The sequence below is a fragment of the Streptomyces sp. NPDC015661 genome (assembly GCF_043077765.1).
Classification (GTDB): Bacteria; Actinomycetota; Actinomycetes; order Streptomycetales; family Streptomycetaceae; genus Streptomyces.
Window position 1 is genome coordinate 1 of record NZ_JBIBST010000004.1, and the last position, 57,671, is coordinate 57,671.

General features: G+C 72.6%; 42 protein-coding genes, 1 rRNA gene and 1 other RNA gene. 24 read left to right on the forward strand and 20 right to left on the reverse strand.

Going from position 1 to position 57,671, the window contains the following annotated elements; all coding sequences use genetic code 11:
* Positions 1 to 136: 136 nt before the first annotated feature.
* A 5S ribosomal RNA gene (rrf, locus tag ACF07V_RS11955) occupies positions 137 to 253 on the forward strand.
* Positions 254 to 343: 90 nt separating this feature from the next.
* Here the strand turns inward: rrf and ACF07V_RS11960 are convergent.
* Genes ACF07V_RS11960 through ACF07V_RS11980 form a run of 5 tightly spaced genes read right to left on the reverse strand, consistent with a single transcriptional unit; the run spans position 344 to position 5,760 of the window.
* The gene (locus ACF07V_RS11960; protein WP_392153451.1) at positions 344 to 1,654 is read right to left on the reverse strand and encodes a DUF58 domain-containing protein; all 1,311 of its coding nucleotides are present in this window, start codon (positions 1,652 to 1,654) and stop codon (positions 344 to 346) included.
* A gap of 12 nt (positions 1,655 to 1,666) precedes the next feature.
* Positions 1,667 to 2,650, reverse strand: a complete 984-nt coding sequence (locus tag ACF07V_RS11965) for a MoxR family ATPase (RefSeq protein WP_190106559.1) — start codon at positions 2,648 to 2,650, stop codon at positions 1,667 to 1,669.
* A complete protein-coding gene (locus ACF07V_RS11970; protein WP_392153453.1) occupies positions 2,647 to 3,852 on the reverse strand; it encodes a DUF4350 domain-containing protein in 1,206 nt (401 codons plus the stop codon). Before ACF07V_RS11970 ends, ACF07V_RS11965 begins: the two co-directional genes overlap by 4 nt.
* The gene (locus ACF07V_RS11975) at positions 3,849 to 4,541 is read right to left on the reverse strand and encodes a DUF4129 domain-containing protein (RefSeq protein WP_392153455.1); all 693 of its coding nucleotides are present in this window, start codon (positions 4,539 to 4,541) and stop codon (positions 3,849 to 3,851) included. Before ACF07V_RS11975 ends, ACF07V_RS11970 begins: the two co-directional genes overlap by 4 nt.
* A gap of 4 nt (positions 4,542 to 4,545) precedes the next feature.
* A complete protein-coding gene (locus ACF07V_RS11980; protein WP_392153457.1) occupies positions 4,546 to 5,760 on the reverse strand; it encodes a hypothetical protein in 1,215 nt (404 codons plus the stop codon).
* Between the two features lie 329 nt (positions 5,761 to 6,089).
* Between ACF07V_RS11980 and mtrA the strand changes: the two genes are divergently transcribed.
* The 6 genes from mtrA to ACF07V_RS12010 all read left to right on the forward strand — a co-directional run bounded on the left by mtrA (position 6,090) and on the right by ACF07V_RS12010 (position 13,480).
* Positions 6,090 to 6,767, forward strand: a complete 678-nt coding sequence (gene mtrA, locus ACF07V_RS11985; RefSeq protein WP_010356958.1) for a two-component system response regulator MtrA — start codon at positions 6,090 to 6,092, stop codon at positions 6,765 to 6,767.
* Position 6,768: 1 nt separating this feature from the next.
* On the forward strand, positions 6,769 to 8,757 hold the full coding sequence (gene mtrB, locus ACF07V_RS11990) for an MtrAB system histidine kinase MtrB (protein ID WP_392153459.1): 1,989 nt from the start codon (positions 6,769 to 6,771) through the stop codon (positions 8,755 to 8,757).
* Complete coding sequence (locus tag ACF07V_RS11995) at positions 8,747 to 10,615, forward strand: LpqB family beta-propeller domain-containing protein (RefSeq protein WP_392153461.1); 1,869 nt, start codon at positions 8,747 to 8,749, stop codon at positions 10,613 to 10,615. The genes mtrB and ACF07V_RS11995 overlap by 11 nt, the downstream gene beginning before the upstream one ends.
* A gap of 123 nt (positions 10,616 to 10,738) precedes the next feature.
* On the forward strand, positions 10,739 to 11,542 hold the full coding sequence (locus ACF07V_RS12000; RefSeq protein ID WP_392153463.1) for a ComF family protein: 804 nt from the start codon (positions 10,739 to 10,741) through the stop codon (positions 11,540 to 11,542).
* 294 nt (positions 11,543 to 11,836) lie between these two features.
* Positions 11,837 to 12,517, forward strand: a complete 681-nt coding sequence (gene hpf / locus ACF07V_RS12005) for a ribosome hibernation-promoting factor, HPF/YfiA family (protein WP_369144544.1) — start codon at positions 11,837 to 11,839, stop codon at positions 12,515 to 12,517.
* A 210-nt stretch (positions 12,518 to 12,727) separates the two neighbouring features.
* A complete protein-coding gene (locus ACF07V_RS12010; RefSeq protein ID WP_392153465.1) occupies positions 12,728 to 13,480 on the forward strand; it encodes a response regulator in 753 nt (250 codons plus the stop codon).
* A 77-nt stretch (positions 13,481 to 13,557) separates the two neighbouring features.
* On the opposite strand, the gene ACF07V_RS12015 is transcribed toward ACF07V_RS12010, so the two are convergent.
* Positions 13,558 to 14,748: a winged helix-turn-helix domain-containing protein gene (locus ACF07V_RS12015; protein ID WP_392153466.1), complete on the reverse strand. Its 1,191-nt coding sequence runs from the start codon at positions 14,746 to 14,748 to the stop codon at positions 13,558 to 13,560.
* A 39-nt stretch (positions 14,749 to 14,787) separates the two neighbouring features.
* Positions 14,788 to 15,363 (reverse strand): GNAT family N-acetyltransferase, encoded by a 576-nt coding sequence (locus ACF07V_RS12020; protein ID WP_392153468.1) that lies wholly within the window; start codon positions 15,361 to 15,363, stop codon positions 14,788 to 14,790.
* A 239-nt stretch (positions 15,364 to 15,602) separates the two neighbouring features.
* Between ACF07V_RS12020 and secA the strand changes: the two genes are divergently transcribed.
* On the forward strand, positions 15,603 to 18,413 hold the full coding sequence (gene secA / locus ACF07V_RS12025) for a preprotein translocase subunit SecA (RefSeq protein ID WP_392153470.1): 2,811 nt from the start codon (positions 15,603 to 15,605) through the stop codon (positions 18,411 to 18,413).
* Positions 18,414 to 18,464: 51 nt separating this feature from the next.
* Here secA and ACF07V_RS12030 read toward each other — a convergent pair whose 3' ends face one another.
* Complete coding sequence (locus ACF07V_RS12030; protein WP_392153471.1) at positions 18,465 to 18,971, reverse strand: Rv3235 family protein; 507 nt, start codon at positions 18,969 to 18,971, stop codon at positions 18,465 to 18,467.
* A 274-nt stretch (positions 18,972 to 19,245) separates the two neighbouring features.
* Here ACF07V_RS12030 and ACF07V_RS12035 point away from each other — a divergent pair, with 274 nt between their 5' ends.
* The gene (locus ACF07V_RS12035) at positions 19,246 to 19,752 is read left to right on the forward strand and encodes a DUF6912 family protein (RefSeq protein WP_392153473.1); all 507 of its coding nucleotides are present in this window, start codon (positions 19,246 to 19,248) and stop codon (positions 19,750 to 19,752) included.
* Between the two features lie 34 nt (positions 19,753 to 19,786).
* Positions 19,787 to 20,443 carry an HAD family hydrolase gene (locus ACF07V_RS12040; protein WP_392153474.1) on the forward strand — a complete coding sequence of 219 codons (657 nt, stop codon included), beginning with the start codon at positions 19,787 to 19,789 and terminating at the stop codon, positions 20,441 to 20,443.
* 175 nt (positions 20,444 to 20,618) lie between these two features.
* On the opposite strand, the gene ACF07V_RS12045 is transcribed toward ACF07V_RS12040, so the two are convergent.
* The gene (locus tag ACF07V_RS12045; RefSeq protein ID WP_392153475.1) at positions 20,619 to 21,173 is read right to left on the reverse strand and encodes a DJ-1/PfpI family protein; all 555 of its coding nucleotides are present in this window, start codon (positions 21,171 to 21,173) and stop codon (positions 20,619 to 20,621) included.
* 430 nt (positions 21,174 to 21,603) lie between these two features.
* Here ACF07V_RS12045 and ACF07V_RS12050 point away from each other — a divergent pair, with 430 nt between their 5' ends.
* Positions 21,604 to 26,571, forward strand: coding sequence for an NAD-glutamate dehydrogenase (locus tag ACF07V_RS12050; protein WP_392153477.1), 4,968 nt, complete (start codon positions 21,604 to 21,606; stop codon positions 26,569 to 26,571).
* A 131-nt stretch (positions 26,572 to 26,702) separates the two neighbouring features.
* Here ACF07V_RS12050 and ACF07V_RS12055 read toward each other — a convergent pair whose 3' ends face one another.
* The 5 genes from ACF07V_RS12055 to ACF07V_RS12075 form a co-directional block, all read right to left on the reverse strand.
* Positions 26,703 to 27,848 (reverse strand): FHA domain-containing protein, encoded by a 1,146-nt coding sequence (locus ACF07V_RS12055; protein WP_392153478.1) that lies wholly within the window; start codon positions 27,846 to 27,848, stop codon positions 26,703 to 26,705.
* A 10-nt stretch (positions 27,849 to 27,858) separates the two neighbouring features.
* Complete coding sequence (locus ACF07V_RS12060; RefSeq protein WP_392154176.1) at positions 27,859 to 29,736, reverse strand: protein kinase; 1,878 nt, start codon at positions 29,734 to 29,736, stop codon at positions 27,859 to 27,861.
* 105 nt (positions 29,737 to 29,841) lie between these two features.
* The gene (locus ACF07V_RS12065) at positions 29,842 to 31,155 is read right to left on the reverse strand and encodes a glycosyltransferase 87 family protein (protein ID WP_392153479.1); all 1,314 of its coding nucleotides are present in this window, start codon (positions 31,153 to 31,155) and stop codon (positions 29,842 to 29,844) included.
* Positions 31,156 to 31,181: 26 nt separating this feature from the next.
* Positions 31,182 to 31,991: an ABC transporter ATP-binding protein gene (locus ACF07V_RS12070; protein WP_392153480.1), complete on the reverse strand. Its 810-nt coding sequence runs from the start codon at positions 31,989 to 31,991 to the stop codon at positions 31,182 to 31,184.
* The gene (locus ACF07V_RS12075) at positions 31,984 to 32,901 is read right to left on the reverse strand and encodes an ABC transporter permease (RefSeq protein WP_392153482.1); all 918 of its coding nucleotides are present in this window, start codon (positions 32,899 to 32,901) and stop codon (positions 31,984 to 31,986) included. Before ACF07V_RS12075 ends, ACF07V_RS12070 begins: the two co-directional genes overlap by 8 nt.
* A gap of 362 nt (positions 32,902 to 33,263) precedes the next feature.
* Between ACF07V_RS12075 and ACF07V_RS12080 the strand changes: the two genes are divergently transcribed.
* Positions 33,264 to 33,863, forward strand: a complete 600-nt coding sequence (locus tag ACF07V_RS12080; protein ID WP_392153483.1) for a TetR/AcrR family transcriptional regulator — start codon at positions 33,264 to 33,266, stop codon at positions 33,861 to 33,863.
* A 10-nt stretch (positions 33,864 to 33,873) separates the two neighbouring features.
* Here ACF07V_RS12080 and ACF07V_RS12085 read toward each other — a convergent pair whose 3' ends face one another.
* The 4 genes from ACF07V_RS12085 to ACF07V_RS12100 form a co-directional block, all read right to left on the reverse strand.
* Positions 33,874 to 34,725 (reverse strand): carbohydrate ABC transporter permease, encoded by an 852-nt coding sequence (locus ACF07V_RS12085; protein ID WP_392153484.1) that lies wholly within the window; start codon positions 34,723 to 34,725, stop codon positions 33,874 to 33,876.
* Positions 34,722 to 35,987, reverse strand: a complete 1,266-nt coding sequence (locus ACF07V_RS12090) for a carbohydrate ABC transporter permease (protein WP_392153485.1) — start codon at positions 35,985 to 35,987, stop codon at positions 34,722 to 34,724. The genes ACF07V_RS12085 and ACF07V_RS12090 overlap by 4 nt, the downstream gene beginning before the upstream one ends.
* 103 nt (positions 35,988 to 36,090) lie before the next feature.
* Positions 36,091 to 37,431: an ABC transporter substrate-binding protein gene (locus ACF07V_RS12095; RefSeq protein WP_392153487.1), complete on the reverse strand. Its 1,341-nt coding sequence runs from the start codon at positions 37,429 to 37,431 to the stop codon at positions 36,091 to 36,093.
* 131 nt (positions 37,432 to 37,562) lie between these two features.
* The gene (locus ACF07V_RS12100; protein ID WP_392154178.1) at positions 37,563 to 41,834 is read right to left on the reverse strand and encodes an FtsK/SpoIIIE domain-containing protein; all 4,272 of its coding nucleotides are present in this window, start codon (positions 41,832 to 41,834) and stop codon (positions 37,563 to 37,565) included.
* 486 nt (positions 41,835 to 42,320) lie between these two features.
* Here ACF07V_RS12100 and ACF07V_RS12105 point away from each other — a divergent pair, with 486 nt between their 5' ends.
* From ACF07V_RS12105 to ACF07V_RS12120, 4 genes are all read left to right on the forward strand, one after another.
* Positions 42,321 to 44,057, forward strand: coding sequence for a serine/threonine-protein kinase (locus ACF07V_RS12105; protein WP_392153489.1), 1,737 nt, complete (start codon positions 42,321 to 42,323; stop codon positions 44,055 to 44,057).
* A 107-nt stretch (positions 44,058 to 44,164) separates the two neighbouring features.
* The gene (locus ACF07V_RS12110; RefSeq protein ID WP_392153490.1) at positions 44,165 to 45,397 is read left to right on the forward strand and encodes a serine/threonine-protein kinase; all 1,233 of its coding nucleotides are present in this window, start codon (positions 44,165 to 44,167) and stop codon (positions 45,395 to 45,397) included.
* 29 nt (positions 45,398 to 45,426) lie between these two features.
* On the forward strand, positions 45,427 to 46,530 hold the full coding sequence (gene prfB, locus ACF07V_RS12115) for a peptide chain release factor 2 (protein WP_392153492.1): 1,104 nt from the start codon (positions 45,427 to 45,429) through the stop codon (positions 46,528 to 46,530).
* 382 nt (positions 46,531 to 46,912) lie between these two features.
* The gene (locus tag ACF07V_RS12120) at positions 46,913 to 47,911 is read left to right on the forward strand and encodes an LPXTG cell wall anchor domain-containing protein (protein ID WP_392153493.1); all 999 of its coding nucleotides are present in this window, start codon (positions 46,913 to 46,915) and stop codon (positions 47,909 to 47,911) included.
* Between the two features lie 103 nt (positions 47,912 to 48,014).
* Here ACF07V_RS12120 and ACF07V_RS12125 read toward each other — a convergent pair whose 3' ends face one another.
* Positions 48,015 to 48,197, reverse strand: coding sequence for a hypothetical protein (locus tag ACF07V_RS12125; RefSeq protein WP_351191047.1), 183 nt, complete (start codon positions 48,195 to 48,197; stop codon positions 48,015 to 48,017).
* 235 nt (positions 48,198 to 48,432) lie between these two features.
* On the opposite strand from ACF07V_RS12125, the gene ftsE reads away from it, so the two are divergent.
* From ftsE to ACF07V_RS12155, 6 genes are all read left to right on the forward strand, one after another.
* Positions 48,433 to 49,122, forward strand: a complete 690-nt coding sequence (gene ftsE, locus ACF07V_RS12130; RefSeq protein WP_030692056.1) for a cell division ATP-binding protein FtsE — start codon at positions 48,433 to 48,435, stop codon at positions 49,120 to 49,122.
* A 21-nt stretch (positions 49,123 to 49,143) separates the two neighbouring features.
* Positions 49,144 to 50,061 (forward strand): permease-like cell division protein FtsX, encoded by a 918-nt coding sequence (ftsX, locus tag ACF07V_RS12135; RefSeq protein WP_392153495.1) that lies wholly within the window; start codon positions 49,144 to 49,146, stop codon positions 50,059 to 50,061.
* Positions 50,062 to 50,139: 78 nt separating this feature from the next.
* Complete coding sequence (locus ACF07V_RS12140) at positions 50,140 to 51,318, forward strand: S41 family peptidase (protein ID WP_392153497.1); 1,179 nt, start codon at positions 50,140 to 50,142, stop codon at positions 51,316 to 51,318.
* An 18-nt stretch (positions 51,319 to 51,336) separates the two neighbouring features.
* Positions 51,337 to 51,873: an SsrA-binding protein SmpB gene (smpB, locus tag ACF07V_RS12145; protein ID WP_392153498.1), complete on the forward strand. Its 537-nt coding sequence runs from the start codon at positions 51,337 to 51,339 to the stop codon at positions 51,871 to 51,873.
* Between the two features lie 103 nt (positions 51,874 to 51,976).
* Positions 51,977 to 52,370: a transfer-messenger RNA gene (gene ssrA / locus ACF07V_RS12150) on the forward strand.
* Between the two features lie 144 nt (positions 52,371 to 52,514).
* A complete protein-coding gene (locus ACF07V_RS12155) occupies positions 52,515 to 53,597 on the forward strand; it encodes a hypothetical protein (protein ID WP_392153499.1) in 1,083 nt (360 codons plus the stop codon).
* A gap of 4 nt (positions 53,598 to 53,601) precedes the next feature.
* Here ACF07V_RS12155 and ACF07V_RS12160 read toward each other — a convergent pair whose 3' ends face one another.
* The gene (locus tag ACF07V_RS12160; protein WP_392153500.1) at positions 53,602 to 55,074 is read right to left on the reverse strand and encodes an MFS transporter; all 1,473 of its coding nucleotides are present in this window, start codon (positions 55,072 to 55,074) and stop codon (positions 53,602 to 53,604) included.
* An 83-nt stretch (positions 55,075 to 55,157) separates the two neighbouring features.
* Between ACF07V_RS12160 and ACF07V_RS12165 the strand changes: the two genes are divergently transcribed.
* Complete coding sequence (locus ACF07V_RS12165) at positions 55,158 to 56,153, forward strand: LysR family transcriptional regulator (protein ID WP_392153501.1); 996 nt, start codon at positions 55,158 to 55,160, stop codon at positions 56,151 to 56,153.
* A gap of 97 nt (positions 56,154 to 56,250) precedes the next feature.
* Positions 56,251 to 57,606 carry a nitrate/nitrite transporter gene (locus ACF07V_RS12170; protein ID WP_392153503.1) on the forward strand — a complete coding sequence of 452 codons (1,356 nt, stop codon included), beginning with the start codon at positions 56,251 to 56,253 and terminating at the stop codon, positions 57,604 to 57,606.
* The last annotated feature ends 65 nt before the right edge of the window (positions 57,607 to 57,671 follow it).

Here is a 57,671-nt window from a genome sequence, read left to right on the forward strand (position 1 = left end):
AAGCCCAGTAATGGGTGGAGCTGACCGGTACTAATAGGCCGAGGGCTTGTCCTCAGTTGCTCGCGTCCACTGTGTTAGTTCTGAAGCAACGAACACGCCCCCTGCGGGGTGCGGCGGTTCGTAAACTTCATAGAGTTTCGGTGGTCATAGCGTTAGGGAAACGCCCGGTTACATTCCGAACCCGGAAGCTAAGCCTTTCAGCGCCGATGGTACTGCAGGGGGGACCCTGTGGGAGAGTAGGACGCCGCCGAACAATCATTGTGGGAAAGCCCCGCACCTCTGGTGCGGGGCTTTTCTGCGTTTACGGCACGTCCCCTTTCGGAGGGGGCGTTTGTCGTCGGGCTCAGAGGCGGCCGGCTGCTTTCAGGGCCAGGTAGGCGTCCGCCAGGGCGGGGGCGAGGGTGTCGGGGGTGGCGTCGACGACCGTGACGCCATGACGCTGGAGCTGGTCCGCGGTGCGGGCGCGCTGGGACTGGGTCTGAGTGGCCGCCGCGGCCTCGTAGACGGCTTCGATCGTGCCACGGGCCTCGGCCATGCGCGTGACGTGGGGATCGGCGACCGACGCCACCAGGACCGTGTGGCGCTGGGCGAGCTGCGGGAGGACCGGGAGGAGGCCCTCCTCGATCGGGGCCGCGTCCAGGCTGGTCAGGAGGACGATCAGCGAGCGGCGAGGCGCGCGTGCCAGAGCCGTCGCGGCCAGGCCGCGGGCGTCCGTCTCCACCAGTTCGGGTTCCAGCGGGGCGAGGGCGTTGACCACGGCCGGGAGGACGTCGCCGGCGGAACGGCCCTGGACCTGGGCGCGGAGGCGGCGGTCGTAGGCCAGCAGGTCCACACGGTCGCCTGCGCGGGACGCGAGCGCGGTGAGGAGGAGGGCCGCGTCCATCGAGGCGTCCAGACGGGGCACGTCGCCCACGCGGCCCGCCGAGGTGCGGCCGGTGTCGAGGACGATCAGGATGTGCCGGTCGCGCTCCGGGCGCCAGGTGCGGACCGCGACGGCGGTCTGGCGGGCCGTGGCCCGCCAGTCGATCGAGCGGGTGTCGTCGCCGGGGACGTACTCGCGGAGGCTGTCGAACTCCGTGCCCTCGCCCCGGGTGAGCACGCTGGTGCGGCCGTCGAGCTCGCGGAGCCGGGCCAGGCGCGACGGCAGGTGCTTGCGGCTGGTGAAGGGCGGCAGGACACGGACGGTCCAGGGGACCTCGTGGTGGCCCTGGCGGGCCGCGAGGCCGAGGGGACCGAAGGAACGGACCGTGACCCGTTCGGCGTGGCGGTCGCCGCGGCGGGTCGGGCGCAGGCTCGTGGTGAGGCGGCGGCGCTCGCCGGCGGGGACGGTCAGTCGCCGGCGTGAGGAGGCCTGTTCGGTGCCGGGGAGCCAGCTGCTGGGTGGCCAGGCGTCGCGGAGCTGGGCGCGGAGGCGGCGGCGGGACGGGTTGGTGACGGTGAGCTGAACCTCGGCTCCGTCACCGAGTCGAACGGATGTATCACCACTTCGGGTGAATTGGAGCGTTCGTACTGGCGCCGCCATCGCATAGTCGCACAGAATTGCGAGTGAGAGAGGCGCGTTCACCGCGAGCATCCCCGCCCAGCTGGGGGCGAGGATGCCGACGGGGAGCGATCCGAGGGCCGCGATCAGCGCGGTTCGTCCGGTGAGGGCCATGGGGCGCCGTTCTCAGCGGGGTACGGGGACGTGGGCGAGGATCGAGTTGATGACGGAGTCGGGGGTGACCCCCTCCATCTCGGCCTCGGGCCGCAGGTGGATGCGATGACGCAGGGTGGGGAGAGCGAGGGCCTTCACATCGTCCGGGGTGACGTAGTCCCGGCCGGTGAGCCAGGCCCAGGCGCGGGCGGTGGAGAGCAGGGCGGTGGCGCCTCGGGGAGAGACCCCGAGCGTGAGTGAGGGGGATTCACGCGTGGCACGACAGATATCCACGACATAGCCGGCGATCTCGGCGGAGACCGAGACCTTGGCGACGGCGGCCCGGGCCGCTTCGAGCTCGGCGGGTCCTGCGACGGGGCGGACGCCGGCGGCCTTCAGGTCGCGGGGGTCGAATCCCTCGGCGTGACGGGTGAGGACATGGATCTCGTCCGCGCGCGAGGGTAGAGGGACCGTCAGCTTCAGCAGGAACCGGTCCAGTTGGGCCTCGGGGAGCGGGTAGGTGCCCTCGTACTCGACGGGGTTCTGGGTCGCGGCGACCAGGAACGGCTCCGGGAGGAGACGCGGGGTGCCGTCGACCGTGACCTGGCGTTCCTCCATCGCCTCCAGGAGGGAGGACTGGGTCTTCGGGGGCGTGCGGTTGATCTCGTCGGCGAGCAGCAGGTTGGTGAAGACCGGACCTGGCTGGAAGGAGAACTCGGCGGTGCGGGCGTCGTAGACCAGGGAGCCGGTGACGTCGCTCGGCATCAGGTCGGGGGTGAACTGGACGCGCTTGGTGTCGAGTTCGAGGGCGGCGGCCAACGAGCGGACCAGGAGGGTCTTGGCGACTCCGGGGACGCCTTCGAGGAGGACGTGTCCCCGGCAGAGCAGGGCGACGACGAGACCGGTGACGGCGGGGTCCTGGCCGACCACGGCCTTCGCGATCTCGGTGCGCAGGGCCTCCAGGGAGGCGCGGGCGCTGTCCGAGTCCGTGGCGGTCTCGGGGGTCGGGGCGCTCATGAGGTGCGTACCTCTCTTTCGAGGGCGTCGAGTTGGTCCGCCAGGCGGATGAGGGTGGCGTCGTCGGCGGGAGCCGGGCCGAAGAGGAGGTTCCTGGGGTCCGCGGTGGTCTCGGGGAGACGGGCGGAGAGTGCGGGGAGGAGACGGTCGGGGGAGTGGGCGTCCTGGACGGGGACGCCGAGCAGCGGGGCGAGCCGGGAGCGGGTCGCGGTGCGCAGGACGGTGGCGGCGCGGTCGCGGGCGTTCGCCTTGCGGTAGAGGCGGGCGCGGCCCTCGGTGGCCTCCGAGGCGCGGAGGGCCACGGGGAGGCGTTCGGTGACCAGGGGGCCGAGGCGGCGGCCGCGCCAGAGGGCTGCGAGCAGGGCCGCGAGGGCGAGTTGGAGGGCGCCCCACAGCCAGCCGGAGGGGATGAGGGAGAGGAAGTTGCCCGTGGTGTCGTCGGACGGCGTGTCGGCGGTTGCCGAGGCATCGGAGAGGGAGGGGAGGTACCAGACGAGATGGGGCTGGGAGCCGAGGAGTTGCAGGGCCAGCGAGGCGTTGCCCCGTTGGTCGAGGCGGGAGTTGTAGAGGATGTCGGGCGAGCCGAGGAGGACCGTGTCGCCGGTGCCGGTGCCGGCGGTGGGGAGGTGGAGCAGGGTCGGCCGGCCGTCGGCGCGGTAGCAGGCGGAGGCGGTGGTGCCGGGGGAGGTCTCGTAGCGTTCGCCGCCGAGGTCGACGCTGCCGGCGCGGGTGGCGGCCGGCAGGGTGCAGGCGGGGGTGCGTTCCCGTACCGGGGTGCTCGGGGCGCTGGTGACTCCCGGGGCGAGGGTGGAGAGGGAGGCACGGCCGGCGCCGATGAGGACCGTGCGGCCGGCGGCGTTCTCCATGACCGTGTGGAGCGTGGACTGCTGAGTGTCCGTCAACAGGTCGGGGGTGGTGACCAGGAGGGTCGTTCCGGTGTCCGCGGCCGCGGTGGCCTCGTCGAGGGTGGTGGCGAGGGTGACGGTGACGCCGCGGGCCTTGAGGAGCTCGGCGACGGCCAGGCTGCCGTGGGGGTCGGCGGAGCGCGGGTCGAGGGCGTCGTGGGCGTCGGAGGCACGGACGGTCGCGAGGGCGAGGCCGCCGATCAGGACCAGGGCGAGGACGAGCACGGCGCCGCGGACGCGGGTCCACACCTGACGGGCCGTGGGGGCGGTCGAGGTTCCGGCGGCCGGGCGGCTCATGCGGGTGTCCCCGTGGAGGCGGTGTCGAGGGTGGGGCGGGTCCGCTCCAGGGCGGTGTCCAGTGCCTCGACGCGACGGTACGCGGGCTCGTCGGCGGTGCGGCCGCCGTATGTGACGTCGTCGAAGGTGCGGGCCGCCAGGCGCAGGTCGTCCGCGTGGGAGGGGATGGAGCGGCCGGCTTCGGCGGCGGCCTCGTCGGCGGTGCGGCCGGGGCGGGGTTCGAGGAGGGTGCGCTCTTCGAGGGAGCGGACGATGGCGCGCATCCGTTCCTGGACGGCCTCGTTCCAGCGGCCGGCGGAGGCGTGCCGGGCGGCGGCCGTGCGGTGGTCGCGGGCGGTGCGGGGGCCGTCGGCGAAGAGCGAGTCGCCGGTGGTGCCGGGGGACCGGTGCGGGGTGCCGAGGCGCCACCAGAGGGCGGCGGCGAGGGCGGCCACGAGCAGGACGACGACGACGAGGCCGAGGACGCCGCCCGGGGTCGCCCCCGAAGCGGTGCCGAAGAGGTCGTCGAGCCACTCCCAGAAGCGGTCGAGGCCGCGCTGGAGGAGGTTCGGGTCGTTCTGGTGGTACTTCGGGTCGGAGAGCTCCCGCTCCGCCGCCTCGCGGGCGGGGACGCGGGAGATGTCCACCGGTGTGTCGCCGTCGGCCCGCAGCCGTGTCAGTGCCGCGGCCGCTCCCCCCGTGACCGTCACCGCATCAGCCCCCGACGGTGTCGGTGCCCGGCGTGGGGCCGTAGCCGGGGAGGCCGGCGGCCCGGGCCAGTTCGAGGTCCAGGGCTTCGCGGCGGATGCGCTGGTCCACGTAGAGGAGGACCGTGACACCGGCCGAGATCGGGTAGGTGAGGGCGCTGGTGATCACGCCGCCGATGCCCGTGACGATCAGGAACGGCCAGCCGAAGGTGGTGGCGTTGCCGGAGAGCAGGCCCTCGAAGCCGTCGCCGTCCACCATGAAGCCGATGGCGGTGAACGGGATCGCGATGATCATGGCGAAGAGGAAGATCAGCAGCTGCGTCAGCACCGTGATGCCGAAGATCCGCCACCACGAGCCCTGCACCAGCTTCGCCGAGCGCTTCAGCGACTGGACGACGCCCCGGCGCTCCAGCATCAGGGCGGGAGACGCGAGGCTGAAGCGGATCATCAGCCAGACGACCGCCACGATGGCGCCCAGACCTCCCAGGAAGGTCAGGGCCACCCCGGCGGCGCCGCCGATCAGGAGGCCGGGGAACAGGCCGACGCTCACGACGGCGGCGGCCGTCGCCGCGAGCAGCAGGGTCAGGCCGAGCAGCTGGAGCAGCCGCGGGCGGGCCTCCTGCCAGGCGGAGCCCAGCGAGACCGGGCGGCCGAGGACGGCACGGCTGATGACGACGGTCAGCAGGGCGGCGCTCACGAGCGACGCCATCATCGTCACGAGCAGGGCGGGGCCCAGGCCGATCAGGGAGGCCTGGGCGGAGTCCAGGGACTGCTCCAGCTGTTCGGCGGGCGTGGCGTCCGGGTTGAGCTCCGGGCCGGCCAGCACGAGGTAGCGCTGGGCCAGGACGTCGGCGATCTGGGAGATCACCGCGACCGTGACCGAGATGGAGAGGACCGTGCGCCAGTAGGTGCGGAGGGTCTTCACCGCGCCGTCGAGGATCTCGCCCATGCCCAGCGGCCGCAGCGGGATGACTCCGGGCTTCGCGGCCGGAGGCCTGCCCCAGTTGACGTGCGGGGGCGGGGTTCCCCAGTTCTGGCCGGGCGCGGGCTGCGGGGTCCGGTCGGTCGGCGGGGACCACTGGCCGGCGGGCGGCTGGTCCTTGGACCACTGGGTGGCGGAGCCGTTCGCGTCGGCCGCGGCGGGGGGCACGGGGGCCCCGGAGCCGTCCTGGCCGTCGGAGGGGGCGGATCCGGGCGAGGTCCAGCCCGGAGTGTCGTTCACGGTCGTCCACCTCGGAGGAATGGTCGCGGTGCCGGATCGGCGAACCGGCTCGGTCACGGCGGCCGACACCTGACACGGCGGCGGGCCGGGTGCCATCGTGCCACGCGGGGCCCGCCCGTGGGCCGGAGCCCGGATCTCCTTCGTACCTTTGTCCGGACCTTCATTGTGGGAGCCGCAGGCTGCACACTGTGCGGATGCCCGATCAGGACGCGCGACCCGTGCGCCGGCGGGCCGAGCGGGCCGTCGACCACGAGATCAGGCCCGGGCTGGGGGAGGCGCTGTGGGACAGGTCACGGCAGGTAACGATTGGCTAATGGGATGATGTCGATATGAAGGGACGCGTTCTTGTCGTCGACGACGACACCGCACTGGCCGAGATGCTCGGCATCGTGCTGCGGGGTGAAGGGTTCGAGCCGTCGTTCGTCGCGGACGGTGACAAGGCGCTTGCCGCTTTCAGAGAGGCCAAGCCCGACCTGGTGCTGCTCGACCTGATGCTGCCCGGAAGGGACGGCATCGAGGTGTGCCGGCTCATCCGCGCCGAGTCCGGGGTGCCGATCGTCATGCTCACGGCCAAGAGCGACACCGTCGACGTGGTCGTGGGCCTGGAGTCCGGCGCCGACGACTACATCGTGAAGCCGTTCAAGCCGAAGGAGCTCGTCGCCCGGATCCGGGCGCGGCTGCGGAGGTCCGAGGAGCCCGCCCCCGAGCAGCTCACCATCGGCGACCTGGTCATCGACGTGGCCGGGCACTCCGTGAAGCGGGACGGCCAGTCCATCGCGCTGACCCCGCTGGAGTTCGACCTGCTGGTGGCGCTCGCGCGCAAGCCGTGGCAGGTCTTCACCCGTGAGGTCCTGCTCGAGCAGGTCTGGGGCTACCGGCACGCGGCCGACACCCGGCTGGTGAACGTGCACGTCCAGCGGCTGCGCTCGAAGGTCGAGAAGGACCCCGAGCGCCCGGAGATCGTGGTCACCGTCCGCGGTGTCGGTTACAAGGCGGGACCGAGCTGACATGAGCACAGGCAGTACTGCTCCGAGGCCCGGGGACCCGGGAGTCCGTACGGGGCGGACTGCCGGACCGGGGCGGGGGGGCTCGCGTTTCGGCCGTCTGCTGCGCAGCAGGGCGGTCCTGCGCCTCTTCGCGCGCTGGGTGCGCCGGCCACTGCTGCCCGCTGTGCGGCTGTGGCGGCGGAACATCCAGCTGAGGATCGTCGCGGGCACCCTGCTGATGTCCCTCGGAGTCGTGCTGCTGCTCGGCATCGTCGTCATCGGGCAGGTCCGCAACGGTCTGCTCGACGCCAAGGAGAGGGCCGCCCAGAGCCAGGCCGCCGGAGGGTTCTCCGCCGCCCAGGACCGGGCGGCGACCACCCCCTCGGCGCCCGGGCAGCAGGACGGCGGACGGGCCGGCGCCTCCGTGAACTGGCGCTCCACGCTGGTCGAGCAGCTCGCCAGTGGCGGGCAGAGCGCCTTCAACGTGGTCGCGCTCTCCCTCGACACCGGTGACACCGCGAGCCGCGGCGCCCGGGCCTCGGGCGAGGTCGACCCGACCACGAGCATCCCGGCGGACCTGCGGCACTCGGTCGCCCAGGGCACCGGGACCATCCAGAAGTTCACGCGCATCCACTACACCAGCGGCAAGGCGTCCGAGGCCGGCCTGGTGATCGGCAAGCGGCTGAACGACGCCGACGGCGACCAGTACGAGCTGTACTACCTCTTCCCGCTGACCCAGGAGGAGGACTCCCTCACCCTGGTCAAGGGCACCCTGGCGACCGCCGGACTCTTCGTCGTCGTCCTGCTCGGCGCGATCGCCTGGCTCATGGTGCGCCAGGTCGTCACGCCCGTACGGATGGCCGCGGGGATCGCCGAACGGCTCTCGGCCGGCCGCCTCCAGGAACGCATGAAGGTCACCGGCGAGGACGACATCGCGCGTCTCGGCGAGGCCTTCAACAAGATGGCCTCCAACCTCCAGCTGAAGATCCAGCAGCTGGAGGAGCTCTCGCGGATGCAGCGGCGCTTCGTCTCCGACGTCTCGCACGAGCTGCGCACCCCGCTGACCACCGTCCGGATGGCCGCCGACGTCATCCACGAGGCCCGCGCCGACTTCGACCCGATCACCGCCCGCTCCGCCGAACTCCTCGGCGACCAGCTCGACCGCTTCGAGTCGCTGCTCTCCGACCTCCTGGAGATCAGCCGCTTCGACGCCGGCGCGGCCGCCCTCGAAGCCGAGCCGATAGACCTGCGCCAGGTCGTCCGCCGGGTCATCGGCGGCGCCGAACCCCTCGCCGAGCGCAAGGGCACCCGGATCGTCGTCCTCGGCGACCAGCAGCCCGTGGTGGCCGAGGCGGACGCCCGCCGGGTCGAGCGGGTACTGCGCAACCTCGTCGTCAACGCCGTCGAGCACGGCGAGGGCCGCGACGTGGTCGTGAAGCTCGCCGCCGCCGGCGGGGCCGTCGCCGTCGCCGTACGCGACTACGGCGTCGGGCTCAAGCCCGGCGAGGCCACCCGGGTCTTCAACCGCTTCTGGCGCGCCGACCCGGCACGCGCGCGGACGACCGGCGGCACCGGCCTCGGCCTGTCGATCGCCGTCGAGGACGCGCGGCTGCACGGCGGCTGGCTCCAGGCCTGGGGCGAGGCCGGCGGCGGATCGCAGTTCCGGCTCACCCTCCCGCGCACCGCGGACGAGCCGCTGCGCGGCTCCCCGATCCCGCTGGAGCCCGAGGACTCACGGCGCAACCGCGAGCAGGCGGCCGCCGGACGCGAGCGGGAGAGCGGCCGGCTCACCTCGGTGCCGTCGCAGCCGGCGGGCGACCGGCCGGCGCTCGCCGTACCGCCGAGGCTGCCCGCGCCGCCGCGGGCGACCGTCGACCCGACGGCGCTGCCCGGCAGCGGCGCCCGGGTCGTGGCGCGATCGGCGACGGACGGCGAAGGAACCGGGGCGGGCACGACGACGGCCGGCGGGAACGGACATCTGGAGCGGGAGGACGGGACACGTGGGCGCTGACTCCCGAGCGGAGCACGCGGGGCGGGGACGGAGTACACGCGCGGTGGTCCTCGCCGCGTGCGGCGGGCTCCTGGTGACCGGATGCGCGACGATGCCCGACAGCGGGGACCTCCAGGCGGTCAAGGGCTCCAACACGGGCGACTCGCAGGTGCGGGTCTACGCCGTCGCGCCCCGGGAGAACGCGGACCCGGACGAGATCGTCGACGGCTTCCTGGAAGCCATGACCAGTGACGACCCCGGCTTCGCCACCGCCCGCAAGTACCTCACGAAGAAGGCCGCGCAGAGCTGGAGGCCGGAGCAGAGCATCACCGTGCTCACCACCGCGCCCGACCGCGAGCCGACCGACCGCAACGCCGACCCCGACAACCAGGGCCGAGCCTTCCCGCTGTCCGGGCGCAAGATCGCGACCGTGGACGCCCGGCACGCCTACCAGCCGGTCAGCCCCGCCGATTACCTCCAGTCGATCCACGTGGTGCAGCAGCTCTCGGCGAACGGCAAGGGCAAGGAGTGGCGCATCGACAGCCTCCCGCCCGGCCTGGTCCTCGGCGAGGCCGACTTCCTTCGCAACTACCGGTCGGTCAACAAGTACTACTTCGCCTCCGGGGAGGACTGGGTCGTCGCCGACCCCGTCTACATCCGGCAGCGACAGGACCCCGTCACCCGGATGGATCCGGTGACACAGACGGTCAAGGCGCTCCTCGAAGGACCGACGAACTGGCTGAAGCCGGCCGTCGACTCGCAGTTCCCCTCCGGCACGGAGCTGAAGAGCGGCGTCACCACGCTGACCACGGACGACCAGTCCACGCTGAGGGTGCCGCTCAACCGCAAGGCGGACCGGGCCGGTGTGGAGGCGTGCCGGCGGATGGCGGCGCAGCTGCTGTTCACGCTCGGCGACCTGACCTCCGTGCGGGTCGAGCAGGTGGAGCTCCTCGGGTCCGGCGGGCAGTCGCTGTGCCGGCTGGGCAAGGGGCAGGCCGCCGAGTTCGCGGCGGTGCGCGACACCGGCCGCGAGGAGCACCCCTACTTCGTCGACGAGCACGGCAAGCTGATGATGCTCCTGGTCGGCGGCAAGGAGGCGGACGCGCCGATCGAGGTTCCGGGGCCGTTCGGGAAGGGCACCGTGCCGCTCGGCTCCGCCGCCGTCGACCGGAGCGAGACCCGGGCCGCCGGGGTCGGCGAGGCCGGCCGCCAGCTGCTCGTCTCCTCCATCACCACGGAGCAGGACCCGCTGCCGCCGGTCCTGACCAGCAAGGCCGCCCGCCCGGCCGACCGGCTGTCCGCCCCCAGCTGGGACGTCCGGGGCAACCTGTGGGTCGCCGACCGGGACCCCGCCGCGCCCCGGCTGTGGATGGTGCCCGACGACGGCACCGGTCACCCCGTCCGGGTCCGCACGCCCTGGCTGGGGGACGGCGCCCGCATCGAGTCCCTCCGGGTCTCCGCGGACGGCGTACGGATCGCCATGGTCATCACGCGGGGCGAGCGCACGACCCTGCAGATCGGCCGGATCCAGCGGCAGACGACGGGCGAGGAACCGGTCGTCTCCGTCCTCGACCTCCAGCCCGCCGCGCCCCGGATGGAGTCGGTCACGGCCGTCTCCTGGGCGGGGCCGAGCCGGCTCGTCGTGGTCGGCAAGGAGGCGGGCGGCGTGCAGCAGATCCGCTACCTCCAGACCGACGGCTCGACCTCGACGACCTCGGTGCTCCCCGGTCTGAACGGGGTGACGTCGGTGGCCGCGCCGCACACGGACAAGGCGCCGGTGGTGGCCGACTCCGGCGACGACGGCATCGTCCGGCTGGCGCCGGGGACGAACTGGCAGCCGGTGGCCAAGAAGGGCTTCTCACCCGTCTACCCGGGCTAGGAGCCACCCCGCAGCACCCCGCCCGGGCCGGGCGGGGAAGGGGGGCACCTGACGTACTTCCGGGTTCCCCGAAGGTTTTCCACAGGGGTGGCCGGGAGGCGTCCCGAGGCGCACAGTGGAGCCATGCGGGGGTGGTGGCGCGAGATCGCCGGGCTGGTGCTGCCGGTCGCCTGCGGAGGCTGCGGCAGACCGCGGACGGAGGTGTGCGCGGACTGCGCGGACGCGCTCGCCGGGGCGGCGCCGCGCAGGGTGCGGCCCTCGCCCGAGCCCGCCGGGCTGCCCGTGGTGCACGCCGCCGCGCCGTACGCCGACGCCGTACGGGAGCTGCTCATCGCCCACAAGGAGCGCGGGGCGCTCACGCTCGCCGGGCCCCTGGGCGGTGCCCTCGCCGGGGCCGTGGCGGCCGCTGCCGGGCCCGTGGCGGGACCCGCGGACCGACCGCTGCTCCTCGTACCCGTGCCCTCCTCGCGGCGTTCCGTACGGGCGCGTGGCCATGATCCGACGCGGCGGATCGCGCTGGCCGCGGCGGCCCGGCTGCGGCGGGCGGGCAGGCCGGCGCGGGTCGTGCCCGTGCTGCGGCAGCGGCGGGACGTGGCGGACCAGGCGGGCCTGGGGGCGCGCGGACGGCTCGCGAACCTGTCGGGGGCGCTGGACGTCGTGCCGGGCGGGGCGCGGCTCCTGACGGCGGGAAGGGTGATCGTCGTGGACGACCTGATGACCACGGGCGCCTCGCTCGCGGAGGCGGCGCGCGCCCTCGGAGCCGTACACCTGCCGTTCATTCATGGAATACCGCACGGCTTACCGGCCCGTTCGGCGCAGCACGGAATCGAACAGCGGGTGGCGGCTGTGATCGCATCCTCTCCCGCTTCGTTCGAAATAAACCGGAACTCGCCGGAAACTTGGATCGTTGCAGGTGGTGAGAGGTGAAAGCACTCGAACGGAGGTATGTCGCGGTAGCGGGTGCCGACACCCGTCCGAAGGGGCTATGTTCGGTTGTGAGGAATGGCGAATGCCATCGCCTCACCGAATACATGGTTGCGCCTACAGGACAGGAGTTCAGGGCGAATTAACCTCTTGTCGATGGGGTGGAGATCTTGTCGACTGGGGAGGAGGAGGTCGAAGTCGCCAAGTCCGAGCTCCGGTAACCACCGGAGTCTGGTGCAAAGGGAGATGCCCGGCGGCCAAGGAGCCGACCAGGGCGATCCGGGAACGGAGTTCTGCGTGGACATCGTCGTCAAGGGCCGCAAGACCGAGGTGCCCGAGCGGTTCCGCAAGCACGTGGCCGAGAAGCTGAACCTGGAGAAGATCCAGAAGCTCGACGGCAAGGTGATCAGCCTCGACGTCGAGGTGTCCAAGGAGACCAACCCGCGGCAGGCCGAACGGTCCGACCGTGTGGAGATCACCGTCCATTCCCGAGGCCCGGTGATCCGGGCGGAAGCAGCGGCAGGCGACCCTTACGCAGCGCTCGACCTCGCCCACGGCAAGCTCGAGGCCCGACTGCGCAAGCAGCACGACAAGCGGTACACCCGCCGTGGCAACGGCCGGCTGTCCGCGGCGGAGGTCGGGGACGTGGTGCCCGGCGCCGCGAAGCTCAACGGAGACGGCCAACTGGCCGTGGACGAGACCGACAAGGTGCCCACCACGATGATGGGCTCCATCGAGGTCCAGGGCGAAGGCCCGCTCGTGGTCCGCGAGAAGACCCACCGGGCCGCACCGATGACGCTCGACCAGGCGCTCTACGAGATGGAGCTGGTCGGGCACGACTTCTACCTCTTCGTCGACTCCGACACCAAGCAGCCCAGCGTCGTCTACCGACGACACGCCTACGACTACGGCGTCATCCACCTGGAGAGCGACCCGCTCGCCGAGGGCGGCGGCGCCGGCGGAGCGCTCGGCGGCTGACCCGCCGCGCCGCACCGCCTCCGAACTGAGGTGTCCCTCTCGGTGCCCCTGGAGCGCATTTCGCGCCCCCAGGGGCACCCCCGTGCGTCCGTGGATCGCCCCGTGGCCGTCCGGGCATGAAATCATGGCGTGCACGCCAACCGGTGCCGAGCGAGCACGGGTTGGAGGACCGGAAACGAATTCAGGCCACGGCCTTCAGGGGGAGGAACGATGGCGGACAGCTTCGGACCGGTGCTCAGCGGGCGCGAGCACGGCGGTGCGGTCCCGGAGGGATCGGATTCGACCGGCGGAGCATTCCGCAAGGAGCCGATCCGGGTCCTCGTCGTGGACGACCATGCCCTCTTCCGCCGGGGACTCGAGATCGTCCTCGCCCAGGAGGAGGACATCCAGGTGGTCGGCGAGGCCGGCGACGGGGCCGAGGCCGTCGACAAGGCCGCCGATCTGCTGCCCGACATCGTTCTGATGGACGTACGGATGCCCCGGCGCGGCGGCATCGAGGCGTGCACCTCCATCAAGGAGGTGGCCCCCAGCGCGAAGATCATCATGCTGACGATCAGCGACGAGGAGGCCGACCTCTACGACGCGATCAAGGCGGGGGCGACCGGCTACCTCCTCAAGGAGATCTCCACCGACGAGGTCGCCACCGCGATCCGCGCGGTCGCCGACGGACAGTCGCAGATCAGCCCGTCCATGGCGTCCAAGCTCCTCACCGAGTTCAAGTCGATGATCCAGCGCACCGACGAGCGCCGGCTCGTGCCCGCGCCCCGGCTGACCGACCGGGAGCTGGAGGTCCTCAAGCTCGTCGCGACCGGAATGAACAACCGGGACATCGCCAAGGAGCTGTTCATTTCCGAGAACACGGTGAAGAACCACGTCCGGAACATCCTGGAGAAGCTGCAGCTGCACTCCCGGATGGAGGCCGTGGTCTACGCGATGCGGGAGAAGATCCTCGAGATCCGCTGAGCCGTCCCGCCGACGCCTTCCGCCGACGCCTTCCGCCGACGCCTTCCGTCGACGCCTTCCGCTGACCCCGTCCGGGGTCAGTCCAGGGCCGCCACCAGGGCCTTCGCCAGGTCGGGGTGGTCCACCCGCTCCACCGTCACCGCGTCGCAGCCCACCCACTCGGCCGCCTCGCGCAGGGCCTTCGCCACCGCCGGCACGGCCTTGGGGCCGTCGAGCGAGACCTGCTTCGCCACCAGCGTCCGGCCCTCCCGCGCCGGGTCCACCCGGCCGACGAGCCTGCCCCCGGAGAGGACCGGCATCGCGAAGTAGCCGTGGATCCGCTTCTGCTTCGGCACGTACGCCTCCAGGCGGTGCGTGAAGCCGAAGATCCGCTCCGTGCGGGGCCGCTCCCAGATCAGCGAGTCGAAGGGCGAGAGCAGCGTCGTGCGGTGCCGGCCGCGCGGCTCCGTCGCCAGCGCCGCCGGATCCGCCCAGGCGGGCTTCCCCCAGCCCGCCACCGTCACCGGCACCAGGCCCGAGGCCTCCACCGCCGCGTCGAACTGCTCGGCCTTGATCCGGTGGTAGTCGGCGATGTCCGCGCGCGTGCCGACGCCGAGCGCCTCGCCCGCCTGCCGCACCAGGCGCCGCACGCACTCGGCGTCGTCCAGGTCGTCGTGGAGCAGCGCCTCCGGGATCGCCCGCTCGGCCAGGTCGTACACCCGCTTCCAGCCGCGCCGCTCCGTGACCACGACCTCGCCGTACATCAGCGCCCGCTCGACGGCGATCTTGCTGTCGGACCAGTCCCACCACTCGCCCTTGTTCTTCGCGCCGCCCAGCTCGGTCGCCGTCAGCGGGCCCTGGTCCCGCAGCTGGTCGATCACCTTCTCGTACGCCCCGGCCGACAACTCGTGTCCCCAGTGCGGCCGGTCGCGGTAGGCGCGCCGGCGGAAGGCGAAGTGCGGCCACTCCTCGACGGGCAGGATGCAGGCGGCGTGCGACCAGTACTCGAAGGCGTTGGGTCGTGCCGGAGGCGCGCTGTCGGACCCCGTCGACCAGTACGCCTTCTCCACCGCCGGGCGGCCCACCGGGCCCAGGCGCGCGTACGGGATGAGCTCGTGCGAGCGGGCGAGGACCGAGATGGTGTCGAGCTGGACCTGCCCGAGCGAGCGGAGGACCCCGCGCACCCCGGCCCTGCGGTCGGGCGCGCCCAGGAAGCCCTGGGCGCGCAGGGCGATCCTGCGTGCGTCGTCGGCGGACAGTTCGGCGGCGGGGCGCGGCGCAGTCGTCATGGACCGCACCCTAGGCCCCGCCACTGACAGCGGGAGCGCTCAGACGTCACGGGCCGGGAGGTACGGCAGGGGGCTCGGCAGGCCGAAGTCGGAGGGGAGCAGGGCGCCGACCCAGGCGTCCCGGAGCGTGCCCTTGTTGGCGAGGCCCGCGCGCTGGACGCCCTCCAGGACGAAGCCGACGCGCTCGGCCACCGCGCGCGAGCCGGCGTTGCCGACCTCGGCGCGCCAGATCAGGCGGGTGCAGCCGAGTCCGGTGAAGGCCCAGTGGGCCAGTGCCCGGACGATCTCGGTCATGTGCCCGGCGCCGCGGTGTTCCTTCGCCAGCCAGTAGCCGACCTCCCAGACGCCCGCGCCGCGACTGGTCAGGCTGGTCGCGGCGAGCAGCGGGCCGCCCTCCACGGGCTCCGCGGCGAAGGCGTACTCGGTGTCCTCGCGCCAGCCGTCCGGGACGAGGCGGTGGACGAAGAGTTCCGCGTCCTCGCGCTTGTACGGGGAGGGGACGACGGTCCAGCGCTGGATGTCGGGGTCCTGGCAGATGGCGTACACGAGGTCGACGTCCTCGGGGACGAAGCTCCGCAGACGCAGCCGGTCGGTGGTGAGGGTGATGGGATCCATGCCGGGATTGTGGTGACCGCACGGACCGGAAGCGAACACTTTTCGGATGGGGCGGCACCTTCCGCCCACCTCGTGCGTTCTCTTTACGGGCGGGCGTACGGCTCGGGCACTGCGGGCCTCCCTGTGCGAGGGCGGTCTCGCTTACGATGGCCGTTGCGGTGGGGACCACCTGCCGTGCCCGCGCTCGCGTCCATCACAAGACCCAGTGCCAGGCCCGACCGGCAAGGAGACCAGCCTCAGTGTCCGTCTTCAACAAGCTCATGCGTGCAGGCGAAGGCAAGATCCTGCGCAAACTGCACCGCATCGCGGACCAGGTCAACTCCATCGAAGAGGACTTCGTCAACCTCTCCGACGCCGACCTGCGGGCGCTCACCGAGGAGTACAAGCAGCGGTACGCCGACGGCGAGAGCCTCGACGACCTGATGCCCGAGGCCTTCGCGACCGTTCGCGAGGCCGCCAAGCGCGTCCTCGGCCAGCGCCACTACGACGTCCAGCTGATGGGCGGCGCCGCGCTCCACCTCGGCCACGTCGCCGAGATGAAGACCGGTGAGGGCAAGACCCTCGTCGGCACCCTCCCGGCGTACCTCAACGCGCTCTCCGGCAAGGGCGTGCACCTGATCACGGTCAACGACTACCTGGCCGAGCGCGACTCCGAGATGATGGGCCGCGTCCACAAGTTCCTCGGCCTGTCCGTCGGCTGCATCCTGGCCAACATGACGCCGGCCCAGCGCCGTGAGCAGTACGCCTGCGACATCACGTACGGCACGAACAACGAGTTCGGCTTCGACTACCTGCGCGACAACATGGCGTGGTCCAAGGACGAGCTCGTCCAGCGCGGCCACAACTACGCCTGTGTCGACGAGGTCGACTCCATCCTCGTCGACGAGGCCCGTACGCCGCTGATCATCTCGGGCCCCGCCGACCAGGCCACCAAGTGGTACGGCGACTTCGCCAAGCTGGTCACCCGGCTGAGCAAGGGCGAGCCCGGCAACCCGCTCAAGGGCATCGAGGAGACCGGCGACTACGAGGTCGACGAGAAGAAGCGCACGGTCGCCATCCACGAGGCCGGCGTCGCCAAGGTCGAGGACTGGCTGGGCATCGACAACCTCTACGAGTCGGTGAACACCCCGCTCGTCGGCTACCTGAACAACGCCATCAAGGCGAAGGAACTGTTCAAGAAGGACAAGGACTACGTCGTCATGGACGGCGAAGTCATGATCGTCGACGAGCACACCGGCCGTATCCTCGCCGGCCGCCGCTACAACGAGGGCATGCACCAGGCGATCGAGGCGAAGGAGGGGGTGCAGATCAAGGACGAGAACCAGACCCTCGCCACGATCACCCTCCAGAACTTCTTCCGCCTCTACGACAAGCTCTCCGGCATGACCGGTACGGCCATGACCGAGGCGGCCGAGTTCCACCAGATCTACAAGCTCGGCGTCGTCCCGATCCCGACGAACAGGCCGATGCAGCGCAAGGACCAGTCCGACCTGATCTACCGGACCGAGGTCGCCAAGTTCGCCGCCGTCGTCGACGACATCGCGGACAAGCACGAGAAGGGCCAGCCGGTCCTCGTCGGCACGACCTCCGTCGAGAAGTCCGAGTACCTCTCGCAGCAGCTGGCCAAGCGCGGCATCCCGCACGAGGTCCTCAACGCCAAGCACCACGAGCGCGAGGCCACGATCGTCGCCCAGGCCGGCCGCCGCGGCGCCGTCACCGTCGCCACGAACATGGCCGGCCGTGGTACGGACATCAAGCTCGGCGGCAACCCGGACGACCTCGCCGAGGCCGAGCTGCGCCAGGCGGGCCTGGACCCGGTCGAGCACGTCGAGGAGTGGGCCGCGGCCCTGCCCGGCGCCCTGGAGCGGGCCGAGAAGGCCGTGAAGGCGGAGTTCGAGGAGGTCAAGGACCTCGGCGGTCTGTACGTCCTCGGCACCGAGCGCCACGAGTCGCGTCGTATCGACAACCAGCTGCGCGGTCGTTCCGGCCGTCAGGGCGACCCGGGCGAGTCCCGCTTCTACCTGTCGCTCGGCGACGACCTGATGCGTCTGTTCAAGGCGCAGATGGTCGAGCGCGTGATGGCCATGGCCAACGTGCCGGACGACGTGCCGATCGAGAACAAGATGGTCACCCGTGCCATCGCCTCCGCGCAGTCCCAGGTCGAGACCCAGAACTTCGAGACCCGTAAGAACGTCCTGAAGTACGACGAGGTCCTCAACCGGCAGCGCGAGGTCATCTACGGCGAGCGCCGCCGCGTCCTGGAGGGCGAGGACCTGCACGAGCAGGTCCAGCACTTCATGGACGACACGATCGACGACTACATCCGCCAGGAGACCGCCGAGGGCTTCGCGGAGGAGTGGGACCTCGACCGTCTGTGGAACGCCTTCAAGCAGCTCTACCCGGTGAAGGTGACCGTGGACGAGCTGGAGGACGCGGCCGGGGACCGGGCGGGCATCACCGCCGAGTTCATCGCCGAGTCCATCAAGGACGACATCCACGAGCAGTACGAGACGCGCGAGAAGCAGCTCGGCTCGGACATCATGCGTGAGCTGGAGCGGCGCGTGGTCCTCTCGGTCCTCGACCGCAAGTGGCGCGAGCACCTCTACGAGATGGACTACCTCCAGGAGGGCATCGGCCTGCGCGCCATGGCGCAGAAGGACCCGCTGGTCGAGTACCAGCGCGAGGGCTTCGACATGTTCACCGCCATGATGGAGGGCATCAAGGAGGAGTCCGTCGGCTACCTGTTCAACCTGGAGGTCCAGGTCGAGCAGCAGGTCGAGGAGGTCCCGGTGCAGGCGAGCGCGCCGTCGCTCGCCAAGGAGGACGCCGTGCCGGCGGGTGCCGGGCGTCCGGAGATCCGCGCCAAGGGGCTCGACACCCCGCAGCGGCCGGACCGGCTGCACTTCTCCGCGCCGACCGTGGACGGGGACGGCGGTGTCGTCGAGGGCGACTTCGCCTCCGACGACGCGGACTCCGGCGACGGTCTGACCCGTGCGGAGCGCCGCAAGGCGCAGAAGAACGCGGGCGGCGGGCGTCGCCGCAAGAAGTGACGTTCTGAACGTGCAGGAGGGGTCGGTCGCCGGTGGCGGCCGGCCCCTTCGTCATGGGTGGCGGGCGGCCACGCCGAGGCCGTCCAGTTCCACGGCGGCGCAGCGCCAGCGCTGGTCCTCGCCGCGCTCCAGGCGGAACGCCATGGCCCGCACGCGGGCGCCGGTCGCGATGGTCGCGAAGGCCTCGATCGCCGTGTGCGGCGGCTGCACCTGGATCGAGCAGCGGCGGAGGACCGGGCGGGGGCCGAGCGAGCGCAGGGGCGTCTCCGGGGCCAGCCGGACGAGCTGCTCGTACGCGTCTCCGACGGTGTGGCCGAGCATCCAGTGCACGGGCCGCTCCCCGCTCAGGACGGCGAGCAGGCGCTCGGCGAAGACGGTGTGCGGGGGGAGCGTGCGGGGCGGGCCGCCCTGGGCGGGGGTGCGGGGGCGGGTGCCGGCGGAGCCGCGCGGACGGGGTCCGGCGGAACCACGCGGGCGCGTGCCGGCCGGGCCGCCGGGGGCGTTGCGGGGGCGGGGCCGGGGGAGCGGCGAGGGCGTGGTGGTGAGCGTGGCGTTCATGGCGGGCCCCTGTCGTTGCGTAACCGAGTGATACCAGTCGGTAACTTCCGTTGGGGATCTTGTACGGGGGGACTCCGGGGCCCCGCAAGGGCCCTGCCGCGCCGGAGCGCCCTCGACATCGGATCACCTATCCGGGTGACGCGGTCGAAAATCGGCTCTCCGGCGGCTCGGCGCGCGGCCTTCCGCGGTGGACGGACGGCAAGTCCGGCCCGCCGCCCCGAAGGGGGACTCCGCACGTATCCTGAGGGCTCTCCGTCTACGAAAGCGGCCTGCCATGCGCGTCTACGTCCCTCTGACCCTCCCCGGTCTCGCACAGGCGCACAAGGCGGGCGAACTGGGGCCCGGTCCACTGACCGCCTACGCCGTCACCCCCGCACTGCGCGAGTGGTACGTCTCCGACGACATCGAGGAACTCGAGTACGCGGCGCTCAACCGGGCCGCCTCCGCCTCCCTGCGGCTCCTCGCCGGTGACCCCGAGGCGCCCCGGCGCCGGATCGTCGTCGCCGTCGACGTGGCCGACAAGGACGCGACCGTCGACCCCGACCGCGGGCTCGACGCCGGCTCCCTCGGCGAGGTCCGCGTCGCCGGAGCCGTACCGCTGACGAAGGCCGCGGCCGTGCACGCCGACGCGGACGACGCCGAGGCGGACGTCACCGCGGCGGCGGACGCGCTCGGCGCGGCGGACCAGGGCGACGACGACGCGCAGTTCGTCGTGGACGGGGCCGAGGACCACGAGCTGCTCTGGTTCGGGGTGCAGGAGATCCCGGGGCTGCTCGGCTGACTTCGCTGTCGGTCGGGCCGGGTACCGTCTTCGCATGGGGAAGCACGGAAAGCACCTGGTCTGGGACTGGAACGGCACACTGCTCGACGACATCGGCGCAGTGATCGGCGCGACGAACGCGGCCTTCGCCGAGCTCGGACTCGAGACGATCACGCTTGAGCGGTACCGCGAGCTGTACACGGTGCCGGTGCCGAAGTTCTACGAGCGCCTGATGGGGCGGCTGCCGACGGACGAGGAGTGGACCGTCATGGACGGGGCCTTCCACCGGCACTACTGGGAGCGGGCCGAGTCCTGCGGGCTCACCGCCGGGGCGGCGGAGCTGCTCGCGGCCCGGCAGGCGTCCGGGTTCACGCAGTCGCTGCTGTCGCTCGCGCCGCACGCCGATCTGATACCGCTCGTGCGGCGGTACGGGATCGCCGAGCGGTTCGTCCGCGTGGACGGGCGTCCCGACGCCTCGACCGACGGGAAGTCCGGGCACATGGTGCGGCACCTCGACGCGCTCGCCGTCCCGGCCGAGCGGGTCGTCGTCATCGGCGACGCCGCGGACGACGCGGTGGCGGCGGCGCATGTGGGGGCGCGGGCGGTGCTCTACACCGGCGGGTCGCACAGTCGGGCTTCGCTCGCGCGGGTCGGGGTGCCGGTGGTGGACTCCCTGGAGGAGGCCGTCGCCGTCGCGGAGGAGCTGGTCTAGGAGCGGGCGCCTCTCCCGCGGAGCGGGTGGCCGTGGGGCGGGTGGCCGTGGGGCGGCGTCCCTCCGGTGGTGGGTGGCGGGCGAGGCGGGCCGGGTGCGGCCCGGTGGGGGGTTGTGCCCACCCGTTCCGCCCTTGCGGAACGTATGCCCACAACCCCTGCAACCACCCGGGGTGTCAGCCCTTCGCGCGGAGGACCTTCAGGAATTCGCGCATCCAGGTGGGGTGGTCCGGCCAGGCGCGGGAGGAGACCAGGAGGCCGTCCACGACCGCCGCGCTGTCCTGGAAGGTCGCTCCCGCCGACTGCATGTCGAGCTCCAGGGCCGGGTAGGCCGTGACGTGGCGCCCCTCCAGGCCGCCGATCGCCGCCGTGAGCAGCGGGCCGTGGCAGATCTGGGCCACCGGCTTGTCGGCGTCGAAGAAGGCCTTGAGGATCTTCCGGAGCTCCGGATCGTTGCGCAGGTACTCCGGTGCCCGGCCGCCCGGGATCACCACCGCCACGTACGCCCCCGGGTCGACCTCGGAGAAGGCCAGGTCGGCGGGCCAGGTGTAGCCCGGCTTCTCCGTGTACGTGTCGTAACCCGGCTCGAAGTCGTGGACGACGAAGCGGAGCGTCTTGCGGGCCGGAGCGGCGATGTCGACCTCGTAGCCCTCCTCCAGAAGCCGCTGGTAGGGGTACATCACCTCCAGCGACTCCGCCGCGTCCCCGGTCACGATCAGGATCTTCGCCATGGCTCTCCCAGATCACAGATGGTCGGTCTGTCGTGCTGTGCCCATGGTTGCGCACGGGGTGCCTCCGGCGTGGTGGTTTGCCGAGGAGACACGTGTCGCTGTCCATATCGTCAAACTTCCCCCGCTCTTTTGTACGCATACGGCTCATGACGGTTCGGGGGTCGGGGGCGATAGGCTTTTGCCGTGATCAGCGCGATACGCCAGGGGGGCAGTGAAGCCCCCGGCTGCCGCCCGGACCGCGACAGCGGCCGGGCCGACCGTGCGTTCGCCGATCCTCTCCGTCCGGGCGTGCCGCGTTCCGTGGCCGATAACGACCTGGGCATCTCTCATCCGGGCATAACGTCGACTTCGACCGGAATCACCGCGTCGTGGCGTTGTGTCCTTTCTTCCACCGACGTCACGCAACGGCGCGCGACAGGAGTCAGAGGACATGCAGACCAAGCTGGACGAAGCAAAGGCCGAGCTGCTCGAGAGGGCCGCCCGGGTAGCTGAGCACAGCCCGGTCGGGGGGCGACTTCCGACGGGCCCGGAGGGCTCTGGGGAGCGTCCGGACCGGGACACCGTGCTCGATTACCTCCAGCGCTACTACCTGCACACCGCGCCCGAGGACCTCGCCGACCGCGACCCGGTCGACGTGTTCGGCGCCGCGCTCTCTCACTACCGGCTCGCGGAGAACCGCCCGCAGGGCACCGCGAGCGTGCGCGTCCACACCCCGACGGTGGAGGAGAACGGCTGGACCAGCAGCCACTCCGTCGTCGAGGTCGTCACCGACGACATGCCGTTCCTCGTCGACTCCGTCACCAACGAGCTGTCCCGCCAGGGCCGCGGCATCCACGTCGTGATCCACCCGCAGGTCCTCGTCCGCCGTGACGTCGCCGGGAAGCTCATCGAGGTCCTGTCGGCCCAGATCCAGGGCGAGCTGCCGCACGACGCGCTCACCGAGTCCTGGATCCACGTCGAGATCGACCGCGAGACCGACAAGGCCGACCTCAAGCAGATCACCAACGACCTGCTGCGCGTCCTCTCCGACGTCCGCGAGACCGTCGAGGACTGGGACAAGATGCGCGATGCCGCCCTGCGCATCGCCGAGGGCCTGTCGGCCGAGCCCACCGCCTCCGACCTGCGCCCGACCGAGGTGGAGGAGGCCCGCGAGCTGCTGCGCTGGCTCGCCGACGACCACTTCACCTTCCTCGGCTACCGCGAGTACGAGCTGGTCAACGGCGACGCCCTGTCCGCCGTCCCCGGCACCGGCCTCGGCATCCTGCGCTCCGACCCGCAGCACGGCGCCGACGACCAGGGCCACCACGCCCACCCCGTCTCGCCCTCCTTCAGCCGGCTGCCCGCCGACGCCCGCGCCAAGGCGCGCGAGCACAAGCTGCTGATCCTGACGAAGGCCAACAGCCGGGCGACCGTGCACCGCCCCTCGTACCTCGACTACGTCGGCGTGAAGAAGTTCGACGCCGACGGCAACGTCATCGGCGAGCGCCGCTTCCTCGGTCTCTTCTCGTCCGCCGCCTACACCGAGTCCGTCCGCCGGGTCCCCGTCGTCAAGCGCAAGGTCCAGGAGGTCCTCGCGGGCGCCGGCTTCTCGCCGAACAGCCACGACGGCCGCGACCTGCTCCAGATCCTGGAGACCTACCCGCGCGACGAGCTCTTCCAGACCCCGGTCGACCAGCTGCAGTCCATCGTCACCAGCGTCCTGTACCTCCAGGAGCGGCGCCGGCTGCGGCTCTACCTGCGCCAGGACGAGTACGGCCGCTACTACTCGGCCCTCGTCTACCTGCCGCGCGACCGCTACACCACCCGCGTCCGGCTGCGGCTCATCGACATCCTGAAGGAGGAGCTCGACGGCACCAGCGTCGACTTCACCGCCTGGAACACCGAGTCGATCCTCTCCCGTCTGCACTTCGTCGTCCGCGTCAAGCCCGGCACCGAGCTGGCGAAGCTCACCGACGCCGACGTCGACCGCATCGAGAACCGGCTCGTCGAGGCCGCCCGCTCCTGGGCCGACGGCTTCGGCGAGGCCCTCAACGCCGAGTGCGGCGAGGAGCGCGCCGCCGAGCTGCTGCGCCGCTACGGCAACGCCTTCCCCGAGGGCTACAAGGCCGACCACTCGCCGCGCGCGGCCGTCGCCGACCTCGTCCACCTGGAGGCCCTCGCCGGCAGCGGCAAGGACTTCGCGCTCTCCCTGTACGAGCCGGTCGTCGCCGGCCCCGGCGAGCGCCGCTTCAAGATCTACAAGACGGGCGACCAGATCTCCCTCTCCGCCGTCCTGCCGGTCCTCAACCGGCTCGGCGTCGAGGTCACCGACGAGCGCCCGTACGAGCTGCGCTGCGCCGACCGCACCCACGCCTGGATCTACGACTTCGGCCTGCGGATGCCGGTCGCGACCGGCAACGGCGGGGACTACTTCGGCGACGACGCCCGCGAGCGCTTCCAGGAGGCCTTCGCCGCCACCTGGACCGGCGAGGCCGAGAACGACAACTTCAACTCGCTCGTCCTCTCCGCCGGGCTCAACTGGCGAGAGGCGATGGTGCTGCGCGCCTACGCCAAGTACCTCCGCCAGGCCGGTGCCACCTTCAGCCAGGACTACATGGAGGACACCCTCCGCAACAACGTCCACACCACCCGGCTGCTCGTCAACCTCTTCGAGGCCCGCATGGCCCCGGAGCGCCAGCGTGCCGGCACCGAGCTGATCGACGCGCTCCTCGAGGAGCTGGACGCCGCCCTCGACCAGGTCGCGAGCCTGGACGAGGACCGGATCCTGCGGTCCTTCCTCACCGTCATCACGGCGACGCTGCGGACGAACTTCTTCCAGACGGCGGCCGACGGCAAGCCGCACTCCTACGTGTCGATGAAGTTCGACCCGCAGGCCATCCCCGACCTGCCGGCCCCGCGCCCCGCCTTCGAGATCTGGGTGTACTCCCCGCGCGTCGAGGGCGTCCACCTGCGCTTCGGCAAGGTCGCCCGAGGCGGCCTGCGCTGGTCCGACCGCCGTGAGGACTTCCGTACGGAGATCCTCGGCCTGGTCAAGGCGCAGATGGTGAAGAACACCGTCATCGTGCCGGTCGGCGCCAAGGGCGGCTTCGTCGCCAAGCAGCTCCCGGACCCGACCGTGGACCGCGACGCCTGGCTGGCCGAGGGCATCGCCTCGTACAAGACCTTCATCTCGGCGCTCCTCGACATCACCGACAACCTGGTCGCGGGCGAGGTCGTGCCGCCGGTCGACGTGGTCCGCCACGACGAGGACGACACGTACCTCGTGGTCGCCGCCGACAAGGGCACCGCCACCTTCTCCGACATCGCCAACGGCGTCGCGGAGTCGTACGGCTTCTGGCTCGGCGACGCCTTCGCCTCCGGCGGCTCCGCCGGCTACGACCACAAGGGCATGGGCATCACCGCCCGCGGCGCCTGGGAGTCCGTCAAGCGGCACTTCCGCGAGCTGGGCCACGACACCCAGACCGAGGACTTCACCGTCGTCGGCGTCGGCGACATGTCCGGCGACGTCTTCGGCAACGGCATGCTGCTCTCCGAGCACATCCGCCTGGTCGCCGCCTTCGACCACCGCCACATCTTCATCGACCCGAACCCGGACGCGGCCGTCTCGTACGCCGAGCGCCGCCGGCTCTTCGACCTGCCGCGCTCCTCGTGGGCGGACTACGACACCTCGCTGCTCTCGGCGGGCGGCGGCATCCACCCCCGCAGCGCCAAGTCCATCCCGGTCAACGGGCAGATGCGGGCCGCCCTCGGCATCGAGGCCGGCGTCACCAAGATGACCCCGGCCGAGCTGATGAAGGCGATCCTCCAGTCGCCCGTCGACCTGCTGTGGAACGGCGGCATCGGCACGTACGTGAAGTCCTCGGCCGAGTCCAACGCCGACGTCGGCGACAAGGCCAACGACGCCATCCGCGTCGACGGCCAGGACGTCCGCGCCCAGGTCATCGGCGAGGGCGGCAACCTCGGCGCGACCCAGCTGGGCCGCATCGAGTTCGCCCGCGCCGGCGGCCCCGAGGGCCAGGGCGGCAAGGTCAACACCGACGCCATCGACAACAGCGCCGGCGTCGACACCTCCGACCACGAGGTCAACATCAAGATCCTGCTCAACGGGCTCGTCGCCGAGGGCGACATGACCGTCAAGCAGCGCAACAAGATCCTCGCCGAGATGACGGACGAGGTCGGCGCGCTCGTCCTGCGCAACAACTACGCGCAGAACACCGCCCTGGCCAACGCCGTCGCCCAGTCGCCGTCCCTGCTCCACGCCCACCAGCGGTTCCTGCGCCGCCTGGGCCGCGACGGGGCCCTCGACCGCTCCCTGGAGTTCCTGCCCAACGACCGGCAGATCCGCGAGCTCCTCAACAACGGCCGGGGCCTGAGCCAGCCCGAGCTCGCCGTCCTCCTCGCGTACACCAAGATCACGGTGGCCGACGAGCTGATCGGTACGGAGCTGCCGGACGACCCGTACCTGCGCGGGCTGCTCCACGCGTACTTCCCGACGCTGCTGCGCGAGAAGTTCACCGAGGCCGTCGACAGCCACGCCCTGCGCCGCGAGATCATCACCACGGTCCTGGTCAACGACACCGTCAACACCGGTGGCTCGACCTTCCTGCACCGCCTCCGCGAGGAGACCGGAGCGTCGATCGAGGAGATCGTCCGCGCGCAGACCGCCGCCCGGGTCGTCTTCCGCCTCGGCCAGGTCTGGGACGCCGTCGAGGCCCTCGACAACGTGGTGCCGGCCGACATCCAGACCCGGATGCGGCTGCACTCCCGCCGGCTCGTCGAACGCGGCACCCGCTGGATGCTCAACAACCGGCCGCAGCCGCTCCAGCTCACCGAGACCATCGAGTTCTTCGCGGACCGCGTCGAGGAGGTCTGGGCGCAGCTGCCGCAGCTGCTGCGCGGCGCGGACCTGGAGTGGTACCAGTCGATCCTGGACGAGCTGACCGAGGTCGGCGTGCCGGAGGAGCTCGCGCTGCGGGTCGCCGGCTTCTCCTCCGCCTTCCCGACGCTCGACATCGTCGCGATCGCGGACCGCATGGGCAAGGAGCCGCTCGCGGTCGCCGAGGTCTACTACGACCTGGCCGACCGGCTGCGGATCACCGACCTGATGGACCGGATCATCGAGCTGCCGCGCAGCGACCGGTGGCAGTCGATGGCCCGTGCCTCGATCCGCGAGGACCTCTTCGCGGCGCACGCGGCGCTGACCGCCGACGTCCTGACGGTCGGCAACGGCACCACGAGCCCCGAGGAGCGGTTCAAGGCCTGGGAGGAGAAGAACGCGGCGATCCTGGGCCGCGCGCGGACGACCCTGGAGGAGATCCAGGGCTCGGACACCTTCGACCTGGCGAACCTGTCGGTCGCCATGCGGACGATGCGGACGCTGCTGCGCTCGCACAGCTGACGTTCTGAGCTCACGCAGCTGACGGTCCGAGCTCACGCAGCTGACGGTCTGAGAGGGAAGGGCCCCGCCGGTGTTCCGGCGGGGCCCTTCCCCGTGTTCGCGCGGATGTCGTTTCCCGTCTTGCCCCGGATTCAGACGTACGTCGTCGTCGCCGCGTCCGGCTCCTCCGGCGGCCTCCGGCTCAGCCAGCGCCGCGCCAGCTCCGTCGGGAAGCGGCGCCCGCTGCGCGCGAGGACCACGCCCCGGACCAGCTCCAGCTCGTCGCCGCCGTGGAAGCCGTGGTCACGGCCCGGCACCAGGGGCGTCCACGGGTCGGGGCCGGTGCGGCGCGCGGTGGTCCGCCGCCGGGTGCCGTAGCTGCTCAGGTCGCGCACGTGGATCGTGCCGCCGGAGATCCGCAGCTCGACATGGGCGCGGCTGAGACCGGCCGTCCGCTCCGCCGGGACGAGACCGTGCAGCGAGATCCCGCCGGGGCCCGGGGCGCGCCCGACCCGGACGGTCGTGCCGTCCTCCAGGGTGAAGCGCTCGACCGGCTCCCCGTCGAGGAGCAGCTTGAGCTGGGCCGTCGCCGTCCGGGGGCCGGCGTCGAGCAGCGGCCTGCCGTGCTGCTCGCAGCGGGGGACGCCGCCGCGCATCCGGGGGAGCAGGGCGAGGCTCCCGCGCCCGGTGTCGTAGAGGGTGCAGTGGGGGTCGGGGCAGCGCCAGTTGCGGCGCACGACCTCCGAGAGCGGTTTGCGGCGGCGGTCGAGGAGGCCCTTCTCCTTGAGCGCCGACTCCTCCAGCTTCCGGGAGATGGCCAGGGCGGAGGCCACTCCCATGTCGCGGGGTTCCAGGACGACCGTGCCGTCGGGGCCGGGGGCCGGGCGGAGGAAGTCGTCGGTGTTGCCCTGGATCCAGCGGTAGGCGAGCCGGGCGTCGCGGAAGAAGTCCCCGGAGATGACCGGGATGCCGGTCATCTCGCACAGTTCGAGGACCCGCTGGTCGGCGTCCCCGAGCTCCTCGACGAGACCGCGCCCCACCCAGCGGCCGAGCCGCTCGGCCTCCTCCGGGTCCGCCCATTCGTGGCGGCCGCCGAGCCGCAGGCTGCGGTCGGAGACGAGGTAGAGCGGGACGTCCGGGTCGCGGGCGAGGGCGGCGGCCGCGTCGACGACCAGCCGCAGCCGGTGCAGGGAGCGGCCCGCCCGGCCGCCGAGCGTCCGGTCGCGGACCACGTTGGAGAGGTCCACCAGGAAGGCGGCCCGCTCGAAGTCCGCGGTGAGGTGCCGTTCCAGCGGCATGGTCCCTCCCCTAGAGCTTCCAGACGGTGAGCTGGGCGAAGTAGTTGGGCAGGTCGTTCTCGGCGTTCTTGGTGATCTTGGTGATCTCCAGCATGGCGAGCCGGTCGTCGCTGGTCTTTCCGCACAGGAGGGTGCCGACGGGGATCTCCTCGCGGAGCTTGTCGGCCTCGATCTCCTGGGGGAGGACATCGCCCTGGGAGCCCTCCAGGCACTGGCGGGCGGTCTTTCCGGCGCTCTTGCCCAGGCCGCTGGGGAACTCCCAGTCGCCGCCGGAGACCTCGCTCATGATGATTTCGGAGTCCCAGCGGTTGAAGTCGCCGGTGCCCTTGATCTCGGGGACGTCGAGGTCGACCCCGGCGATCTCCGGTTCGGCGGGTGCCCGCAGGGCGAAGGGCCGGTCCTCGAAGACGAGGGTGTACCCGGCGTCGTCGGCGGCCGGCGTCGGGGTGGTGGTCTTCGGGGCGGTGCTCCCCTGGTCCTTCGTGGGGCCGGGGGTCCGGTCGGCGGTCGGTGTGCTGCCGCCGCCGCGGGCGTCGTCGCCGCCGTCCCCGTCGCCGCCGAACATCTGGGCGACGCGCCAGGTGCCGACGACCAGGAGGACGGCGACGGTCGCGGCGACCGCGATCTGTGTCTGCCGGCGCGGGGAGTGCCGGGGGGCGGCGGGCGGGTTGTAGCGCGGCTGGGACCCGAAACCCGGCGGCGGGGTCGGTCCTGCGGCCGGCGGTGCGAAGGTGTGGGTCGCGTCGGCGGTCGGCGCCGCGAAGGGCTGCGTGGGGCCGGTGCCGGTCGGCGGTGCGAAGGCCTGCGTCGGGCCGGTGCCGGGCGGCGGGGTGCTGTCCCGCAGGGTGGGCTCGTGGATGGGCGGCGGCAGGGTGGGCCCGGTGCCGCCCGGGGCGGTTCCGGGGGCCGTGGCCAGGGGCGGCACGGTCGGTTCGTCCGCCGGGACGGTGCCGTCGTCCGGGCGCGGCGGACGGGCGGCCGCCCGTACGCGGCGGTCGACGGCCGCGGCCACGGGGGCCGGCAGCCAGTCGCCGAGCGCGGTCAGCGGGCGTCCCGCGGCGCGCTCGCACCAGTCGGTCAGCTCGGCGGGGGTGATGCGGTCCGCCGGGTCGGCGGTGAGGCAGCGCTCCAGGAGCGGGCGCAGCTCCGTCGGGTAGCCGTCGAGGTCCGGGGGCCGCAGGGCGGTGTTGGCGATCCGGGTGCCCACGGTGAACGCCCCGCCGTCGCCGTAGGGGTGGCGTCCGGTGGCGGCGACCGCCGCGATGAGGCCGAGGGAGAAGACGTCGCCGGCCGGGGTGACCGGTTCGCCGAGGGCGTGCTCCGGCGACATGTACTGCGGGGTGCCGATGATCCGCCCGCTGCGGGTGATCTGGGTGGCGTCGGCGGCCCGGGCGATGCCGAAGTCGATGACGAACGGGCCGGTGGGGGCGAGCATGATGTTGCTCGGCTTCAGGTCGCGGTGGACGACCCCGGCCGCGTGGATCGCGGTCAGGGCCCGGGCCGCGCAGCCGACGAGCGGGAAGACGGTGGTCAGGGGCAGCGCCCCGAAGGCGCCGAGCGCGTCGTGCAGCGCGATGCCCGGGACGAAGGCGGAGGCCAGCCAGGGGGAGGTGCCCGAGGTGTCGTGGTCGACCACGGGCACCAGGTGGTAGCCCTGCACCCGGCGGGCGGCCTGCACCTCCTGCTCGAAACGCTGCCGGAACTCGGGGTCCTGGCCGTACTCGCGCAGGATCAGCTTCAGGGCGACGGGCTGGCCGCCCCGCGTGTGCGAGAGGTAGACGGTGCCCATGCCGCCCGCGCCGAGCCGGGCGACCAGCCGGTATCCGGCGATCTCCCGGGGGTCGTCGGGGCCCAGGGGCGTGAGTATGTCGTCGACGCCGGTACCGATGAGAGCCTCCCCCGCTCTGTCAGCCGCTGCCAGGTGCTGACAGCGCTTTCCGGACGAGCCTACGACACGGTGGAGCTCCCCAACTTCCCTCCCGCGAGGGTGGGTTCATTCGGCCGGCGGCCCGCCGGCGGTCGAGGTCCACAGACGGCGGGCGGCGAGCAGGGCCGCCGCGAGGAGCAGGGCGTTGCGGAGCACCATGACGGCCACGCCGGTGGGGGTGCCGGCGACGACCTCGTCGTAGAGGACGGGGTACGCGAGGGAGCTCAGCGCGGCCGCCGGGAGGAGCAGCAGGGCGACCGGGCGCATCACGGTGTGGCGGGAGGTCAGGCAGGCGGCGGCGAGGCCGAGCAGCCAGATCATGTACTGGGGGCTGATCACCCGGCTGGTGACGGTGAAGAGCAGGACGGCGGCGAAGGCCGCGTCGAGCGGGGTGGCGGGGGTCCAGCGGTGGGCCGTGAGGCGCCACAGGAGCAGCCAGCCGAAGGCGATGACGGTGAGCATCAGGGCGAGGTGCCCGAGGGTGGAGACGTACGGGCCGACGTACTCGAAGGCCCCGTAGCGGAACTCGACCCTGCCGGGCCAGACGCCGGTGGCGCGGGCGACCGCGAGGGCCGTGCCGCCCAGGGACTCGATCTGGATGCCGCGGCTGCCCTGCTGGCGCAGGAAGCCCAGCGAGTCGGAGAAGAACAGCGCCAGGGTGGCGAGGAGGGCGAGCGCGGTGACGGCGGCGGCGGTCCAGGCCTCCCGGGTGGTACGGCCCCGGGGCGTGCCGATCAGGGCGAGCGCCGGCCACACCTTGACCATGGCGCCGATCCCGGCGAGCGCCCCGCCGAGCTGGTGGGCGGCGGTGGAGCGGGCGGTCAGGGCGAGGAGCGCGAGCACGGCGAGGGCGGTGGTCTGGACGTCGTACCGGGCGAGCGGCAGATGGAGGAGGAGGGGGAGGCCGCAGACCCAGATCCAGGCGCCGTGGGTGAGGCGGGCGCTGTCGGCCCGGGTGAGGGCGAGGGCGACGAGGGCGTCGGCGAGGACGGTGAGGGTGACGAAGGCCTGGAAGTAGCTGAGCCAGGGGAGGATGCCCGGCGACATGATCACGAGTCCCGCGCCGGGCGGGTACTGCCAGGTGACGTCGCCGGGCGGGAAGGTGCCGTCGGCGAACATCCCGTACCAGTGCTGGTAGAGGGCGACCTCGCGGCCGACCCCGCCGATGCCGAGGTCGTCTCGGGCGAGGAGCAGGAGCATCCCGGCCCGGGTGAGGAGCCAGACGGCGGCGAGGGCGAGGTGGGGGCCGCGGCCGACGGTGACGAAGGTGGCGGAGGTGAAGGTGTCCGAGTCGAAGGGGGACCCGGTGAGGGCGGGGGGCTCGCTCGCGGAGCGGGGTGGCGACTGGAGGGGGTCCGGCTGCGGCTGATCGTTCGTCATCCCACCGCACTTTAGACCGCTATGTCTTATTTGTTGGTCTTCTTGGTCTCCGGCTTGGCCGTGAACTCCTCGTATGCCGCCACCACCTCCTTCGCCGGACCGTCCATCCGCAGCGTCCCCGCCTCCAGCCACAGCGCCCGCTCGCAGGTCTCCGTGATCGTGGAGTTCGAGTGGCTGACCAGGAAGACCGTGCCCGCCTCCGCCCGCAGTTCGTCGATCCGCTGCTGGCTGCGGCGGCGGAAGCGCGCGTCGCCGGTCGACAGGGCCTCGTCGATGAGGAGCACGTCGTGGCTCCTGGCGGCGGCGATGGCGAAGCGCAGCCGGGCGCCCATCCCGGAGGAGTACGTCCGCATCGGGCGGGAGATCGCGTCGTCCTTCTCGTTGATGCCGGAGAAGTCGACGATCCCGTCGTAGCGCTCGCGGACCTCCGCACGGGTCATGCCCATCGCGAGGCCGCCCAGGATCACGTTCCGCTCGCCGGTCAGATCGTTCATCAGGGCCGCGTTCACACCGAGGAGGGAGGGCTGTCCCTGGGTGTGGATCGCCCCCCGGTCGACCGGCTGGAGGCCCGCGATCGCCTTCAGGAGGGTGGATTTGCCAGATCCGTTCGAACCGATCAGGCCAATTGCCTCGCCCCGGTACGCGACGAAGCTGACGCCCTTCACGGCATGGACCCGGCGGCCGGCCGGAGCCGTACCGCGGCGCATGATCCGGCCGAGCGCGGCGGTGGCGCCGCCCCGGCCGCCGGAGTGCCCGCCGTGGACGGTGTACGTGATGTGGACGCCGTCGGCGATGACGGTGGGGGTTCCCTGTGCTCGCTGGTGCGTGTCAGCCACGGCCGTACGTCTCCTCCGCCTTCCAGAACCAGATGAAACCGCCCGCGAAGGCCAGCACGGCCCAGCCGGCGGCGAGCGCCCACACGTGCGGCGGCAGCTGCGCCCGGGTGTAGCTCTCGATCAGCGCGAAGCGCATGAGGTCGATGTAGACCGCCGCCGGGTTGCACTGGAGCGCGAGGACCACGGCCTCCGGGAAGCGCCCGCTGCTCGCCAGGTTCTGGATCGACCACATCGCTCCCGAGGCGTACATCCAGGTCCGGAGCACGAACGGCATCAGCTGGCTGATGTCCGGGGTGCGGGCCGCGACCCGGGCCAGGGCGAGCGCGACGCCCGTGCTGAACAGCGCCTGGCAGAACAGCGCCGGGACGGCGAGCAGCCAGCTCCAGGTGGGGAACTCCCCGAAGCAGGCCAGCATCACGACCAGCGCGGCGAGCGAGAACATCAGCTGCTGGAGCTGCTGGAGCGCGAGCGAGATCGGCAGGCTCGCGCGCGGGAAGTGCAGGGCGCGGACCAGGCCCAGGTTGCCGCTGATCGCCCGGGTGCCGGCCTGGGCCGTGTTGGCCGTGAAGGTCCACACGAAGATGCCGGTCATCAGGAAGGGGACGTAGTCGGGCACGCCGCTCTTCGCGTTCAGCAGGATGCCGAAGATCAGGTAGTACACGGCCGCGTTGAGGAGCGGGGTCGCCACCTGCCAGACCTGGCCGAGGCGCGCCTGGCTGAACTGGGCGGTGAGGCGGGCGGTCGCGAAGGCGGCGATGAAGTCGCGGCGGGACCAGAGCTGCCGCACATAGGCGGGGAGCGAGGGGCGGGCCCCGCTGACGCTCAGGCCGTGTCGGCGGGCGAGGGCGCCGAGGTCCTCCCGCTCCGCGGGGGCGGCCGGCTGCGCGGGTGGGGCGAGGGTGGTGGTCACGGGCGGGCGCTTTCGACGAGGGTGCGGGGGGCGCGGACGCTTTCGGTGGGGGGTGGGAGGGCCTGCGGTGCGGGTTTGCGGGTCTGCGGGTCTGCGGTGCGGGGGCCTGCGGTGCGGGTCTGCGGGTCTGTGGGCCTGCGGTGCGGGTCTGCGGGTCTGCGGTGCGGGCCTGCGGTGCGGGTCTGCGGGTCTGCGGTGCGGGCGTGCGGCTGTCCGGGCGTGGCGGGCAGGGGTGCGTCCGCCTGCCAACGACGGAACGGGTCCGTATCGTCGCTACGGGGAGGTTAGGACGCCCGCACGTCGGAACGCAACCGTCTCGTCGTAACGCGGTCGGGATGTCGCGGTTCGTTAGGATGCCGTCCATGACCGATCCGACCCCCCGCCGCGCCCCCGCCGGAGCCGCCGTACTCCGCGAGGACGTGACCGAGGCCATCCGCGCCGCCGTCTTCGAGGAGCTCGCGGCCGTCGGCTACGCCCGGATGTCCATCGAGGGCATCGCGCGCCGCGCCGGGGTCGGCAAGACGGCCGTCTACCGGCGCTGGAAGTCCAAGCTCGCCCTCGTCCTCGACCTCGTCGGCGCCTTCGCCGCCCAGGGCCTGCCGGCACCCGCCAGCGGCTCCCTGTACGGGGACGTGCGCGCCCTCCTCGAAGTGGCCTCGCACGCCCTGCGCCACCCGGTCGCCTCCCAGGTCATCCCCGACCTGCTCGTCGAGGCCGCACGGCACCCCGAGATCGCCGAGACCGTCAAGACCGTGCTGCTCGACGGACAGCAGGGCGTCATGACCCAGATCGTCCGCGAGGCCGTCGCACGCGGCGAACTCCCCGAGGGCACCGACCCGGGCAAGGCCCTCGACCTGGTCGTCGGCCCGCTGTACTGGCGCCTCGTCGTGGTCCGTACGCCCCTGCCCAAGGGGTACGCGGACGAGCTCGCGCGCTCGGCAGTCGCCGCGCTCAGGGCCTGACCGCGGCGGGCTACTTCACCGCGCCCGCCATCACCCCGGTCGTGAACTGCCGCTGGAACGCGAAGAACACCACCAGCGGCACCACCATCGACACGAACGCCCCCGGCGCCAGCACGTCCACGTTGTTGCCGAACTGGCGCACCTGCTGCTGGAGCGCCACCGTGATCGGCGGGGACTGGGAGTCCGCGAAGATCAGCGCGACCAGCATGTCGTTCCACACCCACAGGAACTGGAAGATCCCGAGCGAGGCGATCGCCGGACCGCCGAGCGGCAGCACCACCCGCGTGAAGAGACGGATCTCGCCCGCCCCGTCGAGCCGCGCCGCCTCCAGGAGCTCGCGCGGGATCTCCGCGAAGAAGTTCCGCAGCAGGAAGATCGCGAACGGCAGGCCGAAGGCCGTGTGGAAGAGGACCACCCCGGTCGTCGTCTCGAAGAGCCCCACCGCGCCGAACAGCTTCGACACCGGGACCAGGGCCACCTGCACCGGGACCACGAGGAGGGCGACCACGCCCAGGAACCACCAGTCCCGGCCCGGGAACTCCAGCCACGCGAAGGCGTAACCCGCGAGCGAGCCGATGAGGAGGACGAGGAGGGTGGCCGGGACGGTGATCAGGACGGTGGAGAGCAGCGAGCCGGTGATCGTGTCGTTCGCGAGGAGACGGCCGTAGTTCTCGGTGGTCAGTTGAGCAGGGGCCGTGAACACCTGCCACCAGCCGCTCGCCGCGATGTCGGACGGCGAGCGGAGCGAGGACAGCAGCAGCCCGATGGTCGGCAGCAGCCAGAACAGGCCGGTGAGGAGGAGGAAGACCCGGACGGCTCCCCCCGTCACGCGGGCCGAGGCCCTTGCCGCGAAGCTCTTCACCGGCGGGACTCCCTTCGGATGCGGCGGATGTTGACCACCATCACCGGCAGCACGAGAAGGAGCAGGACGACCGCGATGGCCGAGCCGACCCCGAGGTCCGCGTCCGTGCCGAAGGACGAGCGGTACAGCTGGAGCGCGAGCACGTTCGCGTCGTCCTGCGCGGAGCCGGGCGCGACGACGAAGACCAGGTCGAAGACCTTGAGCACGTTGATCATCAGCGTGACGAGGACGACCACGAGGACCGGCGCGAGGAGCGGCACCGTGATCCGGCGGAACACCTGCCACTCGTTCGCCCCGTCCACCCGCGCCGCCTCCAGGAGTTCGCGCGGTACGGCCGCGAGTCCGGCGCCGATCAGGACCATCGCGAACCCGGCCCACATCCACACGTACGCCCCGATGACGGCCGGGGTGACGAGCGAGGGGCCCAGCCACTCCACGCCGTTGTACTGCTCCCGGAAGTTGCTCGCGGGCAGCCGGAGCACCGCTCCGTCCGCGCGGTCGGCGGGCAGGGAGAAGCTGCCGTCGGCGGCCGCCGTGGCCGTGGCGACCACCTTCCCGTCCCGGACGGCCTCGATCCGCAGCCCCTTCAGGCCCAGTTCCTTCGGGTCGACCACGTTCGGCTTCCCGCCGCCGCCCCGGGTGAAGTCCAGCCAGGCCGTTCCGGAGACGTCCGTGCCGGAGGCGGCCGGGGTGCGCGCCGGGCGCGCGTCCTGGGGCATCCGCGCCGGAGCCACCCCGACCAGCGGCAGCCGTACGGGCACGCCCGCGTGGACCGGCTCCTTCGTGACGTACGCCCCGCCGCCGGCGCCCTTCAGCGGGTGCACGGGCAGCGGGCGGGCCTTCGGGAAGCCGGAGGACTCGGCGAAGGTGTCGTGGACCCCGACCCAGACGGCGTTGGCGACCCCGCGGTCCGGGTCCTGCTCGTAGACGAGCCGGAAGATGATCCCGGCCGCGAGCATCGAGATCGCCATCGGCATGAAGACGACCAGCTTGAACGCCGTCCCCCAGCGGACCCGTTCGGTGAGGACGGCGAAGACCAGACCGAGCACGGTGGCGACCGCCGGGGCCACCAGGAGCCAGATCAGGTTGTTGCGGACGGCGGTGCGCAGCGAGTCGTCGGTGACGAGCGCGAGGTAGTTGTCGAGGCCGACGAAGGACGAGTCCGAGCGGTCGAAGAGCGAACGCCGGACCGAGTACCCGATCGGGTAGACGACGAGCGCGCCGAGGAGGAGCAGGGTCGGCAGCAGGAAGCCCGCGGCCACGGCCCTGGTCCTGGTCCTGTCCCTGCTCCTGCTCCTGTCCTTGGTCCTGTCCTCGGTCCTGTTCCCGGTCCTGTCCCTGGTCTCTGTGGCCGTCACAGCGGCCTCAGCCCTTGTAGGCCTTCGCCGCGTCCGCCTCCAGGCGCGCCTGCGTCCCGGCGATGTCCTTCGGGTTCTTCAGGAAGTCCTGGAGCGCCTTCCACTCGCCCTTGCCGGGCGTCCCGCCGAAGGACTGCGGCATCTGGTCCGACATGTCGAAACGGAAGTCGTCGCCGGCGCCGATGAGCGCCTTGGCGATCTCGCGCTGGACGTCGTTCGGGTACGCCGCCGGGTCCAGGTTCTTGTTGGGGGAGAGGAACCCGCCCTCGGCCGCCCAGATCTTCGCCGCGTCCGGGGAGGCCAGGAAGGCGAGCAGCGCCTGCGCGCCCTTGGTGTCCTTCAGGGCCACCGCCGCGTCGCCGGCCGTCACCACGGGCGCGGTGCCGGCGTCGCCGACCTTCGGGAACGGGAAGACCTTCGCGTCCTTCCCGATCTCCGCCTTCGTCTGGGCGATGTTGACGGCCGCGAAGTCGCCCTCGAAGACCATCGCCCCCTTGGGCTGGTCGCCGCCCGTGAAGGTCTGCGTGACCGATGCCGGGTACTCCGTCTGCAGCGCGCCGTCCGGGCCGCCCGCGATCAGCGTCCGGTTGCCGAAGAGCTCGGCGAGGGTCTTCAGCGCGGCGGTCACCGACGGGTCCGTCCACTTGATCTCGTGCTTCGCCAGCTGGTCGTACTTGGCCGGGCCCGCCTGGGAGAGGTAGACGTTCTCGAACCAGTCGGTGAGGGTCCAGCCGTCCGCGCCGCCGACGGAGACCGGCGTCACGCCGGAGAACGAGATCGTCTCGGCGGTCGCGAGGAACTCCTTCCAGGTCTTCGGCTCGGAGGCGCCCGCGCCTTCGAAGACGGCGGTGTTGTACCAGACCAGGGACTTGTTGGCGGCCTTGAAGTAGACCCCGTACTGGGTGCCGTCCACCGCGCCGAGCTCCTGCCAGCCGCGCGAGTAGTTCGCCGCGAGCGCCGCCTTGGCGTCCGGGCCGACCGGCTTCAGCCACTTCTGGGCGGCGGCCTGCTGGATCGCGCCCACCTGCGGGAGCATCGCCACGTCGGGCGGCGAACCACCGGCGATCTTCGTGCCGAGGAAGTTCACGATCGGGTCCTGCGCGGGCACGAAGGTGACGGTCGCGCCGGTGCGCTTCTCGAACTCCTTCAGGACCTTGGTGAAGTTCTCCTGCTCGGGACCCGTCCAGACGGCGGCGACCTCGATCTTCTCGCCCTTGAGGGAGAGTTCGCGGTCGGGCGCGGGCTGTGGGTCCTTCGCGCTCTCGCCGCCGCAGCCCGCGAGGGTGAGGGCGAGTACGGTCGCCGTTGCCGTGACCAAGGCCTTGCGTGGACGAAGAGTTGTACGCATCGCTGCCCCGTCTCTCCCGTGCGCTTCGCTGTCCGTCCGACAGGTCTACGCCGGGCCGCGAGGCCCCGCAATACCGCCTTTCGTGTCCTCCGTGGTCAACGCGCCGATCGTGACGCCCTCGTGACGTGCCGTCAGCTGTGCGTGGCCGGGGTCAGCGGGGACACGGGCGTCGCCTCGACCGAACGCGCGGCCCGGTCGAGCGCACTCGCCAGGAGGGCCAGGTCCGTCGGTCCGTTGCCCAGCTCACGGACCGGGCGGCGGGTGGGCGGGTCGCCCATCCGCTCCCACTCCAGCGGGACGACCGTCGGGCGCAGCGTCGCCGTCCGGGGGATCCGGCCCGTGACGCGGCCCGCCTGGAAGGGGGTCACCCGGCCGTCCGGATGCCCGAGGCGACCCCGCCCGGCCGCCGGCACGTCCGGGCCCGCCGCCACCGGGGGCGCGTCGAGCACGATCCGCAGCCGGGCCCCGTGGGCCAACTCCGTGTCGGCGGTACGGTCCGGGCGCGCCGAGGTCGCGACGAGGTGCACCCCGAGCCGCTCGCCGTTCCGCGCGACGGCCTCCAGGGCCCGCACGACGGACCCGGCGGCCGGCCGCCCGGGGGCGCCGAGCGCGGGCGCGACCAGGGCGTCGAAGTCGTCGACGAGCACGACGAGCCGAGGCAGCGCTCGCGCGGAACCCTGCTCTCCGGAGGCGGGCCGCGGAATCCGCCCGGCGGCCTCCTCGGAGGCGGGACGGGGCACACGGCCGCTGGTGCGACCGGTGACGTCGTCGGCGCCGGAGTACGGGACGCGGCCGCTGCCGCGGGCGGTGACGTCCTCGGCCCCCGGGTGCGGCACGCGCGCGCTGGTGCGGCCGGTCAGGTCGTCCGCGCCCGGGTACGGGACGCGGCTGCTGGTCCGGCCGGTCACGTCTTCGGCGCCGGGGTGCGGCAGGCGGCCGCTGGTGCGGCCGGTCAGGTCGTCCGCGCCCGGGTACGGGACGCGGCTGCTGGTCCGGCCGGTCACGTCCTCGGCGCCGGGGTGCGGCACGCGCGCGCTGGTGCGGCCGGTCAGGTCGTCCGCGCTCGGGTACGGGACGCGGCCGCTGGTCCGGCCCGTCACGTCGTCCGCGCCAGCCGCGCGCGGGACGCGGCCGCCGGGGCGGTCCGGGAGGTCTCCGTCGCCGGTGCGGAGGGTGCGGCTGCTCGGGCGGTCGTCGAGGCCGCCGTCCCGCCGCGGCAGCCGCCCGCTGGGCGTATCGGCCAGGAAGGCGTCCCCGCCGGACCGTCCGCGCGTACCGGCCCGCTCGTCGGTCGACCCGTCGCCGGGCCGGGGGACGCGCGCGCCCGCCCGGTCGGTCGGCTCGCCCGTACGGGGGACGCGGCCGCTCGGGCGGTCGTCGAGATCGCCGGACCGGGGCACGCGCCCGCTCGGGTGGTCCGTGAGATCACCGGCACTCGGGTGGGGGATGCGGCCGCTGGTGCGGCCGGTGAGGTCGTCGGCCCCCGGGTGCGGCACGCGCGCACTGGTGCGGCCGGTGAGGTCGTCGGCGCCGGGGTACGGGACCCGGCCGCTGGACCGGCCGGTGACGTCCTCGGCGCCGGGGTGGGCGACTCGGCCGCTGGTCCGGCCGGTCAGGTCGTCCGCGCCCGGGTACGGGACGCGGCCGCTGGTCCGGCCCGTCAGGTCGTCCGCGCCCGCCGCGCGCGGGACGCGGCCGCCGGGGCGGTCCGAGAGGTCTCCCTCGCCGGTGCGGAGGGTGCGGCTGCTCGGGCGGCCGTCGGCGTCTCCCGTGCCGGGGTACGGGACGCGGCCACTCGCACGGCCCGTCACCTCGTCCGCGCCCTGGTACGGGGCCCGGGCGGTCGGGAGCGCGCCGATCGTGCCGTCGCCCGTGCGGAGCGTGCGGCCGCTCGGGCGGTCCGTCAGGTCGCCGGTGTCCGGGACTCGGACCGTCGCGCGGGCGCCCTGCGGCACGGATTCCGCCGCGCTCGGGGCGCGCTGGCCGATCAGCCGGTCGGCGGCGCGCGCCACCCCCCGGCGGTCCGCGAAGTGGGCGTCGCCCAGGAGCTCCGCCCTGCGCTTGAGCTCGGCGCCGAGCGCCTGGGCGAACTCCCGCATCCGCACCGGGTCCGAGGCCACCAGGTGCTCGGTGACGTGCGGCAGCTCCGTACAGACCGCGAGGCCCTCACCGCGCTCCCCGCCGGCGCCGTCCACGAGGAGCAGGCCGAGCCGGTCCGGGCGGCCGCCGGCCGCGAGCGAGGCGGCGATCGAGCGGAGGAGCTCCGTGCGCCCGCTGCCCGCCGGGCCCTCGATCAGCAGGTGCGGACCCTCCTGGGTGAGGTCCACGGACAGCGGTCCGCGCGGGCCCGCGCCCAGGACGGCCGTGCCGTCGGCGGCGGAGGCCCAGCGGGCCATCAGCGAGGCGGGGGTGGCCCGGGCGAGCCCGAGCTCGTCGAGCAGGCGGGAGGAAGGGGGCAGCGCGGCCGTCCGGGCGCCCGGGGCCGCGGCCGTCTCGGGGCGCAGCGGGGCGAGGGCCCGGCCGAACCGCTCGGCCCAGGCGACGGAGACCGCGTCGACGACGCCGACGGTGCCGTGGCCCGCGAGCCGCCCGCCGGAGGTCCGGAGCAGCCGCAGCGCCGTCGCCACGTCACCGCTGAGGAGCGCGGCGGCCCCGCACTCGCGGAAGGCGAGGGACGCGGCGCACGCGGCCTCGTACGTGGCGGCCACCGGCGAGTCCGGGGTGGCGGCGGGCGCCTCGGCGAGGCACAGGAGGTGGATGCCGGCCGCCGCGCCGACGCCCGCGAGGCGGGCGACCGTTTCGCGCAGGGCCGCCGACCCGGGGTCGCCGTCGACGATCACGACCGTCGTCGGCCCGTCGTGGCGGGCCGCGGCCTCGGCGACGGAGGCGCGGTCGGCGCTGGGCCAGGAGGGGCCGAGCGGGCCGTCGTCGAGCCGCCGGGTCAGCTCGGCCGTACGGGCCTGGGCCTGCTCGCGGTCGTACGCCAGAAGGAGCCGGCAGTCCTGGCCGTGGGCCGGCCGGACGTGCGGGAGCCAGCCGAGCCAGCCCCAGGCACGGCGCCGCGCCTCCAGGGAGCGGTTCCGGTCGGCGCTGATGAGCACGATCTCCAGGTCGGAGGGGGAGTGCAGGGCGGCGAGCTGGGCCACGACCGAGCGCGCGAGCCCGGTGAGCCGGTCGCCGGGGCCCGCCAGGCCGAGGGAACCGGCCTCGCGCAGGCCGACCGTGACGGGCACGCCGGAGAGTTCCGCGCGGTCCGTGGTGCCGAGCCGGACCACCAGGGACTCGGGGTGGTCCTGGGCCCGCTCCCAGAGCCGGGGGCCCGGGCCGAGGGCGGTGAGCAGGACGGTGGCCGGATCGGGCCAGGTGTCGGCGAGCGGTACGGGGCCGGGGGCGCCGGCCCGTGTGCCGGGGCCGGGCCGGGTGCCTGCGTGCGTGTCCGGGGAGGCGTGGGTGGCGTGGACGTCGGTGGTGGGGAGCTCCTCGCGGCCGCCCGCGAGGCGCCGGGCCCAGGCGCCGAGCCCGCGCTTGCCGCCGGCGCGCGCGGGGGCGGTGGGGGCGGCGGGCGCGTCTGCCCGGTCACGGGTCCTGCCGTGGGGCTCGCCGCCGTCCTGGCCGGCGTACCCGTCGTGCGGGTCCCTCGCGTGCGCGTGGTCCCCGTCGTAGACCTCGCCGTACGCGATGCCGCGCGCCCCGCCGTGGGTGGCGTCGTCCGCCGGTCCCACCGGGTCGGGCCGGTCCGGGAGGTCCGTCGTGTGCGCGACGCGCAGGTGGCCCTCCCCGTCCGGGGCCGTTGGCACCTCCGTACCCCCGGAGGTGCCGCCGGGGCCCGTCAGGCGGAGGGCGGACTCGCCGAGGCGCAGCAGGGCGCCCGGGCGGAGCGGGACGGGGCGGTCGCCGACGGGCACGCCGTCGAGCGTCGTCCCGTTCGTCGAGCCGCGGTCGGCGACCGTGATCCGGCCGTCCGCGCCGACGGTGACCGTGCAGTGGGAGCGGGAGACGTCCGGGTCGTCGAGCGGCACGTCGGCGTCGACGGAACGGCCGATTCTGATCGCTCCGCCGTGCAGCAGGTGCACCCCGCCCGCGTCCGGGCCCGCCACGACGTGCAGCCGGGCTGCGGCCGTCTCGTCGGCCCGGTCGTCCGGACCCGGGACCTGGAGCGAGAGGACCGCTCCGTCGACCAGCGGGGGTTCGCCGAGCACGCAGCGCCGGTTGTCGAGCCGCTCCGCGCCCGCGTAGAGCACGGTGGTGCCCGAGGCGGAGGTGTCGGGGCCGGTCACGGCGGCGGCGAGGTTCGAGGCCACGGTGGCGAGGGCCGTCCCGGCGGGGGCCGTGACGAGCACGTCGCAGGTGCGCCCGGCGCCGTGGCCGGCGTACGGCGCGAGGACGGTCAGCCGGATCTGCATCGCCGTCAGCGGTCCCTTCTGCGCGAGATGGCCCGGCAGGAGGGAACCGCCCTGTGTCTCCCCCCACCCGGCACGGACGCGTCGCCCGGTACAGGTCGGCACGGCGCGGGGGCTCCCGACCCCGTCGATGCGACGTGCTGTAGGCATCCTCGCACCTGCCACCGACAACACGCCCGCGGGTCGGCCACAAGTGATCTTGAATGGTCGGGCCTGGACGAGAAATAGCCTGGTTGGGCATGCCTTCGGAGCATGCGTGGCAACCGTCGCCTCCCGTGGAGCGTCTTCTTCCGGACAAGTTCGGTTCGCCGGGGACCTCCGGCGAGGCCCGGACACGGCATCGGAATCGGCCTGTGGACGACCGGCCTGCGACCCGTTCGGCGGCACTAAAGTGGGCCGGACACCCGGACGGGGTCACAACAGAGGACAGGGACCCCGGGGACAGCTCAGGAACCACCCCAGGACCACGATCAGCAGGGAGCGCGTGACGTGCGGCCTATCGGCAGCAAGTACCTGCTCGAGGAGCCGCTCGGCCGCGGCGCCACGGGCACCGTCTGGCGAGCCCGCCAGCGGGAGACGGCGGGCGCCGAGGCGGCCGTGCCCGGCGAGCCCGGCGAGACCGTGGCGATCAAGGTCCTCAAGGAGGAGCTGGCCAACGACGCGGACATCGTGATGCGCTTCCTGCGCGAGCGGTCCGTGCTGCTCCGGCTGACCCATCCGAACATCGTGCGCACCCGTGACCTGGTCGTCGAGGGCGATGTCCTCGCCCTCGTCATGGACCTCGTCGAGGGCCCCGACCTGCACCGGTACATCAGGGAGAGCGGCCCGCTCACCCCGGTCGCCGCCGCGCTCCTCACCGCCCAGATCGCCGACGCGCTCGCCGCCAGCCACGCCGACGGGGTCGTCCACCGCGACCTCAAGCCGGCGAACGTGCTGCTCGCCGAGCAGGGCGGCCAGATGCACCCGATGCTGACCGACTTCGGCATCGCGCGCCTCGCCGACTCCCCGGGCCTGACCCGCACCCACGAGTTCGTCGGCACGCCCGCGTACGTGGCGCCCGAGTCCGCCGAGGGCCGCCCGCAGACCTCCGCCGTCGACATCTACGGCGCGGGCATCCTCCTCTACGAGCTGGTCACCGGCCGGCCCCCGTTCGCGGGCGGCACCGCCCTGGAGGTCCTCCACCGGCACCTCAGCGAGGAGCCGCGCCGCCCCTCCACCGTGCCCGGACCGCTGTGGACGGTGATAGAGCGCTGCCTCAGCAAGAACCCGGACCAGCGGCCGAGCGCCGTGAACCTCGCCCGCGGACTGCGCGCCGTCGCCGCCGGCATCGGCGTGCACGCCACGCCCGCCCAGATCGAGGCGGCCGAGGGCGTCGGCGCGCTCCTCGCCCCCGACCCGGCGCCCGCGCCGGTGCCGGGGACCCCCGAGACCCCGGGTGCCGCCGACCCGACCCAGGTGCTCCCCTCCGGCGCCGCCGGGGCCGGGATGCCCCCGCAGTACGACCCCGCCGCCGCGACCAGCGTCATGCCGGCCGGCGGACCGGCGGGCGCCGCCGACCCGACGGCCGTCATGCCCCCCGTACCGCAGAATCCGCCGGCCGAGGACCCGCACCCCTGGCAGAGCCAGCTGCGGCAGGTCCGCGACCGCAACGAGCAGACCCAGGTGCAGTACCTGGACCCGAGCGACGACCCGCTGCGCCGCCGCCCGCAGCGCCGGCCGCAGCCGCCGCAGGACGCCCGGCCCGGCGCCTACGGCCAGCAGCCGCCGCAGGACGCCAGGCCCGGCGCCTACGGCCAGCAGCCGCCGCAGCCCTACCAGCAGCAGCGCCCGGCCCCACAGCGGCCGCAGCAGCCCCAGCCGTACCAGCAGCAGCCGCAGCAGTACGCGCCCCCGCCGCCCCCGCAGCAGTACGCGCCGCCCCAGCAGCAGTACACGCCGCCGCAGTCGCCGCCCCAGGCGCCCACGCCGCGCCCGCCGCGCCAGCGCAGCGCCAACCCGGTCCACATCCCCGGTCTCGGCTGCCTCAAGGGCTGCCTGATCATGATCGTCCTGTTCGTGGTCGCCGGCTGGCTCGTCTGGGAGCTCACCCCGCTCCAGGACTGGGTCGCCCAGGGCAAGGGCTACTGGGAGGCCATCGGCGACGGCATCTCGACGGTCACCGACTGGATCTCCTCGATCGGCGAAGCCACCGGTTCCGGGGGTACTACCGGCGGTACAGGGCAGTAACACTGCCGATTTGTCGACTTCCGAGGGGTGATTTCCCCTCGGAGGTCGAGACCGGCGGCCGTGGACGCGTAGCTTTGTCGAGAACCGCAGCCGCTGAGGGAGCAGTCTTGGCACGGAACATCGGCAGCCGCTACACCGCCCACCAGATCCTCGGGCGGGGCAGCGCCGGAACGGTGTGGCTCGGCGAGGGACCCGAAGGGCCCGTCGCCGTCAAACTGCTGCGCGAGGACCTGGCCTCCGACCAGGAGCTCGTCGGCCGCTTCGTCCAGGAGCGCACCGCCCTGCTCGGCCTCGACCACCCCCGGGTGGTCAAGGTCCGCGACCTCGTCGTCGACGGCACCGACCTCGCCCTCGTCATGGACCTCGTCCGCGGCACCGACCTGCGCACCCGCCTCGACCGCGAGCGACGCCTCGCGCCCGAGGCCGCCGTCGCGATCGTCAAGGACGTCGCCGAGGCCCTCGCCGCCGCGCACGCGGCCGGGGTCGTCCACCGGGACGTCAAGCCGGAGAACATCCTGCTCGACATGGAGGGCCCGCTCGGCCCAGGCGGCGCCCACCCCGCCCTCCTCACCGACTTCGGCGTCGCCAAGCTGATCGACACCCCCGGCCGCACCAAGGCCACCCGGATCATCGGCACCCCCGACTACCTGGCCCCCGAGATCGTCGAGGGCCTCCCGCCGCGCGCCGCCGTCGACATCTACGCCCTCGCGACCGTCCTGTACGAGCTGCTCGCCGGCTTCACCCCGTTCGGCGGCGGCCACCCCGGCGCGGTCCTGCGCCGCCACGTCACCGAGACGGTCGTCCCGCTGCCCGGCATCCCCGAGGAGCTGTGGCAGCTGATCGTCCAGTGCCTCGCCAAGGCCCCGGCCTCCCGGCTGCGCGCCTCCGAGCTCGCCGCCCGCCTGGGCGACGTCCTGCCGCTGCTCAAGGGCATCCCGCCGCTCGACGTCGACGAGCCGGACGCGGAGCCGGCCCCGGAGCCGTACGAGGAGGACACGTACGCCACCGGTACGGGCGCGGGCGAGCCCGGCCCGCGCCGCGCCGCCGTCCCGCTGGTCCCCGGCGCCTCCGCCGACTCCAACCGTGACACCCACACCTCCATGCGGGTCCCGGCCCCCGACGAGCTCTCCGGCGGCCCCCTGGGCACCGCCCGCGCCCCGCGGCCCGCCGGGGCCCGCCGCCCGGGCTCGGCCCGCCACAAGGCCGTCCGCAAGCGCCGTATCACCCTCACCGTCGCGGCGGTCGTGATCGCCGGCGCGCTCGGCGCGGGCGGCTACCTGGCGGCCTCCGGGGACGCGGAGGCCCCGCCGCAGGACTCCAAGCAGTCCTCCCTGCCGTAGGAGCGGCGGCGAGCCGTTACGCTGGACGCGTGGCAGTCGTCGATGTATCCGAAGAGCTGAAGTCCCTCTCCTCGACCATGGGGTCGATCGAGGCCGTCCTGGACCTCGAGAAGCTGAGGGCCGACATCGCCGTGCTCGAAGAGCAGGCCGCGGCCCCGTCCCTGTGGGACGACCCGGAGGCGGCGCAGAAGATCACGAGCAAGCTTTCGCACCTCCAGGCCGAGGTCCGCAAGGCCGAGACCCTGCGCGGCCGGATCGACGACCTCGCGGTGCTCTTCGAGCTCGCCGAGGAGATGGACGACCCGGACACCCTCGCCGAGGCCGAGACGGAGCTGACCTCCGTCCGCAAGGCCCTCGACGAGATGGAGGTCCGCACCCTCCTGTCCGGCGAGTACGACGAGCGCGAGGCCCTGGTCAACATCCGGGCCGAGGCCGGCGGCGTCGACGCCTCCGACTTCGCCGAGCGGCTCCAGCGCATGTACTTGCGCTGGGCGGAGCGCCACGGCTACGCGACGGAGATCTACGAGACCTCGTACGCGGAAGAGGCGGGCATCAAGTCCACCACCTTCGTCGTGAAGGCCCCGTACGCCTACGGCACGCTCTCCGTCGAGCAGGGCACCCACCGGCTCGTCCGCATCTCGCCCTTCGACAACCAGGGCCGCCGCCAGACGTCCTTCGCCGGCGTCGAGGTCCTGCCGGTCGTCGAGTCCTCGGACCACGTCGAGATCGAGGAGTCGGACCTGCGCGTCGACGTGTACCGCGCCTCGGGCCCCGGTGGCCAGGGCGTCAACACGACCGACTCGGCCGTGCGCATCACGCACCTTCCGACCGGCATCGTCGTCTCCTGCCAGAACGAGCGCTCCCAGATCCAGAACAAGGCGAGCGCCATGAACGTCCTCCAGGCCAAGCTCCTGGAGCGCCAGCGCCAGGAGGAGCGGGCCAAGATGGACGCCCTCAAGGACAGCGGCAGCTCCTGGGGCAACCAGATGCGTTCGTACGTGCTCCACCCGTACCAGATGGTCAAGGACCTCCGTACGGAGTTCGAGGTCGGCAACCCGCAGTCCGTCCTGGACGGCGAGATCGACGGCTTCCTGGAGGCGGGCATCCGCTGGCGCAAGCAGCAGGACAAGTAGTCCCCTCGGTCGTACGCCACTGGGCCCCGTACCTCTCGGTGCGGGGCCCAGTGCCGTACCCCGGCCTTCCGCGTATTCGCTGACGCAAGCGGAAGCGAGGTCGTCGGGGCGCTTTGTCGACAAGGGAACTGCCCTCGCCGGGCCCGGAGTTCCGGGTTTACGTCACAGTTGCATCGTCGCATGTCGGTCACCTGGTGATCTTTCGGGCATCGCACGCGCAACGACCTTGACGCCTCATCGGAAACTCGGAAGGGTGGCGTACTGGCATGCGCTTTTCTGGGACGCGTGTGAACGGGGGCCGGTCCAGTCGTGACACACCCCTGCTGCGCGGGGCCACGAGCGCTGCCCCATGACGAGATGAGCTACTGGGGGTAGCAGCCAGATGACCAACAAGACGCGAGTCCGCCTGGTGCGGGTCGCGGCCAGTGCCGTGATCATCGCCGGTGCGTCCCTGACGGCGGCCGGTGCCGCGCAGGCCGTCGGCGGATTCGGAACCGACTCCAACCAGGCGCAGGTGGATCTCGGGATCCAGTCGGAGAGCGACACCGAGGGCAACACGATCCTCGGCGGTGTCTCCGGCGGCGCGGCCGCCGATGGCGGTGCCGCCGACGGCGGTGCGGCCGCTGATGGCGGTGCGGCTGCCGATGGCGGTGCGGCCGCTGACGGTGGCGCCGCTGCCGATGGTGGTGCCGCTGCTGACGGTGGTGCGGCTGCCGATGGCGGTGCGGCCGCTGACGGTGGTGCGGCTGCCGATGGCGGTGCGGCCGCTGATGGTGGTGCCGCTGCTGACGGCGGTGCGGCCGCTGATGGTGGTGCCGCTGCTGACGGCGGTGCGGCTGCCGATGGCGGTGCGGCCGCCGACGGTGGCGCGGCGGCTGACGGTGGTGCCGCTGCCGACGGTGGCGCGTCCTCCGACGGTGGTTCGTCCTCCAGCGGCGCGGCCTCCAACGGTGGCTCGTCCTCCAACGGTGGCGCGGCCTCCAACGGCGGTTCGTCCTCCAACGGCGGTTCGTCCTCCAACGGCGGTTCGTCCTCCAACGGTGGTTCCTCCACCGTGACGGGCGGTGGCTCGTCCACCGACGGCGGTTCCTCCACCACCGGCGGCTCCACCACCACCAGCGGTGGCTCGTCCACCACCGGCGGCGCCGGCACCTGCACCGTCGACCTCGACGGCGCCGAGTGCGTGGACACCCCGAACAACACCGACCCCGACCAGGGCGGCTCGCAGCCCGTCCAGCAGGGGCAGGCGAAGGAGGAGCTCGCCGAGACCGGTGCGGCCGAGACCTCGTTCCTGATCATCGGTGCCGCGACGATGATCGCCGGCGGCATCGGCTTCCGGATGCTGCCGCGTCTCGTCGGCGGCGGTCGCGCCGCCGTCTGACGCACCCGCGCGGGCGCGTAGACGCATGACGAAGGGCCGGGGAGCATGCTCCCCGGCCCCTTTCGCGTGGTTCGGGCTCGTGTGGGCTCCGTATGCCCTCCGGTCAGGCCGCCTGCACCGCGGCGAGCAGTGCGATCGCCGCAAGCAGGGCGACCGCCAGCGTCAGCAGCATCGCGGGCGACAGCCCCTGAGGGGTCAGTCGCTCCCGGTTCGCGCGGCAGACGGGGCAGCGGCCCTCGGCGACCGGGGCCGCGCAGTTGGCGCACACCAGTCGGTCGTAGGTCATGCGCTCTCCTCCTCCCGCACTGGGGTACACACCAGGACAACGCCCGGAGGGGTCCGGACGTTCCCCCTACCACTGTGCCAGCTCCGCGGCGTTTCGGCGCGCCCCGCCCGATTGCCCGCCTTCCGTCCGCAAGGGCGAAAAGGATAAACGTCGCAAGCCAGGACCGCGACTGCGCGGGCCATCCCCGGTCGCGTAAGGTCACGCACACCTACTCCCGGCCGACCGTGGTGCATCCGTGATCCGATTCGACAACGTCTCCAAGTCCTATCCGAAGCAGAGCCGCCCCGCCCTCCGGGACGTCTCTCTGGAGATCGAGAAGGGGGAGTTCGTCTTCCTCGTCGGTTCCTCCGGCTCCGGAAAGTCGACTTTCCTGCGACTGCTCCTGCGCGAGGAGCGCGCCAGCCAGGGGCAGGTGCACGTCCTCGGCAAGGACCTGGCCCGGCTCTCCAACTGGAAGGTGCCGCAGATGCGGCGCCAGCTGGGCACCGTCTTCCAGGACTTCCGCCTGCTGCCCAACAAGACCGTCGCCGAGAACGTGGCCTTCGCCCAGGAGGTCATCGGCAAGCCGCGCGGCGAGATCCGCAAGGCCGTGCCGCAGGTGCTCGACCTGGTCGGACTCGGCGGCAAGGAGGACCGGATGCCGGGCGAGCTCTCCGGCGGTGAGCAGCAGCGCGTCGCCATCGCCCGGGCCTTCGTCAACCGGCCGATGCTGCTGATCGCCGACGAGCCCACCGGCAACCTCGACCCGCAGACCTCCGTCGGCATCATGAAGCTGCTCGACCGGATCAACAGGACAGGGACCACCGTCGTCATGGCGACCCACGACCAGAACATCGTCGACCAGATGCGCAAGCGCGTCATCGAGCTCGAAAAGGGCCGCCTCGTCCGCGACCAGGCGCGCGGCGTCTACGGCTACCAGCACTGACGGCGGGGGATCCAGAACACCATGCGCGCTCAGTTCGTGCTCTCCGAGATCGGTGTCGGTCTCCGGCGCAATCTCACGATGACCTTCGCCGTCATCGTCTCCGTGGCCCTCTCGCTCGCCCTCTTCGGCGGCGCGCTGCTCATGCGCGAGCAGGTCAGCACGATGAAGGACTACTGGTACGACAAGGTCAACGTCTCCATCTTCCTCTGCAACAAGGCGGACGCGGCCACGGCGGCCAAGTGCGCCAAGGGCGCCGTCACGGGCCAGCAGATGGAGCAGATCGAGGCCGACCTGAAGAAGATGGACATCGTCGAGTCCGTCCAGCACGAGTCGGCCGACGAGGCGTTCAAGCACTACAAGGAGCAGTACGGCGACACCGCCATCGCCTCCGTGGTGACGCCGGACCAGATGCAGGAGTCGTTCCGGGTCAAGCTCAAGGACCCGGAGAAGTACAAGGTCGTCGCCACGGCCTTCGCCGGCCGCGACGGCGTCGAGTCGGTCCAGGACCAGCGGAACATCCTGCAGAACCTCTTCGACCTGATGAACGGCATGAACATCGCCGCCCTCGGCGTCATGGGCCTCATGCTGGTCATCGCGCTGATGCTGATCGTCAACACCGTCCGCGTCTCGGCCTTCAGCCGCCGCCGCGAGACCGGCATCATGCGGCTCGTCGGCGCGTCCAGCTTCTACATCCAGATGCCGTTCATCATGGAGGCCGCGTTCGCCGGACTCCTCGGCGGCGGCGTCGCCTGTGTGCTGCTGCTCGTCGGCCGGTACTTCCTGATCGACCACGGCATCGCGCTCGCCGAGAAGATGCAGCTCGTCAACTTCATCGGCTGGGACGCCGTCCTCGCCAAGCTGCCGCTGGTGATCGCCATCGGCCTCCTCATGCCCGCCGTGGCCGCCTTCATCGCGCTGCGCAAGTACCTGAAGGTGTGAGAAGACACTTCCGACGGTGGATGGCGTCGTACGGCCAAAGCCCGTGCGGCGCCATCGCCTTGTCCTAGAGTGGGCGCCATGCCGGCCGGGCCCGCCCCACTCTGTATCCGGCCCCGCGGAGTCGTCCGCGGGGCCGTTCTGACGTTGGTCTTCACCGGCGTCCTCGCCACCGCCGCCGCGACCGGCGCGCTGCCCCGGCAGGAGTCCGCGGGCGCCGAGCGGCGGACCGCCCCGGCCCGTACGCCGGACGGCGCGACCGTCGACAGTGCCGCGCTCAGCCGCGCCGCCGCCGCGGCCATGGCCGACGGGAAGTCGGGCAAGCAGGCCGCGGAGGAGTTCGTCAGCCGCAGCGGGGACCGCTGGGGCGCGGTGTACGACAAGAAGGAGTACGCCGAGTTCGAGCAGGCCCTCGACGGCGCCTACACGGGGGTCGGGCTCTCCGCCGGCCGGACCGGCGCGAGCGGGGTCCGGGTGACCCGCGTGCGGTCCGGCGGCCCCGCCGACAAGGCCGGCCTGCGGACCGGCGACCGGCTCGTCTCCGTCGACGGACGCCCGGTCGAGGGGCTCTCCGTCTCCGAGGTCGTCTCCCTGCTGCGCGGCGACGGCGTCGCCGGCTCGGCCGTCGCCCTCCGGGTCGAGCGCGGCCGCTCCTCCTGGACGCAGACGCTGCACCGGGCCCGGCTCGCGACGGACCCGGTGACCGTCCGCCGCCTCGACGACGGGACCGTACTGATCCGGGTCGCCGCCTTCACCAAGGGCGCGGGCACACGCGTGCGTGACGCGGTACGGGCCGCCCCGGCCGGCGCGGGGGTCCTCCTGGACCTGCGGGGCAACTCCGGCGGCCTGGTGGCGGAGGCCGCCGTCGCCGCCTCCGCCTTCCTCGACGGTGGTCTCGTCGCCACGTACGACGTGAAGGGCGACCAGCGGGCCGTGTACGCGGAGGACGGCGGCGACACCGGCAGGCCCCTGGTGGCGCTGATCGACGGGGGCACGATGAGCGCGGCCGAGCTGCTCACCGGAGCCCTCCAGGACCGGGGCCGGGCGGTCACCGTCGGCTCGCGGACCTTCGGCAAGGGCTCGGTCCAGATGCCGAGCGCGCTGCCCGACGGCTCCGTCGCCGAGCTGACCGTCGGCCACTACCGCACCCCCGCCGGGCACGCCGTCGACGGCCGCGGCATCACGCCGGACCTGGCGGTGGGGGATCGGGCCGAGGAGCGGGCGAGAACGGTATTGAGTGGCCTCGGAGGGGGCTCGTAGTGCGAAAATGAGCGCACTATGGCAAAGGGACTCGTGAACGTGCAGGGCAAGCCTGCGAAGAAGACGGACAAGGCGCCGGAGCGCAAGCTCATCGCGCAGAACAAGAAGGCGCGGCACGACTACCACATCATCGACACCTACGAGTGCGGTGTGGTGCTCATGGGCACCGAGGTGAAGTCGCTGCGCATGGGGCGGGCCTCGCTGGTCGACGGCTTCGTCCAGATCGACGGCCACGAGGCGTGGCTGCACAACATCCACGTGCCCGAGTACATGCAGGGCAGCTGGACCAACCACCACGCGAAGCGGAAGCGGAAGCTGCTGCTGCACCGGGCCGAGATCGACAAGCTGGAGTCGAAGTCGCAGGAGACGGGTCACACGATCGTGCCCCTCGCGCTGTACTTCCTGAACGGCCGGGTGAAGTGCGAGATCGCGCTGGCCAAGGGCAAGAAGGAGTACGACAAGCGCCAGACCCTGCGGGAGAAGCAGGACACGCGCGAGACGAACCGGGCGATCGCGGCGGCCCGGCGGAAGCAGCGGGCGGCGCAGAGCGCGTAGCGCCGCGCGCCTCCCGCCGTTAATACGCTGGCAACCGCACCCGTCGGTCACGTACGATGGCACCAGCACCCCACAGAGGGTGCGACCTTTGAAAAAACAACATGGGGATGATCGGTTTCGACAGCGGATGTCGAAGCAGTGGGAAGCGTGTCGAGGAAGCGGCAATGATCTCGTAAACCATATGTCGCAACCAATAATCGCCAACACCAAGAGCGATAACTCCCGCTTCGCCCTCGCTGCCTAATTTTAGGTAACGAACAGAAGCCTCTGTGAGGAGCGTCAGCCCGGGGGTGGTCCCGACCCGGATCCTGGCGTCATTCAGGGATCTAAACCTCCAGCCCCGGTCACGGGGGTTGGAGGGAAATCAAACAGTGACTGAGCCCGTTCCGGACTTGTCTGGGTGATCCGGAGGGCTGAGAAACTCGTACCAGACTGCACACGGAGAAGCCCTGATTCTGCACCGTTGGACGCGGGTTCGATTCCCGCCATCTCCACTCATCCCATGTGGGCACAGGCCCGGTGGTCGCGCGAGCGACTGCCGGGCCTTTGTCATGCCTCCGGTCCACCCTCTTGTGGGCTTGGTCTGGACCTGACACTCTGCGGTCGCCGCCCCCCAAACCACGGCACTCCCGGAGGTACGTATGCGTCACAGACCCCTCGCGGTCCTGCTCATGCTCCTCGCCCTCCTCGTCCCCGCCACCCTGCCCGCCGGGGCCGCCGCGCCCGCGCCCGTGCAGGTCTACGGCGCCTGGCACTGCGGGGACGACTACTGCACCTGGTCCACCGTCCGTGACGTCGCCGAGTTCGACGCCAAGAACCACTGGCTGATCGACCGCGGTGACGGACGGCCCTCCGTGAACCTGGTCGTGCTCAGCTTCGTCGAACCGCTCAAGCTGCTGCACCGCACCACCGACGCCACCACCGCGAACGGCGTCCCCGTCGGCATGAGCCGCGAGATCGTCCAGTACTTCACCTCGCGCGGGATCCGCGTGATGCTCTCCATCGGCGGGATCACGTACACCGACGAGTGGGACGCCGCGCTCGCCGAGGACGCCGGCCGGCTGGGGCTCAACGCCGCCGCCGTCGCCGCCGACCTCGGGGTCGGCATCGAGATCGACTACGAGCAGAACACCGACCCGAACCTCGCCGGGCTCCAGGCCTTCATCGACGCCTACCGGTCCGTGCACCCGTACGACGCCGGCGGCACGGACCCGGCCGCGCGGCTCACCATCGACACCGCCGCCGGTGACCGCTGGCTCATCGACATCAACCGCAAGGCCACGGCCGACTGGCTGCGCACCGACAGGCCCGTGCTCGACTACGCCAACGCGATGGTGACCGCCCGGCCCACCTCCGCGAGCTCGCACATCGCGAACTGGCAGGAGCACCTCGACGGCAAGTCCCAGTTCTCGCCGCCGGTCGCCCCGCTGGCCCCCGCCAAGTTCACGGCCGGGCTGTACCTCGCGTACGGCCGCAGCCCGCTGCCCGAGTGCACCGACTTCGCGAACTCGCTGCAGAAGGCGACCGGGGACTGGGTGCGCAACGCCGCCCCCAACGGGGCCGGGACCACCCCCGGGCTGCTCGGCTACATGTTCTGGGCCGCCGAGAAGCCGTCCACGCGTGGGCTCGGGACACAGGAGCCCGACGGCTGCGAGGGCGGCGCCGGGGCCGGAGCCACCTCCTTCGGGGTGCAGGTGCCGATGTCGCCGCTGCGCCAGAGCTAGGAGGTCAGACCCGTGCGCGGCGGCCCACCCCGGTCGCCGCGCACAGGGCCAGGGCCACCGCCGCCGCCGTCACCGGGATCAGGAAGCCGAAGGAGGCGAAGGGGGCGTGGTCGGCGGCCCAGCCGCCGGTGGCCGAGCCGGTCGCGATGCCCGCCAGGAGGGCGGTCACCGCGAGGGTCATGCCCTCGTTGAGCTGGGACGCCGGCGTGAGGCGCTGGACCAGGCCCATGCCCGTCACCATCGTCGGGGCCGTCGCCATGCCCGCCACGAGGAGGCCGGCGGCCAGCGCGGGCAGGAAGCCCGTAGAGGCGGCGAGCAGCGGCATCGCCATCAGGACGGTCATCGCGGCCAGGCAGGTGCGGAGGCGGGCCGTCCGGCGGGCGCGGCCGTAGAGGAGGCCCGCCGCGCCGGAGCCCGCCGCCTGCAGGGCCAGGATCGGCCCCGCGACCGGACTGTCCACGTACGCGAGGGTGACCACCTCCATGGAGCCGAAGACCGCCCCCGTGGCGAGGAAGACCGCGAGCAGCGGAGCCATGCCGGGGGCGCGCAGCGGGGAGCCCGCGGTGGTGCGGGGGGCGACCGGGGGTTCGGTGGAGCGCTGGGCGGCGAAGACCAGGACGCCGCCGAGGAAGAGGGCGGCCGCGGTGAGCGTGCCCGCCTCCGGGAAGAGCGTCGAGCAGAGGACGGCGGCGAGCACCGGGCCGAGCATGTAGCAGAGCTCGTCGGCGGCCTGCTCGAAGGCGTTCGCGGTGTGCAGCGCGTCCGGTTCGTTCCGGAGGAGGTGCGCCCAGCGGGCCCGCGACATGCCGCCCGTGTTCGGGGTGGTCGCGGTGACGGCGGTCGTGAGGAACAGCGCCCAGACGGGGGCCTTCTCGTGGACGCAGAGCACCAGGACCAGACTGCCGAGGACTGCGTAGGCGGTGGCCGGGACCGCGATCCTGGCCTGGCCGTACCGGTCGACGAGCCGGGCGATCAGCGGTCCTGTGACGGAGCCGACGGCGAGGCCGGTGGCGGTGACCGCGCCGGCCAGGGCGTAGGAGCCGTACGTCGCCGAGATCATGATCACGACGCTGACGCCGAACATGCCGCTGGGCAGTCGGGCGATCAGGTTCCCGGCGGTGAAGGCGCGGGTGCCGGGGTGGGAGAAGAGGCGGAGGTAGGGGTTGGCCGACCGCCTCGCGGGGAGGGCGGACCTGCCGGATCGGCCGGGGAGGTCGGGCTCCCCGGGGGCGCCGGGGAGGGCGGGCCTGCCGGATCGGCTCCCGGGCCCGCCGGGGCGGGTGTGCTTCGCGGGGTCGCCGGGGAGGGCGGGCCTGCCGGATCGGCTCCCGGGCCCGCCGGGGCGGGTGTGCTTCGCGGGGTCGCCGGGGAGGACGGGCTTCCTGGGTTCTCCGGGGAGCGCGGGGGGTGTTCGGTCGCGGTAGCGGGGGGCGAGGGCCGGGCCCGCCGGGGTGAGGGTGAGGTCCGGTTGCGGCATGGATCCAGGTTCCGTGGGCAGGGCTCTGCCGGTCCAACACCTTCTCCGTGGCCATTCACGCACCCGTGTTGTTAGATGCGGTGATGGCCTCCCCGTACGACACCGACCCGCGGCTGCTCCGCGCCTTCACCGCCGCCGCCGAAGAGCTGCACTTCACCCGCGCCGCCGCCCGCCTCTACGTCGCCCAGCAGGCCCTCAGCCGCGACATCCGGCGCCTGGAACGGGAGTTGGGCACCGAACTCTTCGTACGAACCACCCGGCAGGTCGCCCTCACCCCGGACGGCGAACGCCTCCTCCCGTACGCCCGCCGGGTCCTGGCCGCCCACGACGAGCTGAGCGACGCCTTCCGCGCCGCGCCCCGGCCGCTCCTCGTCGACCTCAACAGCCCCGGCCTCGCCCCGGAGGACGTCCTGCGCCGGGCCCGCGAACTCGCCCCGGAACAGGAGCTGATGGCCCGCTACGAGAGTGGACTCACCGGAGCCGTGCAGGAGATCCTCGCCGGGCGGATCGACACCTCCTTCGGCCGGTACGGAGGGCTCGACGCCCGGCTCCGGGCGCGCCTCGACTTCCAGTTCGTCCGGTACGAGCCGATGGCCGTGATCCTCCCCGAGGACCACCCGCTCGCCGGCCTGCCCGAGGTGCCGCTCGCCCGCCTCGCCGGAGAGCGGATCTACGCCGGCGCGGGCAATGACCGCACACCCGAGTGGACCGACCTCGCCGCCCGCCTCTTCGCCGGCCGGGACATCGCGATCGCGCCACCCGCGCCGCTCGCCGTCGGCAAGGAGGAGTTCCGCCGGCTCATGGCCAAGTACCGCGACCCGGTGCTCGCCGTCGTCGACTTCCCGGCGATGCCGGACTGCGTGATCCGGCCACTCGTCGACCCCGTCCCCCTCTCACCCGTGAGCCTCGTGTGGCGCAGGGGACTCCGCCACCCCGGTCTGGACGCCCTCCGCCGGGCCGCCGCGGAGCTGGGCGCCCGGGAGGGCTGGCTGGAACGCCCGCCCGGCTCCTGGCTCCCCGAGGGAGAGCCGGGGCTGCCCGCGCAGGGGGCGCTCACAGGCCCCGCGCGCTCCGGGTGAGAGCAAGGTTCCGCCACCGTCACCTCACGGCACCGGCCTGAAACGCGCCCTTCCTACCGTCGGTCGCATCAGGGATCCGACTCCGTGGAGGTGCGAGATGGGTGGCCGCTGGATCGAACGCTGGGAACCGGAGGACGAGACCTTCTGGCGCGAGAAGGGAGAGCGGATCGCGCGGCGCAATCTGCTCTTCTCCGTGCTCTCCGAACACATCGGCTTCTCCATCTGGAGCCTCTGGTCGGTCATGGTGCTCTTCATGGGCCCGCAGTACGGGGTCGACCCGGCCGGCAAGTTCTTCCTGATCGCCACGGCGACCTTCACCGGCGCGCTGATCCGCATCCCGTACACCTTCGCCGTCGCCCGCTTCGGCGGCCGCAACTGGACGGTCTTCAGCGCCCTGCTGCTCCTGCTGCCCACCGCCCTCGCCTTCACGGTGATGCGGCCCGGCACCTCGTACACCACCTTCGTCCTCGTGGCGGCGCTCACCGGCGTCGGCGGCGGCAACTTCGCCTCCTCGATGACCAACATCAACGCCTTCTTCCCGCTCCGGAAGAAGGGCTGGGCCCTCGGCCTCAACGCCGGCGGCGGCAACATCGGCGTCCCCGTCGTCCAGCTCGTCGGCCTCCTCGTCATCGGCACCGCCGGCGCCCTCCACCCGAGGATCGTGCTCGGCGTCTACCTGCCGCTCATCGTCGTCGCCGCCGTCTGCGCCGCGCTGTTCATGGACAACCTCGCGCCCGTGAAGAACGACACCGGCGCCGCGAAGGAGGCCGTGAAGGCCCGCCACACCTGGATCATGGCCTTCCTCTACATCGGCACCTTCGGCTCCTTCATCGGCTACAGCTTCGCCTTCGGACTCGTCCTCCAGACCCAGTTCGGACGGACCCCGCTCCAGGCCGCCTCGCTCACCTTCATCGGCCCCCTGCTCGGCTCCCTCATCCGGCCCGTCGGCGGCACCCTCGCCGACCGGCACGGCGGCGCCCGCATCACCCTGTGGACCTTCGCCGCGATGGCCACCGCCACCGCCGTCGTGATCTACGCCTCCGTGATCGAGTCCCTCGCCGTCTTCCTCGTCGGCTTCATCGGGCTCTTCGTCCTCAGCGGACTCGGCAACGGCTCCACGTACAAGATGATCCCGGCGATCTTCCTCGCCCAGGGACACCGCAAGGGCCTCGCGGGCGAGGCCGCCGAAGCCTACGGACGACGGCTCTCCGGGGCCTCCATGGGCCTCATCGGCGCCGTCGGAGCGCTCGGCGGACTCGGCATCAACCTCGCCTTCCGCCAGTCCTTCCAGACCGCCGGCACCGGTACCGCCGCCTTCGTCGCCTTCCTCGCCTTCTACGCGGCCTGCATGGTCGTCACCTGGGCGGTATACCTTCGGGCCCCGGCCGCCGTCCCCGCGACCGCCGAGGCGGTCACGGAGCCGGAGCCCCGGTCCGGCTACGCTCGGGTGTGACCCCTCATGAGCGGCGCGGACCGTAACGACCAGGAAATACGGGCGAACCGAGACCGTCACGCGTC

Coding starts and splice junctions, on each gene's coding strand:
- ACF07V_RS11970 (WP_392153453.1), bottom strand. CDS start 3,852: ATGAGCCGCCCGGCCGCCGGAACCTCGACCGCCCCCACGGCCCGTCAG.
- smpB (WP_392153498.1), top strand. CDS start 51,337: ATGGCAAAGGGACTCGTGAACGTGCAGGGCAAGCCTGCGAAGAAGACG.
- ACF07V_RS12080 (WP_392153483.1), top strand. CDS start 33,264: ATGACCGATCCGACCCCCCGCCGCGCCCCCGCCGGAGCCGCCGTACTC.
- mtrA (WP_010356958.1), top strand. CDS start 6,090: ATGAAGGGACGCGTTCTTGTCGTCGACGACGACACCGCACTGGCCGAG.
- ACF07V_RS12125 (WP_351191047.1), bottom strand. CDS start 48,197: ATGACCTACGACCGACTGGTGTGCGCCAACTGCGCGGCCCCGGTCGCC.
- ACF07V_RS12030 (WP_392153471.1), bottom strand. CDS start 18,971: ATGAACGCCACGCTCACCACCACGCCCTCGCCGCTCCCCCGGCCCCGC.
- ACF07V_RS12120 (WP_392153493.1), top strand. CDS start 46,913: ATGACCAACAAGACGCGAGTCCGCCTGGTGCGGGTCGCGGCCAGTGCC.
- ACF07V_RS12165 (WP_392153501.1), top strand. CDS start 55,158: ATGGCCTCCCCGTACGACACCGACCCGCGGCTGCTCCGCGCCTTCACC.
- ACF07V_RS12050 (WP_392153477.1), top strand. CDS start 21,604: ATGCAGACCAAGCTGGACGAAGCAAAGGCCGAGCTGCTCGAGAGGGCC.
- ACF07V_RS12100 (WP_392154178.1), bottom strand. CDS start 41,834: ATGCAGATCCGGCTGACCGTCCTCGCGCCGTACGCCGGCCACGGCGCC.
- ACF07V_RS12015 (WP_392153466.1), bottom strand. CDS start 14,748: ATGACGACTGCGCCGCGCCCCGCCGCCGAACTGTCCGCCGACGACGCA.
- ACF07V_RS12000 (WP_392153463.1), top strand. CDS start 10,739: ATGCGGGGGTGGTGGCGCGAGATCGCCGGGCTGGTGCTGCCGGTCGCC.
- ACF07V_RS12020 (WP_392153468.1), bottom strand. CDS start 15,363: ATGGATCCCATCACCCTCACCACCGACCGGCTGCGTCTGCGGAGCTTC.
- ftsX (WP_392153495.1), top strand. CDS start 49,144: ATGCGCGCTCAGTTCGTGCTCTCCGAGATCGGTGTCGGTCTCCGGCGC.
- ACF07V_RS12065 (WP_392153479.1), bottom strand. CDS start 31,155: ATGACGAACGATCAGCCGCAGCCGGACCCCCTCCAGTCGCCACCCCGC.
- ACF07V_RS12040 (WP_392153474.1), top strand. CDS start 19,787: ATGGGGAAGCACGGAAAGCACCTGGTCTGGGACTGGAACGGCACACTG.
- ACF07V_RS12055 (WP_392153478.1), bottom strand. CDS start 27,848: ATGCCGCTGGAACGGCACCTCACCGCGGACTTCGAGCGGGCCGCCTTC.
- ACF07V_RS11960 (WP_392153451.1), bottom strand. CDS start 1,654: ATGGCCCTCACCGGACGAACCGCGCTGATCGCGGCCCTCGGATCGCTC.
- ACF07V_RS12010 (WP_392153465.1), top strand. CDS start 12,728: ATGGCGGACAGCTTCGGACCGGTGCTCAGCGGGCGCGAGCACGGCGGT.
- mtrB (WP_392153459.1), top strand. CDS start 6,769: ATGAGCACAGGCAGTACTGCTCCGAGGCCCGGGGACCCGGGAGTCCGT.
- ACF07V_RS12095 (WP_392153487.1), bottom strand. CDS start 37,431: ATGCGTACAACTCTTCGTCCACGCAAGGCCTTGGTCACGGCAACGGCG.
- ACF07V_RS12155 (WP_392153499.1), top strand. CDS start 52,515: ATGCGTCACAGACCCCTCGCGGTCCTGCTCATGCTCCTCGCCCTCCTC.
- ACF07V_RS11965 (WP_190106559.1), bottom strand. CDS start 2,650: ATGAGCGCCCCGACCCCCGAGACCGCCACGGACTCGGACAGCGCCCGC.
- ACF07V_RS12045 (WP_392153475.1), bottom strand. CDS start 21,173: ATGGCGAAGATCCTGATCGTGACCGGGGACGCGGCGGAGTCGCTGGAG.
- ACF07V_RS12140 (WP_392153497.1), top strand. CDS start 50,140: ATGCCGGCCGGGCCCGCCCCACTCTGTATCCGGCCCCGCGGAGTCGTC.
- ACF07V_RS12035 (WP_392153473.1), top strand. CDS start 19,246: ATGCGCGTCTACGTCCCTCTGACCCTCCCCGGTCTCGCACAGGCGCAC.
- ACF07V_RS12160 (WP_392153500.1), bottom strand. CDS start 55,074: ATGCCGCAACCGGACCTCACCCTCACCCCGGCGGGCCCGGCCCTCGCC.
- ACF07V_RS12170 (WP_392153503.1), top strand. CDS start 56,251: ATGGGTGGCCGCTGGATCGAACGCTGGGAACCGGAGGACGAGACCTTC.